General features: G+C 62.5%; 58 protein-coding genes (2 of these 58 only partly in view). 29 read left to right on the top strand and 29 right to left on the bottom strand.

The genetic code is table 11. The annotated features are described in order from the left end of the window. The 3 genes in view from AACY42_RS06045 to AACY42_RS06035 are tightly spaced (at most 55 nt apart) and all read left to right on the top strand, a layout consistent with a single transcriptional unit that may run on beyond the window. Positions 1–590 carry the 3' portion of an HDOD domain-containing protein gene (locus AACY42_RS06045; protein WP_339477681.1) on the top strand. It extends 226 nt beyond the left edge of the window, so the window shows 590 of its 816 coding nt (coding positions 227–816); the start codon falls outside the window, past its left edge; the stop codon is at positions 588–590. Between the two features lie 30 nt (positions 591–620). Continuing rightward, positions 621–1,433 carry a bifunctional DNA-formamidopyrimidine glycosylase/DNA-(apurinic or apyrimidinic site) lyase gene (gene mutM / locus AACY42_RS06040; protein WP_339477627.1) on the top strand — a complete coding sequence of 271 codons (813 nt, stop codon included), beginning with the start codon at positions 621–623 and terminating at the stop codon, positions 1,431–1,433. Positions 1,434–1,488: 55 nt separating this feature from the next. Beyond that, positions 1,489–1,809: a hypothetical protein gene (locus AACY42_RS06035; protein ID WP_018609455.1), complete on the top strand. Its 321-nt coding sequence runs from the start codon at positions 1,489–1,491 to the stop codon at positions 1,807–1,809. Between the two features lie 139 nt (positions 1,810–1,948). On the opposite strand, the gene AACY42_RS06030 is transcribed toward AACY42_RS06035, so the two are convergent. The 5 genes from AACY42_RS06030 to AACY42_RS06010 all read right to left on the bottom strand — a co-directional run bounded on the left by AACY42_RS06030 (position 1,949) and on the right by AACY42_RS06010 (position 6,616). Then, a complete protein-coding gene (locus tag AACY42_RS06030) occupies positions 1,949–2,200 on the bottom strand; it encodes a YfhL family 4Fe-4S dicluster ferredoxin (protein ID WP_003206534.1) in 252 nt (83 codons plus the stop codon). Positions 2,201–2,336: 136 nt separating this feature from the next. Next, complete coding sequence (gene coaD, locus AACY42_RS06025) at positions 2,337–2,816, bottom strand: pantetheine-phosphate adenylyltransferase (protein WP_339477621.1); 480 nt, start codon at positions 2,814–2,816, stop codon at positions 2,337–2,339. 115 nt (positions 2,817–2,931) lie between these two features. Further along, on the bottom strand, positions 2,932–4,527 hold the full coding sequence (locus AACY42_RS06020) for a GMC family oxidoreductase (RefSeq protein WP_339477618.1): 1,596 nt from the start codon (positions 4,525–4,527) through the stop codon (positions 2,932–2,934). A gap of 85 nt (positions 4,528–4,612) precedes the next feature. Next, positions 4,613–5,158 (bottom strand): twin-arginine translocation pathway signal protein, encoded by a 546-nt coding sequence (locus tag AACY42_RS06015; protein WP_339477616.1) that lies wholly within the window; start codon positions 5,156–5,158, stop codon positions 4,613–4,615. A gap of 27 nt (positions 5,159–5,185) precedes the next feature. After that, positions 5,186–6,616 (bottom strand): coniferyl aldehyde dehydrogenase, encoded by a 1,431-nt coding sequence (locus AACY42_RS06010; RefSeq protein ID WP_339477614.1) that lies wholly within the window; start codon positions 6,614–6,616, stop codon positions 5,186–5,188. A gap of 149 nt (positions 6,617–6,765) precedes the next feature. Between AACY42_RS06010 and AACY42_RS06005 the strand changes: the two genes are divergently transcribed. Both AACY42_RS06005 and AACY42_RS06000 read left to right on the top strand, forming a co-directional pair. Then, entirely contained in the window at positions 6,766–7,437 is a 672-nt protein-coding gene (locus tag AACY42_RS06005; RefSeq protein ID WP_003206524.1) for a TetR/AcrR family transcriptional regulator, read from the top strand. 33 nt (positions 7,438–7,470) lie between these two features. After that, positions 7,471–8,325, top strand: coding sequence for a sulfurtransferase (locus AACY42_RS06000; RefSeq protein WP_339477610.1), 855 nt, complete (start codon positions 7,471–7,473; stop codon positions 8,323–8,325). Positions 8,326–8,455: 130 nt separating this feature from the next. Here the strand turns inward: AACY42_RS06000 and AACY42_RS05995 are convergent, their stop codons facing one another. The 4 genes from AACY42_RS05995 to AACY42_RS05980 are packed head-to-tail and all read right to left on the bottom strand — an operon-like array spanning position 8,456 to position 12,935. Continuing rightward, positions 8,456–9,454 (bottom strand): hydrolase, encoded by a 999-nt coding sequence (locus AACY42_RS05995; protein WP_339477607.1) that lies wholly within the window; start codon positions 9,452–9,454, stop codon positions 8,456–8,458. A 31-nt stretch (positions 9,455–9,485) separates the two neighbouring features. Beyond that, the gene (rsmD, locus tag AACY42_RS05990; protein ID WP_339477605.1) at positions 9,486–10,097 is read right to left on the bottom strand and encodes a 16S rRNA (guanine(966)-N(2))-methyltransferase RsmD; all 612 of its coding nucleotides are present in this window, start codon (positions 10,095–10,097) and stop codon (positions 9,486–9,488) included. Next, entirely contained in the window at positions 10,097–11,587 is a 1,491-nt protein-coding gene (locus AACY42_RS05985; protein ID WP_339477603.1) for a M16 family metallopeptidase, read from the bottom strand. The genes rsmD and AACY42_RS05985 overlap by 1 nt, the downstream gene beginning before the upstream one ends. Next, entirely contained in the window at positions 11,580–12,935 is a 1,356-nt protein-coding gene (locus AACY42_RS05980) for a M16 family metallopeptidase (protein ID WP_339477602.1), read from the bottom strand. Before AACY42_RS05980 ends, AACY42_RS05985 begins: the two co-directional genes overlap by 8 nt. Before the next feature lie 344 nt (positions 12,936–13,279). Between AACY42_RS05980 and ftsY the strand changes: the two genes are divergently transcribed. From ftsY to rpoH, 4 genes are all read left to right on the top strand, one after another. Then, the gene (gene ftsY, locus AACY42_RS05975) at positions 13,280–14,698 is read left to right on the top strand and encodes a signal recognition particle-docking protein FtsY (RefSeq protein WP_339477601.1); all 1,419 of its coding nucleotides are present in this window, start codon (positions 13,280–13,282) and stop codon (positions 14,696–14,698) included. Next, positions 14,695–15,366, top strand: a complete 672-nt coding sequence (gene ftsE, locus AACY42_RS05970) for a cell division ATP-binding protein FtsE (RefSeq protein WP_025215982.1) — start codon at positions 14,695–14,697, stop codon at positions 15,364–15,366. The genes ftsY and ftsE overlap by 4 nt, the downstream gene beginning before the upstream one ends. After that, positions 15,363–16,385, top strand: coding sequence for a permease-like cell division protein FtsX (gene ftsX, locus AACY42_RS05965; RefSeq protein ID WP_339477598.1), 1,023 nt, complete (start codon positions 15,363–15,365; stop codon positions 16,383–16,385). Before ftsE ends, ftsX begins: the two co-directional genes overlap by 4 nt. A gap of 114 nt (positions 16,386–16,499) precedes the next feature. Next, entirely contained in the window at positions 16,500–17,354 is an 855-nt protein-coding gene (rpoH, locus tag AACY42_RS05960; RefSeq protein ID WP_003177476.1) for an RNA polymerase sigma factor RpoH, read from the top strand. A 195-nt stretch (positions 17,355–17,549) separates the two neighbouring features. On the opposite strand, the gene mtgA is transcribed toward rpoH, so the two are convergent. Further along, on the bottom strand, positions 17,550–18,272 hold the full coding sequence (gene mtgA / locus AACY42_RS05955; RefSeq protein ID WP_339477595.1) for a monofunctional biosynthetic peptidoglycan transglycosylase: 723 nt from the start codon (positions 18,270–18,272) through the stop codon (positions 17,550–17,552). Positions 18,273–18,345: 73 nt separating this feature from the next. Here mtgA and AACY42_RS05950 point away from each other — a divergent pair, with 73 nt between their 5' ends. Next, positions 18,346–18,717 (top strand): DUF423 domain-containing protein, encoded by a 372-nt coding sequence (locus tag AACY42_RS05950; protein ID WP_339477593.1) that lies wholly within the window; start codon positions 18,346–18,348, stop codon positions 18,715–18,717. Between the two features lie 9 nt (positions 18,718–18,726). On the opposite strand, the gene AACY42_RS05945 is transcribed toward AACY42_RS05950, so the two are convergent. After that, on the bottom strand, positions 18,727–20,718 hold the full coding sequence (locus tag AACY42_RS05945) for an acyltransferase family protein (protein ID WP_339477592.1): 1,992 nt from the start codon (positions 20,716–20,718) through the stop codon (positions 18,727–18,729). 228 nt (positions 20,719–20,946) lie between these two features. Here AACY42_RS05945 and thiS point away from each other — a divergent pair, with 228 nt between their 5' ends. The 3 genes from thiS to trmB all read left to right on the top strand — a co-directional run bounded on the left by thiS (position 20,947) and on the right by trmB (position 22,865). Beyond that, a complete protein-coding gene (gene thiS, locus AACY42_RS05940; protein WP_339477591.1) occupies positions 20,947–21,147 on the top strand; it encodes a sulfur carrier protein ThiS in 201 nt (66 codons plus the stop codon). 188 nt (positions 21,148–21,335) lie between these two features. Continuing rightward, complete coding sequence (locus AACY42_RS05935; RefSeq protein ID WP_339477589.1) at positions 21,336–22,130, top strand: thiazole synthase; 795 nt, start codon at positions 21,336–21,338, stop codon at positions 22,128–22,130. Positions 22,131–22,139: 9 nt separating this feature from the next. Further along, on the top strand, positions 22,140–22,865 hold the full coding sequence (gene trmB / locus AACY42_RS05930; RefSeq protein ID WP_339477586.1) for a tRNA (guanosine(46)-N7)-methyltransferase TrmB: 726 nt from the start codon (positions 22,140–22,142) through the stop codon (positions 22,863–22,865). Positions 22,866–23,014: 149 nt separating this feature from the next. On the opposite strand, the gene AACY42_RS05925 is transcribed toward trmB, so the two are convergent. From AACY42_RS05925 to AACY42_RS05880, 10 genes are all read right to left on the bottom strand, one after another. Beyond that, a complete protein-coding gene (locus tag AACY42_RS05925) occupies positions 23,015–23,338 on the bottom strand; it encodes a DUF3392 domain-containing protein (RefSeq protein WP_003177482.1) in 324 nt (107 codons plus the stop codon). Positions 23,339–23,359: 21 nt separating this feature from the next. After that, complete coding sequence (hemW, locus tag AACY42_RS05920; protein ID WP_339477584.1) at positions 23,360–24,559, bottom strand: radical SAM family heme chaperone HemW; 1,200 nt, start codon at positions 24,557–24,559, stop codon at positions 23,360–23,362. Further along, positions 24,556–25,152, bottom strand: coding sequence for an RdgB/HAM1 family non-canonical purine NTP pyrophosphatase (rdgB, locus tag AACY42_RS05915; RefSeq protein ID WP_339477583.1), 597 nt, complete (start codon positions 25,150–25,152; stop codon positions 24,556–24,558). The genes hemW and rdgB overlap by 4 nt, the downstream gene beginning before the upstream one ends. Beyond that, the gene (locus AACY42_RS05910) at positions 25,149–25,583 is read right to left on the bottom strand and encodes a DUF4426 domain-containing protein (RefSeq protein WP_339477581.1); all 435 of its coding nucleotides are present in this window, start codon (positions 25,581–25,583) and stop codon (positions 25,149–25,151) included. Before AACY42_RS05910 ends, rdgB begins: the two co-directional genes overlap by 4 nt. A 26-nt stretch (positions 25,584–25,609) precedes the next feature. Beyond that, positions 25,610–26,230 (bottom strand): methionine biosynthesis protein MetW, encoded by a 621-nt coding sequence (gene metW / locus AACY42_RS05905; RefSeq protein WP_339477580.1) that lies wholly within the window; start codon positions 26,228–26,230, stop codon positions 25,610–25,612. A gap of 7 nt (positions 26,231–26,237) precedes the next feature. Then, a complete protein-coding gene (gene metX, locus AACY42_RS05900) occupies positions 26,238–27,377 on the bottom strand; it encodes a homoserine O-succinyltransferase MetX (protein ID WP_003206490.1) in 1,140 nt (379 codons plus the stop codon). A 306-nt stretch (positions 27,378–27,683) separates the two neighbouring features. Next, the gene (locus tag AACY42_RS05895; protein ID WP_003206488.1) at positions 27,684–27,977 is read right to left on the bottom strand and encodes a DUF167 domain-containing protein; all 294 of its coding nucleotides are present in this window, start codon (positions 27,975–27,977) and stop codon (positions 27,684–27,686) included. Between the two features lie 4 nt (positions 27,978–27,981). Next, positions 27,982–28,572 (bottom strand): YggT family protein, encoded by a 591-nt coding sequence (locus AACY42_RS05890; RefSeq protein WP_339477579.1) that lies wholly within the window; start codon positions 28,570–28,572, stop codon positions 27,982–27,984. A 10-nt stretch (positions 28,573–28,582) separates the two neighbouring features. Beyond that, positions 28,583–29,401 (bottom strand): pyrroline-5-carboxylate reductase, encoded by an 819-nt coding sequence (gene proC / locus AACY42_RS05885; RefSeq protein WP_339477578.1) that lies wholly within the window; start codon positions 29,399–29,401, stop codon positions 28,583–28,585. 35 nt (positions 29,402–29,436) lie between these two features. After that, a complete protein-coding gene (locus AACY42_RS05880; protein ID WP_339477577.1) occupies positions 29,437–30,123 on the bottom strand; it encodes a YggS family pyridoxal phosphate-dependent enzyme in 687 nt (228 codons plus the stop codon). 53 nt (positions 30,124–30,176) lie between these two features. Between AACY42_RS05880 and AACY42_RS05875 the strand changes: the two genes are divergently transcribed. Further along, a complete protein-coding gene (locus AACY42_RS05875; RefSeq protein WP_339477576.1) occupies positions 30,177–31,211 on the top strand; it encodes a type IV pilus twitching motility protein PilT in 1,035 nt (344 codons plus the stop codon). A gap of 157 nt (positions 31,212–31,368) precedes the next feature. On the opposite strand, the gene AACY42_RS05870 is transcribed toward AACY42_RS05875, so the two are convergent. Continuing rightward, positions 31,369–31,980 carry a C40 family peptidase gene (locus AACY42_RS05870; protein ID WP_339477574.1) on the bottom strand — a complete coding sequence of 204 codons (612 nt, stop codon included), beginning with the start codon at positions 31,978–31,980 and terminating at the stop codon, positions 31,369–31,371. 249 nt (positions 31,981–32,229) lie between these two features. Between AACY42_RS05870 and AACY42_RS05865 the strand changes: the two genes are divergently transcribed. Beyond that, positions 32,230–32,658: a TM2 domain-containing protein gene (locus tag AACY42_RS05865; protein ID WP_339477573.1), complete on the top strand. Its 429-nt coding sequence runs from the start codon at positions 32,230–32,232 to the stop codon at positions 32,656–32,658. A gap of 133 nt (positions 32,659–32,791) precedes the next feature. On the opposite strand, the gene AACY42_RS05860 is transcribed toward AACY42_RS05865, so the two are convergent. From AACY42_RS05860 to gshB, 7 genes are all read right to left on the bottom strand, one after another. After that, entirely contained in the window at positions 32,792–34,063 is a 1,272-nt protein-coding gene (locus AACY42_RS05860) for a dihydroorotase (RefSeq protein ID WP_339477571.1), read from the bottom strand. Next, positions 34,060–35,064, bottom strand: a complete 1,005-nt coding sequence (locus tag AACY42_RS05855) for an aspartate carbamoyltransferase catalytic subunit (protein ID WP_339477570.1) — start codon at positions 35,062–35,064, stop codon at positions 34,060–34,062. Before AACY42_RS05855 ends, AACY42_RS05860 begins: the two co-directional genes overlap by 4 nt. Positions 35,065–35,088: 24 nt before the next feature. Then, entirely contained in the window at positions 35,089–35,595 is a 507-nt protein-coding gene (pyrR, locus tag AACY42_RS05850; protein WP_339477569.1) for a bifunctional pyr operon transcriptional regulator/uracil phosphoribosyltransferase PyrR, read from the bottom strand. Positions 35,596–35,679: 84 nt separating this feature from the next. After that, complete coding sequence (ruvX, locus tag AACY42_RS05845) at positions 35,680–36,117, bottom strand: Holliday junction resolvase RuvX (RefSeq protein ID WP_339477567.1); 438 nt, start codon at positions 36,115–36,117, stop codon at positions 35,680–35,682. Continuing rightward, the gene (locus AACY42_RS05840; protein WP_339477566.1) at positions 36,117–36,686 is read right to left on the bottom strand and encodes a YqgE/AlgH family protein; all 570 of its coding nucleotides are present in this window, start codon (positions 36,684–36,686) and stop codon (positions 36,117–36,119) included. Before AACY42_RS05840 ends, ruvX begins: the two co-directional genes overlap by 1 nt. Positions 36,687–36,906: 220 nt before the next feature. Beyond that, positions 36,907–37,803 (bottom strand): energy transducer TonB, encoded by an 897-nt coding sequence (locus AACY42_RS05835; RefSeq protein ID WP_339477564.1) that lies wholly within the window; start codon positions 37,801–37,803, stop codon positions 36,907–36,909. Positions 37,804–37,879: 76 nt separating this feature from the next. Beyond that, on the bottom strand, positions 37,880–38,833 hold the full coding sequence (gshB, locus tag AACY42_RS05830) for a glutathione synthase (protein ID WP_339477562.1): 954 nt from the start codon (positions 38,831–38,833) through the stop codon (positions 37,880–37,882). 224 nt (positions 38,834–39,057) lie between these two features. Here gshB and AACY42_RS05825 point away from each other — a divergent pair, with 224 nt between their 5' ends. From AACY42_RS05825 to mdcE, 14 genes are all read left to right on the top strand, one after another. After that, positions 39,058–39,486 (top strand): response regulator, encoded by a 429-nt coding sequence (locus tag AACY42_RS05825; RefSeq protein WP_339477560.1) that lies wholly within the window; start codon positions 39,058–39,060, stop codon positions 39,484–39,486. A 47-nt stretch (positions 39,487–39,533) separates the two neighbouring features. Beyond that, positions 39,534–39,899, top strand: a complete 366-nt coding sequence (gene pilH, locus AACY42_RS05820; RefSeq protein ID WP_339477558.1) for a twitching motility response regulator PilH — start codon at positions 39,534–39,536, stop codon at positions 39,897–39,899. Between the two features lie 10 nt (positions 39,900–39,909). After that, a complete protein-coding gene (locus AACY42_RS05815) occupies positions 39,910–40,449 on the top strand; it encodes a chemotaxis protein CheW (RefSeq protein WP_339477557.1) in 540 nt (179 codons plus the stop codon). Between the two features lie 78 nt (positions 40,450–40,527). Further along, on the top strand, positions 40,528–42,585 hold the full coding sequence (locus AACY42_RS05810; protein WP_339477555.1) for a methyl-accepting chemotaxis protein: 2,058 nt from the start codon (positions 40,528–40,530) through the stop codon (positions 42,583–42,585). Positions 42,586–42,771: 186 nt separating this feature from the next. Continuing rightward, entirely contained in the window at positions 42,772–48,699 is a 5,928-nt protein-coding gene (locus AACY42_RS05805) for an Hpt domain-containing protein (RefSeq protein ID WP_339477553.1), read from the top strand. Continuing rightward, positions 48,692–49,174, top strand: a complete 483-nt coding sequence (locus tag AACY42_RS05800) for a chemotaxis protein CheW (protein ID WP_046063247.1) — start codon at positions 48,692–48,694, stop codon at positions 49,172–49,174. The genes AACY42_RS05805 and AACY42_RS05800 overlap by 8 nt, the downstream gene beginning before the upstream one ends. 254 nt (positions 49,175–49,428) lie before the next feature. Continuing rightward, positions 49,429–49,557, top strand: coding sequence for a hypothetical protein (locus tag AACY42_RS05795; RefSeq protein ID WP_339477547.1), 129 nt, complete (start codon positions 49,429–49,431; stop codon positions 49,555–49,557). A 256-nt stretch (positions 49,558–49,813) separates the two neighbouring features. Then, positions 49,814–50,443, top strand: a complete 630-nt coding sequence (locus AACY42_RS05790) for a nucleotidyltransferase domain-containing protein (RefSeq protein WP_339477679.1) — start codon at positions 49,814–49,816, stop codon at positions 50,441–50,443. Continuing rightward, on the top strand, positions 50,406–50,831 hold the full coding sequence (locus AACY42_RS05785) for a hypothetical protein (RefSeq protein WP_339477545.1): 426 nt from the start codon (positions 50,406–50,408) through the stop codon (positions 50,829–50,831). Before AACY42_RS05790 ends, AACY42_RS05785 begins: the two co-directional genes overlap by 38 nt. A gap of 245 nt (positions 50,832–51,076) precedes the next feature. After that, on the top strand, positions 51,077–52,747 hold the full coding sequence (gene mdcA, locus AACY42_RS05780) for a malonate decarboxylase subunit alpha (RefSeq protein ID WP_339477543.1): 1,671 nt from the start codon (positions 51,077–51,079) through the stop codon (positions 52,745–52,747). Continuing rightward, positions 52,748–53,623 (top strand): triphosphoribosyl-dephospho-CoA synthase, encoded by an 876-nt coding sequence (locus tag AACY42_RS05775; RefSeq protein ID WP_339477542.1) that lies wholly within the window; start codon positions 52,748–52,750, stop codon positions 53,621–53,623. Continuing rightward, positions 53,623–53,922, top strand: coding sequence for a malonate decarboxylase subunit delta (locus tag AACY42_RS05770; RefSeq protein WP_339477541.1), 300 nt, complete (start codon positions 53,623–53,625; stop codon positions 53,920–53,922). Before AACY42_RS05775 ends, AACY42_RS05770 begins: the two co-directional genes overlap by 1 nt. Next, positions 53,915–54,766, top strand: coding sequence for a biotin-independent malonate decarboxylase subunit beta (locus tag AACY42_RS05765; RefSeq protein ID WP_339477539.1), 852 nt, complete (start codon positions 53,915–53,917; stop codon positions 54,764–54,766). The genes AACY42_RS05770 and AACY42_RS05765 overlap by 8 nt, the downstream gene beginning before the upstream one ends. Beyond that, on the top strand, positions 54,763–55,140 hold the 5' portion of the coding sequence (mdcE, locus tag AACY42_RS05760; RefSeq protein ID WP_339477537.1) for a biotin-independent malonate decarboxylase subunit gamma. It continues 426 nt past the right edge of the window; only the first 378 of its 804 coding nucleotides appear in the window; the start codon lies at positions 54,763–54,765; the stop codon falls past the right edge of the window. Before AACY42_RS05765 ends, mdcE begins: the two co-directional genes overlap by 4 nt.

Here is a 55,140-nt window from a genome sequence, read left to right as displayed (position 1 = left end):
AGTCGATCAAGGGCGAGCTGCACGACGACGCCATCGTCACTCTGAACCGCTTCTGGGATACCGCCCAGGATGTGGCGATGACCTGCCTGACCCTGGCCAAGCGCGTCGGCCTGGAGAACGGTGACGAAGCCTATGCGCTGGGGTTGTTCCACGACTGCGGCGTGCCGTTGATGCTCAAGCAGTTCCCCAACTACATGGGCGTGCTGGAAGAGGCCTATGCCAATGCCAGCGCCGAGTGTCGGGTGGTGGACACCGAGAACCGCGTGTTCAACACCAACCATGCCGTGGTCGGTTACTACACCTCCAAATCCTGGCGCCTGCCGGATCACGTCAGCCAGGCCATCGCCAACCACCACAATGCCCTGGCGATCTTCAGCGACGAGTCTTCACGCAACAACAGCCCGCTGAAGAACCTGCTGGCGATCCTGAAAATGTCCGAGAACATCTGTGCGTCCCACCGGGTGCTCGGCAATCAGACCGAAGACCACGAGTGGAATTGCGTCGGCAGGCTTGTGCTCGATTACATCGGTTTGTCGGAATACGACTTCCAGACCCAGAAACAGGAAATTCGCGACCTCGCCAATCGTTGAGTGCGGTGCTTCGCCTGACTCGAGAGCCTCATGCCAGAACTGCCTGAAGTCGAAACCACCCGTCGCGGAATCGCGCCTCACCTTGAAGGCCAGCGGGTCAGTCGCGTGGTGGTCCGCGACCGCCGCCTGCGCTGGCCGATCCCGGAAGATCTCGACGTTCGGCTTTCGGGCCAGCGCATCGTGCAAGTGGATCGGCGGGCCAAGTACCTGTTGATCAATGCCGAGGTCGGCACGTTGATCAGCCACCTGGGCATGTCCGGCAATCTGCGCTTGGTGGAGGTCGGCATGCCTGCCGCCAAGCACGAGCACGTGGACATCGAGCTGGAGTCCGGCCTGGCTTTGCGCTACACCGACCCTCGACGGTTTGGTGCGATGCTCTGGAGCCTGGACCCGTTCAATCACGAGCTGTTGATTCGCCTTGGTCCCGAGCCGTTGACCGACCTGTTCGATGGCGAACGGTTGTTCCAGCTTTCGCGAGGGCGGTCCATGGCGGTCAAGCCGTTCATCATGGACAACGCGGTGGTGGTGGGGGTGGGCAATATCTACGCGACCGAGGCCCTGTTCGCCGCCGGGATCGACCCGCGCCGGGCCGCCGGAGGCATTTCCCGGGCGCGTTACCTGAAGCTGGCGATCGAGATCAAGCGCATCCTCGTCCATGCCATCGAGCGCGGTGGCACCACGCTGCGGGACTTTATCGGCGGGGATGGCCTGCCCGGCTATTTCCAGCAGGAACTGTTCGTCTACGGCCGGGGCGGGGAGCTGTGCAAAGTGTGTGGCACGGGTCTGCGGGAAATCCGCCTGGGCCAGCGTGCGAGCGTCTGGTGTCCGCGCTGCCAGAGCTGATCGGTCCTACGGTCTATAGTCAGTAGTCATACCGATTTAGCTGAAGGATCGCCCGATGAAACTGCTTCGACCTGTCGTTCTAGCGCTCCTGCTGAGTGTCGGTTTGCCTGCCCTGGCAAGCGACGGCAGCGGCGATCCGCGCTACACCATCCAGAACCCACCGGCCTTCGCCATGATCGGCGATCTGCTGATTGCCCGTCCGCTGCTGCTCGCCGCCACAGTGATTGGCGCCGGAGCATTCGTGGTGTCGTTGCCCTTTACCGCGCTGGGCGGCGGGGTAGGCGATGCGGGCAAGGCGCTGGTGGTGGACCCGGCGAAGGCCACGTTTGTGCGGTGCCTGGGGTGTATTGGGGAGGGGTTTGAGCGGCAGGAGTGAAGGTCAATAGTTACATCTGGGTGGTGGCTGAGGGCCTCTTCGCGAGCAAGCCCGCTCCCACAAAGTGAACACGGTCGATTCTTGTGGGAGCGGGCTTGCTCGCGAAGAAGCCGGCAAAGACGCTACAAAAGCACCTGGCTCAAGCCTTGCCAGTAATCTTGCGATATTTCGCCATCAGCTGTTCTTCAGTTTCCGGATGAGCCTCGTCCAGAGGGATGCAATCCACCGGGCAGACCTGCTGGCACTGGGGTTCGTCGTAATGGCCGACGCACTGGGTGCACAAGTTCGGGTCGATGACGTAGATCTCTTCGCCTTGGGAAATGGCCTCGTTCGGGCATTCGGGTTCGCAGACGTCGCAATTGATGCAGTCGTCGGTGATGATCAGGGACATGCAGGCTCCTGCCGGGGCGTTGGGCCCGGGCATCTGAAAACGTATGGGCGCAATTGTGCCGCATTGGCGAGCGCAGTGCACGCGGGCGCGATGGACTGCGCTGCGCCGGGCTGCGAAGCGAGTCGCAGTCCGCAGGTTATTTCTTGAAGCGCAGGGTCAGCGCATCGGCCACGGCCGGGTGGACGAACTGGGTGATATCACCGCCCAAGGCGGCGATTTCCCGTACCAGGGTCGAGGAAATGAAGGAATAACGCTCCGACGGCGTCAGGAACAGGCTCTCGACGTCCGGTGCCAATTGGCGGTTCATGTTGGCCAATTGGAACTCGTACTCGAAGTCCGAGACCGCCCGCAGGCCGCGCAGGAACACATTGGCGTTCTTTTCCTTGGCAAAGTGCGCCAAAAGCGTCGAGAAACCGACCACTTCCACGTTGGGCAGGTGCTTGGTGACCTCGCGGGCCAGTTCCACACGTTGTTCCAGCGGGAACAGCGGGTTTTTCTTCGGGCTGGCGGCAACGGCAATGATCACATGGTCGAACAGGCGCGCGGCGCGTTCGACCAGATCGCCATGGCCCTTGGTAATAGGGTCGAAGGTACCTGGGTACAACACTCGGTTCATCGCGTCGTCCTGGCGGGAGTCCGTTGGGGAGTCGGATGGTATCGCAGCCTTCTCGGTCGGCCAAGTCGGCTGTTGCGTAAGAAAGCACTATAGACGGTGCGAATAATCCGGCTATTCATGGGTTTTTCAGGCGTTCGGCCAGGGCTGTCGCCAATTGCGCGGTCAGCCCGTACACCGATAATTGCGGGTTGGCGCCGATGCTGGTGGGGAACAGCGAGCCGTCATGGATCGACAGGTTGCCCAGTTGGTGATGGCGGCCAAGGCTGTCGGCGACGGCGGTTTTTGGGTCTTCACCCATGGCGCAACCGCCCATCACGTGGGCGCTGCCCAGGCGTGTGCGGTACAAAGCCAGGTCAAGTCCGTCGATCAGTGTGCGGGCTTCAGCCAGAGTCTTTACGTAGCGGGCATCGCTGTGCAAGGGCATGACCGCCTTGGCGCCGCCAGCAAACTGGATCTCGGCCATGCTGTGGAAGGCCCGGCGCAAGCCATCCCAGGCATACGGAGTCACGGGATAATCGAGCACGGGCGTGCCGTCGCTGCGCAATTGGACGCTGCCGCCGGGGCTGTCTGGATGAAAACCGTCGCGCAACAGCGCCAGCATGGCGTGGGTATGGGGCAGCCGGGACATGTGCAAAGCGTTCTCGGGGCCGAACCCGCCCAATAGCGTCGCGGCCAGGGCCGGGTGCAAGGGCGGGACCTCGAGCTTGTAGGACATTTTGCCGGTGGTTCCGTCCTGCCATTGGAAGTGATCGGAGTAAATCGATTGCGGTGCGCCGTAGAACGGGTTGATGACCTCGTCGAACTGCCCGGCGGACATGTTCACCAAGTGCAGGAAGGTGCGCTTGCCCACGCGTTCATGCGGGTCTGGCGCATCGGAGTGCAGCAGCAATCCGGGGCTATTGATGCCGCCGCCCGCCAGCACGTAATGCCGCGCCTTGACGGTGATGCGCCGCCCGGTCGGCGCCACGCAACGTTCGTCCATGGCGTGGCACTCGAGGCCGATGACGGCATCGTTTTTGATCGTCAGACGCTCGGCCCGCGCCAGGTAAAGCAGCGCTCCGCCCTTGTCCAGTGTGGCCGGGATGGTGGTGACCAGCATCGACTGCTTGGCGTTGGTCGGGCAGCCCATGCCGCAATAGCCCAGGTTCCAGCAGCCGCGTACGTTGCGCGGGATGACGTGCCAGGCATAGCCCAATTGTTCACAACCTTTGCGGATCACATCGTTGTTGGCATTGGGCGGAATCAACCACGGCGCCACGCCCAGGCGTTGTTCCATCTGCGCAAACCAGGGGGCCATTTCAGCGCGGCCGTGTCCCTTGACGTTGTGCTCGGCGGCCCAGTGGTCGAGGGTCTGGTCGGGCGTGCGGAAGCTGGAGGTCCAATTGATCAGCGTCGTGCCACCGACAGCCCGGCCCTGGAGAATGGTGATGGCGCCGTCCTTGCTCATGCGCCCGAGGCCTTCCTGATACAGGCTGCTATAGGCTTGGTCTTCGAGCAGCGTGAAGTCATGACTGGTCTTGAGCGGACCTTCCTCGATCAGCAACACGCGGTAGCCAGCAGCGCTGAGAATTTCTGCCGTGGTGCCGCCGCCAGCACCGCTGCCGACGATGGCCACGTCCGCTTCCAAGGTCAGGTCCTGGGTCAGTTGCGCGCCGTTGTAGGTGGTCCAGCCGCGGGCCAGGCCTTCGCGGAAGGGATCGGGTACGGGCATGTTCAGGACTCTCTTATTGTTATGTCGATGAAGAGGAACCCAGTGGGAGCGAGCCTGCTCGCTCCCACTGGGTTTAACTTGGTTTTCAGACCGTTGGCGGCCCTGGATACCCGCAATGCGCCCAGGCCTCGGGCCGGTTGTACCAGGCCATCATCACCAGTTGCAGCAACGAGCTATGGCCTTGTCGCAGCAGGTCCAGCGAACTGTTTTCCCACCGTCCGAGGAACTGGCAGATGTCATCGGCGTTGGCGTTTTCCCACGAGCCCCAGACGCCGGTCAGTGGCCCGCGGGTAATGCCCAGCGTGAGCACGTCGAACAGCTGACGCGTGAGCTTGAGCATGGCGGGGGACAGGTGGGCCAGGCTGCTGTCCAGGCTTTGCAGGGTCGCGTCGGTGGCGGCGGGGATCTGTCCGACGGCCACTGCGCCGTCGAGCATCACAGGGATGACGCTGCGTAAAAATGGCAGGTCGCTGTCGCGCAGGGCCGCCAGGCCGTTGGCCGCTTGGCTTGGCGAGCAACCGCTCAGGCTGGCGCCCACACCGACGGTGGCCAGGAAGGCGCTGGCGCCGAGGCCGAACTTCAGCAGGCCGCGCCGGGACAGCGCGGGTGTATCGGTGAGGCTTGGGTTCATTATTGTGATTACCCGGGAAGAGACGTGTCAGCGGACAAACAGCTTCTGGATCAGTTTCTGCAAAGGTTTGCCGTAAGGGGGGTAAATCAGCTTCGCTGCGTTGAACCGCTGTTTGGTCAGCACGCCCTTGGCCTTGCTGAAGGTCAGGAAGCCCTCATGCCCGTGGTAATGCCCCATTCCCGAGGGCCCGATGCCGCCAAACGGCAAGTCATCCTGGGCGACGTGCAGCAGCGTGTCGTTCAAGCAGACGCCGCCGGAATGGGTTTCGTGGAGCACGCGATTCTGTTCGGCCTTGTTGTAGCCAAAGTAGTAGAGCGCCAGGGGGCGGGGTCGCTGATTGATGTAGGCAAACGCCTGGTCCAGATGCTCATAGGGCACGATGGGCAATAACGGGCCGAAGATCTCGTCCTGCATGACGGTCATCTCATCGTTGACGTTGAGCAGCAGGCTATGGGCCATGCGACGGCCTTGGCCGTGCTCGAACAACGCGATCAGCAACGCGCCCTTGCTGGTGGCGTCGCTGATGTAGCCGTTGAGCCGCGACAGCTGTCGTTCGTTGATCACGGCGGTGTAGTCCGGGTTGTCCGTCAGGGTCGGATAAAACCCGCGAATCGCCTCGCGATAGGCCTCCACGAACTCTCCGACGCGGTTCTGCGGTACCAGCACGTAGTCCGGGGCGACACAGGTTTGCCCGGCATTCAGGCTCTTGCCGAAAGCGATGCGTTCGGCGGCGTCCTTGAGCGGCACATCGGTCGACACGATGGCCGGCGACTTTCCACCCAGCTCAAGAGTGACCGGGGTCAGGTTTTCGGCAGCGGCACGCATGACATGTCTGCCGATGCTGGTGGCGCCGGTGAACAGCAAGTGATCGAAGGGCAGCTTGGAAAACGCCATGCCGACCTCCGCCTCGCCAAGCACCACGCACACCAGGTCCTGGGGAAAGACCCGGGCCAGCAGTTGCTTGAGCAGCAGGCCGGTGGCCGGTGTCGCTTCGCTGAGCTTGAGCATCACCCGGTTGCCCGCCGCCAGCGCTCCCGTCAGCGGCCCGATGGCCAGGAACAACGGGTAGTTCCACGGCACGATGACCCCGACCACGCCCAACGGTTGGTACACCACTTTGGCCGATGCCGGCTGGAAGGCCATGCCCACCTTGCGCCGGGAGGGTTTCATCCAGCCCTGGAGATGTCGGCTGGCATAATGGATACCGTGCAGGCTCGGCATCAACTCGGCCAGCAGTGTTTCGTCGCCGCTGCGGTGGCTGAAATCCTGGCTGATGGCGTCGATCAAGGCTTGTCGTTCGTTGCTCAATACCTCGCGCAGTGCCTTGAGCCATTGTCGGCGTTGTTCGGCCGGTGGCATCGGATGGACGGCGTAGGCCTGGCGCTGAGCATCGAAGAGCGACCGCAGCTCGTTCAGTTGTTGTTGAGACTCGTGCAGATAGGCAACGTCGGCAGGCATCGTCGGGCACCGGACATTATTAGAGTGGGTGTTTTTTTAGAGCTTATACTCTATAAAGTCAATGGCATCCGTAACGGCGATGGGTTTTTCCTGTGACCGATAGGTCGTAAGATGCCGATCAATGCCTTCGTCGAATTAAAGCCCAAACCATGGCCCCACGAATGAAAACCAGCGAGCGCATCGTGCAAAACAGCCTCGAGCTGTTCAACCAGCAAGGCGAGCGCAGCGTCAGCACCAACCACATTGCCGCCCACATGGACATGTCCCCAGGCAACCTCTATTACCACTTCCCCAACAAGCAGGCGATCATCGCCGTGTTGTTCAGTGAGTATGAAAACCTGGTGGACAGCTTCTTGCGCCCGCCCCAGGGCCGTGCGGCTACGGTGGAGGATAAGCGCTTCTATTTGCAGGAGCTGTTGGCGGCCATGTGGCGCTACCGTTTTCTGCACCGGGACCTGGAGCATCTGCTCGACAGCGATCCGGACCTTGCGGCGCGCTATCGACGTTTTTCCCAGCGCAGCCTGATTCATGGCACTGCTATTTATGAGGGCTTTGTTGCCGCCGGCATCCTGAAGATGGACCGGGTGCAGATCGAGTCCCTGACGCTCAATGCCTGGATCATCCTCACGTCCTGGGTGCGGTTCCTGTGCACCACGCGGGAAAACTTCAGCCACCTGAGCGAGCAGGCCATCAAGCGTGGCGTGTATCAGGTACTGGTGTTGGAGGCCGGTTTTGTGACCGATCAGGCCCGCGAAGAGGTGGATGCATTGTTCAAAGAGTATTACGTCCCCCTGGCCCAGACCCTGGAGGAAGGGCAGTAGGACCGACCCCCGACTTAGCCACAGGAGTTCACCATGCCCATTGCGCAACTCATCAGCCCTCAAGCCCTCGAAGAGCGGCGGGCACAGCCCGGGGTGGTCATCCTCGATTGCCGTTTTGCCCTGGAAGACCCGGATTACGGTCAGCGCAGTTATGCCGAGGGCCACATCGCCGGCGCATCGTTCGCGGACCTTGAGCGCGACCTGAGCGGGGCGGTGACCAAAGGTGTGACCGGGCGTCATCCGCTGCCGGAGCCCGAGGCGTTGATCGAGCGCCTCAAGGCCTGGGGGATCGATAACGACAGCGATGTTGTGCTGTACGACGACGGTCCCGGCGCCTATGCCGCGCGGGCCTGGTGGTTGCTGGCCTGGCTGGGCAAGCGCGATGGCGTGTACATCCTCGACGGTGGACTCAAGGCCTGGCATGCCGCCGGCTTGCCCTTGAGCCTGGATCCGCCGCAGAACAGTCGCGGGACCTTCAGCGGGGCACCGGATGCGAGCTTGGTGCTCAGCGCCCAAGCGCTGCAACAACGCCTCGGCCAATCGGACATGACCCTGCTGGATGCCCGAGCGTTGCCGCGTTTCAAAGGTGAAGTCGAGCCGATCGACCCAGTGGCCGGGCATATTCCGGGCGCCCAGTGCGCGGCGTTCAGCGACAACCTGGGCGCCGATGGCCGCTTCTTGCCGGCCGACCAGCTCAAGCAGCGCTTCGCCGAAAAACTGGGCGAGCGCTCGCCCGCCGACCTGGTGGCCTATTGCGGCTCCGGTGTGACGGCGTGTCATAACCTGTTTGCCTTGTGCCTGGCAGGCTATCCGTTGGGGCGGCTGTACGCCGGCTCGTGGAGTGAGTGGATCAATGATCCCCAGCGGGGCGTGGCGAAGGGCGAATAACAAACACTCGGAACCAATGTGTGCCGGCTTGCTCGCGAAGACGGTGTGTCAGTCAACTTCAATGTCGCCGACCCACCGCTTTCGCGAGCAAGCCCACACAGGGGGGTGTGTTGGTCATGAACCATCACGCTCAGCCGGGCCCCAGGCTGGCCAGCCAACCGGGAATCCGCCGCTCCAGGTAATACCCCGGGCACCGCAGGGTTCCGTCGACAAACCCCACATGCCCGCCCTGGGCGTGCAGTTCAATCCGGGTCGAGGGGGATAATTCGCCCGGTTCTGGCAGGCTGTGAGGAAACACAAAAGGATCGTCGGCAGCCTGGATGACCAGGGTCGGCGTGCTGATGCCTGCCATGAAATAACGGCTGGAGGCACGGCGGTAATAATCCGCGGCATCGGAGAACCCGTGCAGCGGCGCCGTCACCCGGCCGTCAAAGTCCCAGAAGGTGCGCATGTTTTCCAACGGGCCAAGCGCCGCCAGGGTCGCCAGGCCTTCTTGGCGTCCGTCGTGCTGGAACTGGCGTTGCTTGTTGCGCACATAGGCCACGAGCTTGCGCATGAAATGCGCCTGGTAGAACCTGGAGAATCCCTGGCCGATGCGATCGGCACACTGGTCGAGGCGAAACGGCACCGACACCGCCACTGCCCCTTGCAACTGGCTGTCGCGGCCGGTTTCCCCCAGGTGCTTGAGCAGCACATTGCCGCCCAGTGAATAACCCACCGCAAACAGCGGCGCCAAAGGCCGTCGGGCGCGCAAGTGGGTGATGGCGGCGGCCAGGTCTTCGCTGACGCCCGAGTGGTAGCTGCGGGGCAACAGGTTCGGCTCACCCGAGCAGCCACGCCAGTTCAGGGCCGCACTGGCCCAACCCTGGTGACCAAGGGCCTGTTGCAGCCCAGCCACGTAAGGCGAGTTGGAAGAGCCGGTCAGGCCGTGCAGCACCAGCACCAATGGCGCCTTGGCGCTGTGGGGGCCATGCCAGTCAAGGTCTAGAAAATCACCGTCTTCGAGCCACAAGCGTTCGCGCTGGCGCTCAAGGTGTGTGGCCTGACGCCACAACGGGCCCCATAAGGTTTGCAAATGCGGGTTGCCAAGGCCCGGGGCGGGGACGAAACGTTCGGATGCGGCGGACATCATTATTATTCTCGATGCACTGGTCAGCCGTTCAGTCAATGTCCTTTGCCGAACGCTGCCACAACGCGTAATACACCCGTCCGGATTTCTGCTCGCGATGCAAGCGCCAATTGCCCGGCAAGCCCAGGGTGGACGGGGCAGTCTCGCTTTCAGTGTAGACCCAGGCATCCTCGGCCAGCCACTGACGATCCTCGAGCAAGGCGCAGACCGTCGGCAACAGGTTCTGGTTGAAAGGTGGGTCGAGGAACACCAGGTCGAAAGGCGTCGCCGGCTGGCTGTCCAGGTAGCGCAGTGCGTCGGCGGTTTGCACCTGGCCGACGGTGCAGCGCAGGGTGCCCAAGTGTTCTTTCAGATTGGAGACCGCCAGGTTGCTGGCGTCCAGCGCCTGCCCCATGGCGGCGCCACGGGACAGGGCCTCGAGAAACAGCGCGCCGCTGCCGGCGAACGGATCGAGCACCCGGGCACCCGCCACGTAGGGTGCGAGCCAGTTGAACAGGGTTTCGCGCACGCGATCGGGAGTGGGGCGCAGGCCCGGGGCATCCGGGAAGCTCAGGCGTCGGCTGCGCCATTCGCCGCCGATGATGCGCAACTGGTTCACACCATTGTGCACGGGTTTCTTGCTGGAATTCGATGGGCGGGCCATTAGTGCTCCGGAACCCCGAGCGGCTGCTCGGCAGGTTTGTCAGTGGGGGGCGGCAGCGGTTTTTGCGGCACGCTTGGGCCGGCGGTGACGATGACCATTTTGTCGGTGCTCAGGTGCTTGTTCAGCGCAGCCTTGACCTGCTCGACCGTCAGTTCCTGGGACTGACGCATGAAGTCCTCCAGGTAGCTCAGCGGCAAGTCATAGAAACCCATGGCGCCGAGTTGGCCGACGATGTCGGCATTGCTGGCGGTGGACAGCGGGAAACTGCCGGCCAACTCACGCTTGGCGTCATCGAGTTCTTTCTGGGTGGGACCGTTCTTGAGGTAGTCGGCGAACACGTCCTGCACCAGTTTCAAGGTGCCTTCGCTCATCTGTGCACGGGTCTGCAGGTTGATCATGAACGGGCCGCGGGCTTGCATCGCCGTGAAACCGGAGTACACGCCGTAGGTCAGGCCGCGCTTTTCCCGCACCTCGGTCATCAGCCGTGTGCCGAAGCCGCCACCGCCGAGGATCTGGTTGCCCAGGGACACGGCGGCATAGTCCGGATCGTCGCGGTCGATGCCCAGTTGCGCGAGCATCAGGTTGGTCTGTTTGGATGGGAATTCGATGTGGCCGATACTCGCTTTGGGCTCCACCGGTGGCGGCGTTTTCGCCAGGGCTGGGCCTTTGGGCAGCGCGGCGGATACCTGGTTGGCCACCGCTTCGGCTTCGGCGCGGGACAAATCCCCCACCAGCGCAATCACTGCGTTGCCGGCGGCGTAGGCCTTGGCGTGGAAAGCTCGGGCCTGGGCCAGGGTGATCGGTGGAATGCTGTCGGCAGTGCCGTCGCTGGAGTGGGCATAAGGATGATCGCCATACAGGCGCTTCATCAGTTCCAGGCCGGCCAGTTTGCCTGGGTTCTGTTTCTGGTATTCGAAACCGGCGAGCATCTGGTTCTTGATGCGGGCAAAGGAGTCGGCAGGGAAGGTCGGTTTGCCGACAACTTCGGCGAACAGCTTCAACGCCGGCTCACGTTTGGCGGCTGCGCTGAGGCTGCGCAGCGACGCCACGGCCATGTCCCGGTAGGCGCCGTTGCCGAAGTCTGCACCGAGGCTTTCGAAGCCTTGGGCAATGGCGCTGACGTCCTTGCCGGCCACGCCTTCGTTGAGCATGGCGTTGGTCAGCAGCGCGAGGCCGGGAGCGTCGCCGTCCTGGCTGCTGCCGGCGGCGAAGGTCAGGCGCAGGTCGAACATTGGCAACTCCCGGGCTTCGACGAACAACACCTTGGCGCCGTCAGCGGTTTTCCAGGTCTGCACGTCGAGCTGGCGCCGGCTGGGGGCCTTACCGTCCAGTTCCGCCAACGATTGCAGCTTGTTGCCGGACTTGGCGTTATCCAGCGCCTGACTGGCGGTGACGTCGGTGGTCGGCGACAGATAGAACGCCAGGGAGCCGGCCAGGGTGATGAGCGCCAGGCCGATCAGCAGCGGGCGCCGTGATTTGCGCTCACTCATGAGCTTTCTCCTCGGGCAGGACATGCGCAATGCTCAGGCGCGAGCGGGTGAAATACAGCTGGGCTGCCTTCTGGATATCTTGCGGGGTCACGCTTTGCAATTCAGCAAGTTCGGTGTCCATCAGCTTCCAGGACAAACCGACGGTCTCCAACTGGCCAATGGCGGTGGCCTGGCTGGTAATCGAGTCGCGCTCATAGACCAGGCCGGCGATGACCTGGGCGCGTACGCGTTCCAGCTCTTCGGCAGTCGGCGCGGTGGTTTTCAACTGTTCAAGCAAGCGCCACAGACCGGCTTCGGCTTGGGCGATGGTTTTGTGTTTCTGCGTGTTGGGCGTTGCCGACAGCGTGAACAGCGTGTCGCCGCGGGTGAAGGCGTCGTAGTTCGACGAACCGCCGGACACCAACTCTTCGCCGCGTTCCAGCTGGGTCGGGATCCGGCCGCTGTAGCCGCCGTCCAACAGGGCCGAGATCAGCCGCAGTGCGTTGACCGAAGCCTTGTCGGTCGCGGTGGCGATGCTGGGCACATTGAAGGCCAGCATCACGCTGGGCAGTTGGGTCTGCACATGCAGGGTGATCTGGCGCTCGCCGGGCTCGGCCAGCTCCAAGGGGATTTTCGCGACCGGCACCGCGCGTCGGGCAATCGGGCCGAAATAGCGCTGGGCCAGGGATTTGACCTCGTCCGGCGTCACGTCGCCGACCACCACCAGGGTCGCGTTGTTCGGGGTGTACCAGGATTCGTACCAGTGACGCAGATCCTCGACGCTCATCCGGTCCAGGTCGGCCATCCAGCCGATGGTCGGCGTATGGTAGCCGCTGGCCGGGTAAGCCATGGCCTTGAAGCGCTCGTAGGCCTTGGACATGGGCTTGTCGTCGGTGCGCATGCGGCGCTCTTCCTTGATCACCTCGATCTCGCGGCTGAACTCCTCTGGCGGCAGGCGCAGGCTGGCCATGCGGTCGGCTTCCAGTTCGAAGGCCACGCCCAGGCGGTCGCGGGCCAGTACTTGGTAATAGGCGGTGAAGTCATCGCTGGTGAAGGCGTTCTCTTCGGCACCGAGGTCGCGCAGGATCAGCGACGCTTCGCCGGGACCGACTTTTTCACTGCCCTTGAACATCATGTGCTCAAGGGCGTGGGATAAACCGGTCTGGCCTGGCGTTTCGTAGCTGGAGCCAACCTTGTACCAGACCTGGGAGACCACCACCGGCGCACGATGGTCTTCGCGCACGACGACCTTGAGGCCATTGTCGAGGGTAAATTCGTGGGTGGGTTGTGGGTCGGCAGCCAAGGCTGAAAAGGGCAGACAAACTGTGCTGAGCAGCAGGCCTGCGGCGCGGCGGGCAAGAGCATTCATTCGTGTTTAAACCTGTTGGGTTGCCCGCTAGGTCTTAGCGTCGGCGGGCGAGAGGGTGCTAGGATAACGGTCCGTTTTACTGGCGGCCACGCCTATCGGGCCTTTTATCGGCCCGGGGTTGTCTGGGTTCCCCGGAGAAGCGTCGGGTTTTTTCGTTGATCCCGGCGTTTTCGCCGATGATGCCGTACCAGTCCTTCGAAAAAATCGACTTTGGGGTGTCCTTGGGACGCCTCGACAAAATGTTGCGCGTGAACAAGCTGGATGAAACGCAGTCTGTTCAGCATTGAATATTTATCACCGAGGCGCCCTTGTGGCGCTTCGCTACCGTGAGATAGCCGTCCTCCATGTTTGGTTCCAACGACGACAAGAAGACCCCAGCTGCGGCTGGCGAGAAGAAAGGCCTGTTCGGATGGCTGCGCAAGAAGCAGCAGGAAACCGTCGTCGAACAGCCACAGCCACAGCCGGAGCCCGCCGCCGAGGCCGTGGTCGAAGAAACCGCGCCCATCGTCCTGCCGATTGCCGAGCCGGTGCTGCAACCGGTCGAGCCTGAGCCCGTTGCTGAGCCGGTGGCCGAGCCGCCGCTGACCCCGCCCGTCGAACAAACCCCCTGGTTGAGCTTGCCGGTGGCGGAAGAGCCGGTCGCGCTGGTCGAGGACACGACGCCCCATATCACCCCGCCGATTCCAGCGCCGACGCAGGTTGTCGAGGCCCCCGTCGTCGACGCGGTCATTGAGCCGCCGGTCGCCGTTGCGCCTGCCGCACCCGAGCCGGCACCGGCCCTGTTGGAAGCCAGCGCCCCCGTCGAGCCCGTTCGCAGCGCCGAGGAAAACAAGGTCGGCTTCTTCGCCCGCCTCAAGCAAGGTCTGTCCAAGACCAGCGCCAGCATTGGCGAAGGCATGGCCAGCCTGTTCCTGGGCAAGAAAGTCATCGACGACGAATTGCTGGAAGACATCGAGACCCGCCTGTTGACCGCCGACGTCGGTGTCGAGGCCACCTCGGTGATCATCCAGAGCCTGACCCAGAAGGTCGCGCGCAAGCAGCTGACCGACGCCGATGCACTGTACAAATCCCTGCAAGGCGAGCTGACCAGCCTGCTCAAGCCGGTGGAAAAACCGCTGGTGATTGCCTCGCAGAACAAACCGTTCGTGATCCTGGTCGTCGGCGTCAACGGCGCTGGCAAGACCACCACCATTGGCAAGCTGGCCAAGAAGCTGCAACTCGAAGGCAAGAAAGTCATGCTGGCGGCGGGTGACACCTTCCGCGCCGCCGCGGTCGAACAACTGCAAGTGTGGGGTGAACGTAACAAGATCCCAGTGATTGCCCAGCACACCGGTGCCGATTCCGCTTCGGTGATCTTCGATGCTGTGCAGGCTGCCAAGGCGCGTGGCATCGATGTGTTGATCGCCGACACGGCCGGTCGCCTGCACACCAAAGACAACCTGATGGAAGAATTGAAGAAGGTGCGCCGGGTGATCGGCAAGCTCGACGCCGACGCTCCCCACGAAGTGCTGCTGGTGCTGGACGCCGGTACCGGCCAGAACGCCATCAACCAGGCCAAGCAATTCAACCAGACCGTCGAACTGACCGGGCTGGCCCTGACCAAGCTCGACGGCACCGCCAAGGGCGGGGTGATTTTCGCCCTGGCCAAGCAGTTCGGCCTGCCCATTCGCTATATCGGCGTGGGTGAAGGCATCGACGACCTGCGCACTTTTGAAGCCGAGCCCTTTGTCCAGGCACTGTTTGCCGAACGGGAGCATTCATGATTCGTTTCGAACAGGTCGGTAAACGCTATCCGAACGGTCACGTCGGCTTGCATGAGCTGAGCTTTCGGGTCCGTCGGGGCGAGTTTCTGTTTGTCACCGGCCATTCCGGCGCCGGTAAAAGTACCTTGCTGCGCCTGCTGTTGGCGATGGAGCGGCCCTCCACCGGCAAACTGCTGCTGGCCGGCCAGGACCTGAGCACCATCAGCAATGCCCAGATCCCCTACCTGCGGCGGCAGATCGGCGTGGTGTTCCAGAATCACCAGTTGCTGTTCGATCGCACGGTGTTCAACAACGTGGCGTTGCCTTTGCAGATACTCGGGTTGTCCAAGGCCGAGATCGTCAAGCGCGTGGACTCGGCCCTGGAGCGTGTGGCCCTGTCGGACAAGACCGACCTGTATCCGGGCGACCTGTCCACCGGTCAGCAACAGCGCGTCGGCATTGCCCGCGCCATCGTCCATCGCCCGGCCTTGCTGCTGGCGGACGAACCCACCGGTAACCTCGACCCGCGTCTGGCGGCGGAAATCATGGGCGTATTCGAAGACATCAACCGCTTGGGCACCAGTGTGCTGATTGCCAGTCACGACCTGGCCTTGATCGCGCGCATGCGTCACCGCATGCTCACGTTGCAGCGTGGACGCCTGATCGGTGACGGGGAGGCTGGCGTATGAGTGCTACTCGCAGCCCGAAAGTGGCCGAACGCGTGGCCCCGAAGGCCTCCGATCCGCAGCCGAAAAAGAAAAAACGCGACGATGACGACGGCCCGGACTTCGCTACGCTGCTGAGCGCCTGGATCGAAAGCCATCGCGCCAGCCTGCTGGACAGCCTGCGGCGCCTGGGCAAGCAACCCATCGGCAGCTTCTTTACCTGCATGGTGATGGCGGTTGCCCTGAGTCTGCCCATGGGGCTGTCATTATTGTTAAATAATGTGGAGCGCCTGGGCGGTTCCTGGCAGCGCGCGGCGCAGATATCCCTGTACCTGCAGATGGACGCGAGCCCCGGCGAAGGCCAGGCGTTGCGCGAGCAGATCAAGGCCATGCCGGGCGTGGCCGATGCCGAATACATTGGGCGCGAGCAGGCGCTGGAAGAATTCCAGCAGCAGTCCGGCCTGGGCGAAGCCCTCAAGGAACTGCCGGAAAACCCGCTGCCTGGCGTGGTGCTGGTGACGCCGAATGAGGTCGATAAGCCGACCCTTGAAGCATTAAGACAAAGACTTTCCGAGTTGCCGAAGGTACAGCAGGCGCAACTTGATCTAGTCTGGGTCGAGCGTCTTGCGGCGATCCTCAAGCTCGGCGACCGGTTTGTCTTCGGTCTGACAGTGCTGCTGGTTTCTGCATTACTTTTGGTGATAGGCAATACCATTCGTCTTCATATTGAAAACCGCCGCACCGAGATAGAAGTGATTAAACTCGTCGGCGGTACGGACAGTTATGTACGCAGGCCCTTTCTTTATATGGGCGCGCTGTATGGCTTCGGTGCCGGGATTCTGTCCTGGGGTGTATTGGCGTTCGGCCTGGACTGGCTGGACGATGCGGTAACAGGGTTGGCCGGTTTGTACGGCAGTGATTTCTCGCTGGCCGGCGTGCCAGTCGCCGACGGTCTGTCGCTCTTGCTTGGCGCGGTGCTGTTGGGTTATATCGGTGCATGGATTGCGGTCGCACGCCACTTGCGTGAGCTTGCGCCAAAATAAGTGTTTTTTTGCGTGTATTGACCTTTCAGTTTTTGTGGGAACTTGTCTTAGGGTTCTCGGTCAATTTTCGCAGTGCTGAACTGCACGAGTTATGTGAGTTGGAGGTTTTTTCGTATGACCACTTCTTTGCAACCTGCTTATGCTCTGGTCCCGGGTGCGAACCTGGAGGCCTATGTGCACACGGTCAACAGCATTCCATTGCTGACCCCCGAGCAGGAGCGTGAACTGGCCGAGAGTCTCTATTATGAGCAGGATCTTGAGGCGGCTCGGCAGATGGTGCTCGCCCACCTGCGTTTTGTCGTACATATCGCCCGTAGCTATTCCGGCTACGGGCTGGCCCAGGCTGACCTGATCCAGGAAGGCAACGTCGGCCTGATGAAGGCGGTCAAGCGTTTCAACCCGGAAATGGGCGTGCGCCTGGTGTCGTTTGCGGTGCACTGGATCAAGGCGGAAATCCACGAGTTCATCCTGCGCAACTGGCGCATCGTGAAAGTCGCGACCACCAAGGCCCAGCGCAAGCTGTTCTTCAATCTGCGCAGCCAGAAGAAACGCCTGGCCTGGCTGAACAACGAAGAAGTCCATCGTGTTGCCGAAAGCCTGGGCGTAGAGCCTCGGGAAGTGCGCGAGATGGAAAGCCGCCTGACCGGCCATGACATGGCCTTCGACCCGGCCGCCGAAGCGGACGACGACAGCGCTTTCCAATCGCCGGCCAACTACCTGGAAGACCACCGGTACGACCCGGCGCGTCAACTGGAAGACGCCGACTGGAGCGACAACTCCAACACCAACCTGCACGAAGCACTGGAAGTGCTGGACGAGCGCAGTCGCGACATTCTCTACCAGCGCTGGCTGGCCGAGGAAAAAGCCACGCTGCACGACCTAGCGCAGAAGTACAACGTGTCGGCCGAGCGGATTCGCCAGCTTGAGAAGAGCGCGATGAACAAGCTCAAGGTGTCGATCGCCGCCTGACTGCGGTAACGGTCATAAAAACGCCTCAATCAGTGATGATTGAGGCGTTTTTGTTTGTGCTCACTCTCGGACCCGACACTCCACCTGTGGGAGCGGGCTTGCTCGCGAATGCGGTGTGTCAGTCCACATCAATGTATCTGGTGTGCCGCATTCGCAAGCCAAACCGGCTCCCACAAGGGGTCTTCAGTGTCTTGGTTATTGCGCCCAAGGCGCTCGCCGCGAATTGTTGAGTTCCAGCAAATAACTGGCGCCCCCCAACTGGCTCATCTGCTGGCGAATCCAACTCGCCCGCCGCAGTACGTAAGGGCTCGGCCGGCCGGCGCTCCGCACCCGCGGGTTGGGCAACACCGCCGCCAACAGGCTGGCCTGTTGCCGGGACAAGGCGTCGGCGCTTACGCGAAAATGATGTCGCGCTGCCGCTTCTGCCCCGAATACACCGTCATCCCACTCGACGCTGTTGAGGTACACCTCGAGGATCCGCTGCTTGGGCCAGAACACTTCGATCAGTGCGGTGAACCAGGCCTCCAGCCCCTTGCGCAGCCAGCTGCGCCCCGACCACAGGAACAGGTTCTTGGACACTTGCTGGCTGAGGGTGCTGGCGCCGCGAATCGAACCGCCACGTCCATTGTGGGCGAACGCGGCCTGGATCGCGCCGATGTCGAAGCCCCAGTGCTCGGGGAATTTCTGGTCTTCGCCAGCGATCACTGCGACTTTCAGGTTATCGGATATCTGGTCCCAAGGCTGCCAGGTGCGTTGCAGGTCGATGGGCTTGCCGTCGAACCAGGATTCAACCTTGCGCTCGATCATCAGCGCCGTGAACGGCGGCGGTACCACCCGAAATAACAGCACGAGCACAACGCTGCCAACGGCGAACCAGAGCAGGGCTTTAAGGAGTCGTCGATATAATAAACGCAGCATAGAGATGGCTTGGCCGAACCCGTTGAGCGGGCCATTATACAGACCCTGTCCACCGAGTCTGACTGGAGTTCTCATGCTGCGTAGCTTTTTGATGCTGGCTGCTTTTTTCGGCTTCACGGGCGTGGCGCTGGGGGCGTTTGCCGCCCATGGCCTGAAAGGCCGCCTGAGCACCGAATACCTGGCGATTTTCCACACCGGCGTTACCTACCAACTGGTGCACACCTTGGCGTTGCTGGGTGTTGCGCTGCTGGCCACGCACATTCCCGGTCGCATCGTGACCTGGGCCGGGGTTTCATTTGTGGTCGGCATCCTGTTGTTCTCCGGCAGCCTGTACCTGCTGACCCTCACGGGCATCAGCAAGCTGGGCATCATTACGCCGTTGGGCGGTGTGGCGTTCCTGATCGGCTGGGTGTGCCTGGGGCTTACCGCCTGGCGCCTGAATTGATGGTGGCGGTCAGCTGGCGTTCTTCCAGCCATTGAGCAGCGTTTGTGTGAAGGACGGCGCAAGGATGCGGTTACCGTGCCCACTCAGGTGGTCGGCATCGCGGAAGAGTGGTTTATCGTCGTCGTAGGCTGAACAGGTCGCGCCTGGGCACAGCAGAGGGAGAGGGTCCCAGACAAGCAGCATTGGATACTGCCCGGTCAAATGATCGAGCAGGGTCATCTGCGTCGTGCGCAGTTGTTCGATGTGTTCCCGCGCGATGGTGAATCCGGGGGTGCAGATCGGATTCATCCGGTTGAACCAGTCCGAGCAGCGATAGGGCGGCGCCTTGAACAGGGGCATGGGCGCATTGATCAGTACTCGCACCTTGGTGGCCATCAAGCGTGTCAGCACCGCTTCGGCGGCGATCCGGGCGCCTTCAGTCTGTTCGGACGTCAGCTCGGAAAGGGCCTCCCCCAATGCATCCTCTTCGCTGCGAACCCAGTCGCGTCCGGCCAGCTCCGGCATTCGTCGCGACGCGAGGAATACAATGTCACCGGGTTTTGCCCGTGCCTCGATGTCGCTCAGGGCCTTTTCCCGGGCCTGGGCGCAGGCACCTTGCGGATCGGGCGCCATGAGGCTGACCACCGTGCAGCCGCCGCGTTCATATTCCCAAACCCTGAAGCCGAGTTGCCGTGAGGCGAGGCTGAGCATGGTGCGATAGGCGGCCGCATGCGAATCGCCGATCACGAACAGCTGGCGACCCTGCAATGGCGGATTCTGGGCGGGTTCGTCGACGGAGCGTTGCGGCAGTCGCCTGGAGAACCAGGTGTAGGTATCACGGGTCTGACTCAGTGAAAGGACCTGGGGGTTTTCGCTGACCCAGCGTGCGCCGGACCAGCCCAGGCCGATGGCTGCCAGGCAAGAGGCAATCGTGATCCAGGCGCGGCGTTGGAACAGCGAGTGGCCGTCGCGCAAGGGTGTCTCCACCCAATGGTAGGACGCGGCGGCAAGCGCCATGACGATCAGCGGGTAGGCCAGCTGTACTGTCAGTTGCTCCAGGCCCGTGGTCCAGCGCAGGAACACCAGCACCGGCCAGTGCCAGAGATACAGCGAGTAGGACAATCTGCCGATATAGACGACGGGCGCCGATTGCAGCAGGCGCAGGGGCAGGAAGTGATCGTCGGTTTTCTGGGCCAGGGCGGTGATGATCAGCAAGGTGCCGCAAACTGTCAGCAGCGCCCAAGGGAAGGGGAACTGGTTTTTATCGGCGAGGAACAGTCCGCTGGTGACCAGCGCGAAGCCGGCGAGCAGCACGGCCCGGCTTGTGGCCGTTGAATGCAGCGTGAAGCGTCCGGTCGCCGTCAACTGGAAAAGGATCGCGCCAGCGGCCAGTTCCCAGAATCGACTGGGCAGCAGGTAGAACGCCTCGAGTGGATTGTCCCGTGTCTGCAGGGCGCTGAACGCCAGCGATGCCAGTGTGAGCAGGGGTAGCAGGGCCCAGGCGAGCCGGCTGTATTGTCGGTAGCGCAACCAGATGAAACAGATGAATGGAAAGACCAGGTAGAACTGCTCTTCCACGGCCAAGGTCCAGGTGTGGGTATAGGGGTTGAGCAGGGTGGACGGGGAGAAGTAGGTGTCGGTGTTCCAGGCCAGCACAAAATTGCTCAGGCCGAAGAAGGCGGCCAACCCAGTACGGTCATTCTGCATGCTGAGCCAGGCCTGGGGCACGAACATCGTCGAAAGCAGGCTGCAAACCAGAAGAACCAAGAGCAGTGCGGGGACGATACGCAGGCACCGGCGGCGATAAAACTCCATCAGGAAGGCTGGAAAGCTGAGGTGGGCGTGCGCGGACAGCGACCGGCTGATCACGTAGCCGGAGATGACGAAGAAGATATCGACGCCGGTAAACCCACCGGGCAGGGCGCTCAGGAAGTCGGCGTGGAAGACGATCACGCTCAGGACTGCAACGGCGCGCAGGCCGTCGATGGCGGGGATACTCGGCTTTGGATGAAGGCTGGGCACAGGCTCCTCTCACGCGTGTTCGATCAGGTTTTGCTGCGGTTCGACACGAGGCAACGAATATAGGAGGCTTGGACGAGCGTTTGAACCCTGGAGTTGTTTCAGGATTGGTCTGGACGTGCCGCCTGGCGGCTGGGCTGACCGGGCGGTCCATTTCATGACGAATGGCTTGGGTCGCCCAGACTGATCGGGCTAGAATGCCAGCCCCTAAAAATGATGGCGGCATCCGGCATGCGCATTCAGTTGAACGGCGACCCCCTTGATCTGCCCGACGGTGAAACCGTTGCGGCCCTGCTGAACCGTCTGGAGCTCACTGGACGCCGCGTCGCGGTGGAACTCAATCTGGATATCGTCCCGCGCAGCCAGCACGCCGAAACCACGCTGAACGATGGCGACAGCGTCGAAGTGGTCCACGCCATCGGCGGCGGTTGACCCCAATCCTGTGAAAACCGCTGCGCTCGCAAATACTGCATTAAAAACAGGCTCGGAATGCTCATTTACAACCCGTAAACTCCGCTTCTTTGCCAGTTTTTGCCTTGTCTTTCCTTCGCACGCGACGTTTTCACAGCAGTTGGCTAATAAGCATTTCGCAAGAACCTCACCCCAACAGAGGATTTCCCATGAGCATCGTTCGTAGCGACAAGCCCTTCGTTCTGGCCGGTCGTACCTACCAGTCGCGTTTGCTGGTAGGCACCGGCAAATATCGCGACATGGAAGAAACCCGCCTGGCCATCGAGGCCTCGGGCGCCGAAATCGTGACCGTCGCCGTGCGCCGGACCAACATCGGCCAGAATCCGGGCGAACCGAACCTGCTGGATATCCTGCCGCCGGACCGCTACACCATCCTGCCGAACACCGCCGGTTGCTTCGACGCCATCGAGGCCGTGCGCACCTGCCGCCTGGCCCGTGAGCTGCTCGACGGCCACAACCTGGTGAAGCTGGAAGTGCTGGCGGACCAGAAAACCCTGTTCCCCAACGTGATCGAAACCCTCAAGGCCGCTGAAACCCTGGTCAAGGAAGGCTTCGACGTGATGGTCTACACCAGCGATGACCCGATCATCGCCCGTCAATTGGCGCAAATCGGCTGCATCGCGGTCATGCCGCTGGCCGGTCTGATCGGCACAGGCCTGGGGATCTGCAACCCGTACAACCTGCAGATCATCCTGGAAGAAGCCAAGATCCCGGTGTTGGTGGATGCCGGTGTCGGTACCGCTTCCGACGCCACCATCGCCATGGAGCTGGGTTGCGAAGCGGTGCTGATGAACTCGGCCATCGCCCACGCCCAGCAGCCGATCCTGATGGCCGAAGCCATGAAGCACGCCATCGTCGCCGGTCGCCTGGCGTACCTGGCCGGCCGCATGCCGAAAAAACTTTACGCCAGCGCCTCCTCGCCGCTGGATGGTCTGATCAAGTAAGAGCCATTGATGACTGAATCGAACGACACGCCGGTCCTGCCGGAAGAAGGCGAAGAGCGCCAACACCGCCGCATCAAGAGTTTTGTGATGCGCGCCGGGCGCATGACTGAAGGCCAGCAGCGCGGCCTGGAGCTGGGTGCGCCGCTGTTTGTCCTGCCGCTGGCCGATGCGCCGGTGGATTTTGACCAGGTCTTCGGCCGCTCGGCCCCGCGCTCTCTGGAAATCGGCTTCGGCATGGGCCATTCGTTGCTGGAAATGGCCACGGCTTCGCCGGAGCAGGATTTCATCGGTGTGGAAGTCCACCGTCCCGGCGTCGGTGCGCTGCTCAACGGCGTGCTGACTCAAGGGCTGAGCAACCTGCGGGTCTACGATTGCGACGCCATCGAAGTGCTCAACCGCTGCGTGGCCGACAACAGCCTCGATCGGCTGATGCTGTTCTTCCCGGACCCTTGGCACAAAAGCCGCCACCACAAGCGCCGTATCGTCCAGGCGTCGTTCGCTGAGTTGGTGCGCAGCAAGTTGAAGGTCGGCGGTGTGTTGCACATGGCCACCGACTGGGAACCCTACGCCGAATACATGCTGGAAGTGATGAACGTCGCCCCGGGCTATCGCAACCTTGCAGAAGATGGCAAGTGCGTACCGCGCCCGGCCGAACGGCCGATCACCAAGTTCGAACGCCGTGGCGAACGCCTTGGGCATGGGGTTTGGGATTTGAAGTTCGAGAAGTTGGCTTAAGCGTCACGCAGTACTCAATGTGGGCACTGAGCTTCTGTGGGAGCAAGGCTTGCCCGCGATAGCAGCGCCTCGGTAGCCACTTGAACCCCGAGTTGTTTGCATCGCGAGCAAGCTTTGCTCCCACATTTCGTTTTGTGGCGTATTGAAGCTCAGCGCCGATCCGCCACCACTCCAATCAACACCAGCACCACCAACAACACCGGCGCCAGGCTGTAGTTGTTGAACTGGCTCAAGCCCCGAACGACCCACGGCGTGGCGTAGATCAGTGCCGCACCGCTGCCGATCATGCACAGCAGGGCGATCAGCGGGACGCGCAAGGCACCGGCGATGCTGCCCAGGCGTTGTTCGACCCAGCCCTTGATATCGGCGCCAAACAGCACCAGCAGGCAGCCTACCAATGCCAGGGAGATTTCTGACAGGTTGCTGCGGCTCCAGCGGGACACGGTGGCGAGCAGGTCGAGTACCAGATCCATTCGATTTCCTTGTTTGGGTAATTAGCTCAAAAATGTCTGCAGCAAGTCGTTGAGAAACAGCTGTCCGCGCTCGGTGGCCGCCAGACGTGTCGGTTCGACCTGCAACAACCCGCTTTGTTCGGCCTCGCGCCGGCCTTCGGCCAGGCTTTGCAGGGGTAGCCCGGTGCGCTCCGGGTACAGCCGCGCCTCCACGCCTGCGGTCAGGCGCAGGGCATTCATCAGGAACTCGAACGGCAGCTCTTCGTTGGCCAGGGTCTTCTCGCCGGCCTGGAAGCTTTTGGCCGGGTTGAGATAGTCCTTGGGCAGGCGGGTTTTCCAGGTGCGCACGATGCGCCCGTCGGGATGGCTGAGCTTGCCGTGGGCGCCGGCACCGATGCCGATGAAGTCGCCAAAGCTCCAGTAATTGAGATTATGTCGCGCCGCCCGTCCGGGTTGGGCGTAGGCCGAAACTTCGTATTGGGCGTAGCCGTGTTCGGCCAGCAAGGCTTGCCCGGCTTCCTGGATGTCCCACAGGGTGTCGTCTTCCGGCAATGTCGGCGGCTGGTTCCAGAACACCGTGTTTGGCTCCAGCGTCAGCTGGTACCAGGACAAATGGGTCGGTTTCAAGGCGATGGCCTGGCGCAGGTCGCTCAAGGCGTCTTTCAGGGACTGGTCGGGCAGCCCGTGCATCAGGTCCAGGTTGAAATTGTCGAAACCGGCCTGCCGGGCCATGCCTGCGGCGCGCACCGCCTCGTCGCCGTTGTGGATCCGGCCCAGGGCCTCGAGCTTGGCCTGCTGGAAGCTCTGGATACCGATGGACAGGCGATTGATGCCCAAGGCCCGGTAAGCGACGAATTTCTCTTGCTCGAAGGTGCCGGGGTTGGCTTCCAGGGTGATTTCAATGTCCTGGGCGAACGGTATCCGCGCTTCCACCCCTTTGAGCAACCGCCCCAGGGCCCGGGCGCTGAACAGGCTTGGGGTGCCGCCACCGAAAAATATCGAGCTCAACGGGCGACCATAGACCGCGTGCAAATCCTGGTCGAGGTCGGCCAGTAAAGCGTCGACATATTCCTCTTCCGGCAACTGCGGGCTGGCGGTGTGGGAGTTGAAGTCGCAATACGGGCATTTGCGCACGCACCATGGGATGTGGACGTACAACGCCAGGGGCGGCAGCACTGGCAGCGGCGCCCGGGGCGTTTGTACACCGCCATGAATCAGCGGTGCGGGAGCGTCATCGATCATTGCAGGCCCAGGCGTTGACGCAGCAGGGCCATGGCGCGGGCGCGGTGGCTCAGTTGGTTCTTTTCCACGGGGCCCAGCTCGGCGCTGGAGCAATTGCGTTCCGGCACCCAGAACAACGGGTCATAGCCAAAACCGTGCTCGCCGCTGGCTTCGGTGAGAATGCGCCCGTGCCACAGGCCTTCGCAGAGGATCGGCAACGGATCATCAGCATGGCGTACCAGGGCCAGCACGCACACGAACTGCGCGCTGCGCTCGGCTTCGGGCACGTCCGTGAGGACGTCGAGCAGCTTGGCGTTGTTCGCGGCGTCACCTTTGCCGTCGGCGTAGCGGGCCGAGTAAATCCCCGGCGCGCCGCCCAGGAAGTCCACGGCCAGCCCGGAATCGTCGGCCAGCGCTGGCAGGCCCGAGATGCGCGCGGCATTGCGGGCCTTGAGGATGGCGTTCTCGACAAACGACAGGCCGGTCTCTTCCGGCTCCACCTGGCTGAACTCGCCAATCGAGCGCAACTGCACCGACCCGCCGAGCATGGCTTGCAGTTCCTTGAGTTTGCCGGCGTTGTGGCTGGCCAGTACGAGTTGGGTGAAATTGATCATTGGCCCGGGAACAGTTCCTGGTTGAAGTTGATGGTGTTGATCTTGCCGTCAGTCTGCACCTTGATCTCGAAGGTGCGGGTTTCCTGCTGGGGCACCGGGTACTGGGCGATGTAGTAGATCGCGCCTTGCTCGGTCACCTGCTTGAATTGCAGTGGGATGCTCTGGCTGGTGAGGTCTTTCACCGTGCCGCTGACCTGGGCCATCAGAGGTTTGCCATCCTTGATCACCGAAACATTGATCACGCCCTGTTGCTTGCTGCGAATCAGCTCGGCGCCCTTGGCGATTTCCGGGGTCAGGAAGGTGGAATTGAACGTGTTGTAGTGCACGGTGATATCACCGAATTTTTCCATGCGCTCGCTCTTGATAGCGTCGGCGGCCATGGCGCCAACGCTCAGGCAAGCGGTGAAGAGAAATAACGCTAGACGTTTCATGTCGTGCTCCTGGGTAAGGCCGGGGCTTACACCGCGACCTGATGATCGGTAAGGCCTGGGCTGCTGACCCGATAGATGCCTATCTCACCTAACAGATTAGGCCATAGCTTACTGGCCCACCCGTGGCGGTGCTGTTGGTCTACGGCCAGGCGATCGATGACCTTGGCTTCACGCTCGCGGCACAGCGCTTCGAAATCCTCAAAGGTGCAGAAGTGGATGTTCGGCGTGTTGTACCAGGTGTAGGGCAAGAACTCCGAAACCGGCATGCGCCCCTTGCTCGCCAGGTACCAGCGGCAACGCCAGTGGCCGAAGTTGGGGAAGGTGATGATGCACTGGCGTCCGACCCGCAGCATTTCGTCGAGGATCTTGTCCGGGTAGTGCACCGCTTGCAGCGCCTGGGTCATGACCACAATGTCGAAGCTGTTGCTGGCGAAGTTGCCCAGGCCCTTGTCCAGGTCCTGCTCGATGACGTTGATGCCCTTGGCGACGCACTCGGCAATGTTGTCCGGGTCGTTTTCCAGGCCGTAGCCGCTGACCTGCTTGTTGTCTCGCAGCCAGCTCAGCAGTTCACCGTTGCCGCAGCCCAGGTCGAGCACGCGGCTGCCGGCGGGGATCCATTCCTGGATGATGTCCAGATCGGCTCTCATGGCGTCCTCACAGCGTTATACGGTTCATGTAGTTGCCGAACGCCTGCAGGTAGCGCGGGATCGGGATCAAAAAGGCGTCGTGACCCTGGGGCGCGTCGATTTCCAGGTAGCAGACGTCCTTGCGCGCGGCCATCAGCGCGTCGACCAGCTCCCGTGAACGCGCCGGGGAGAAACGCCAGTCGGTGGTGAACGACATCACGCAGAACTTGGCGGTGGCATTGGCGAAGGTTTTCGCCAGGTTATCGTCGAAGTTCGCCGCCGGATCGAAGTAGTCCAGTGCTTTGGTCATCAACAGGTACGTGTTGGCGTCGAAACGCCCGGAGAACTCTTCACCCTGATAACGCAGGTAGCTCTCGACCTGGAACTCGACACTGTGGAAGTCGTAGTTGAGCTTTTCGCTCTTGAGGCCTCGGCCGAATTTCTCGCCCATGGAGTCGTCGGACAGGTAGGTGATGTGACCAACCATCCGCGCCAGCATCAGCCCGCGCTTGGGGATCACGCCGTGTTCCTGGAATGAACCTCCATGGAATTCCGGGTCGGTGAGGATCGCTTGGCGCGCCACTTCGTTGAAGGCGATGTTCTGCGCCGACAGCTTGGGCGCCGAGGCGATTGCCAGGCAGTGACGCACGCGGTCCGGGTAGGTGATGGTCCACTGCAGGGCTTGCATGCCCCCCAGGCTGCCGCCGATCACGGCTGCCCACTGGCCGATACCGAGTCGGTCAGCCAGGCGTGCCTGGCTATGGACCCAGTCTTCCACGGTCAGCACCGGGAAATCGGCGCCGAAAGGTTTGCCAGTGTCCGGGTTGAGGCTGCTGGGGCCGGTAGAGCCATTGCAGCCGCCCAGGTTGTTCAGGCTGACCACAAAGAATTTGCTGGTGTCGATGGGCTTGCCCGGGCCGATGCAGCTGTCCCACCAGCCGGGCTTGCGGTCGTCGATGCTGTGGTAGCCGGCGGCGTGGTGATGCCCCGACAAGGCGTGGCAAATCAGCACGGCATTGCTCGCCGTGGCATTGAGGGTGCCGTAGGTTTCGTAGATCAGGTCATAGGCTGGCAACGAACGGCCGCAGGCCAGGGCCAGGGGCTCGCTGAAATGCGCCATTTGCGGCGTCACCAGACCAACGGAATCGGGGGGAAAGGCAGCTGGCATCGACCCTGCTCGCGTTGAAATGAGGCGTAAGTCTAAAGACCGCTGTGGCAGGCGGCAAGCAAAGGCGCCGCTGATTGTCCGCCGTTGTTTTTGTGGTGAGGGAGCTTGCTCCCGCTGGGGCGCGAAGCGGCCCTGTAGGAGCTGTCGAGTGCAACGAGGCTGCGATCTTTCCCCAGGCAATTGTGTCGTGAGCGAACGCACAACAGATCAAGATCAAAAGATCGCAGCCTCCGGCAGCTCAGGTGCCACCTAGCGGGAGCAAGCTCCCTCGCCACAGGGTTAACCAGGCCCCCGATCCAAGCCGGATCAGGTTGGCCTGACGAGGCCCGGCAACTCCGGCAGCTTCTTCGGCGAATGGATGCGCACCCGTTTCTGCCGGTTCAATTCGCCGCTGACCAGGCTGACCTGGCTCTTGGACACGCCAAATGCCTTGGCCAGGAACGCCATCAGGTACGCGTTGGCCTTGCCCTCGACCGGCGGGGCGGTGAGGCGGATTTTCAGGCGGTCACCGTGCAGCCCGGCGAAATCATCGCTGCGGGCTGCCGGTTGCAGGTGACACTCCAGGATCAGGTCGTCGCCGTCCCAGCGAAAGTAGCTCATCTGGTCAGATCAGCAGGCGCAGGATTTTCGGCATCATGGTCATCGCCGCCAGGTTGTTGATCACCAGCATGTCGATCAGCTTGAGCACCATGAACGCCAGGATCGGCGAAATATCCAGGCCGCCAAGGTTCGGCAGGATGCGGCGGAACGGCGCCAGGGCCGGCTCGCAGATCTGGTTCACCAGTTCGGCGCCCGGATTATGGCTACCCGGCGCGACCCACGACAGGATCACGCTGATGATCAGGGCGAAGAAGAAAATCTTCAGAAACAGCGCGGTCACGCCAATGATCGACCAGATCAGCAGTTGCAGCGGGTTGCCGATGGTGCCGTAGGTCAGCAGCAGGGTCAGGGCCATCAGCGCCAGTTGCACGAGGATCGCCAGGATCAGCGACGACATGTCCAGGCCGAACAGGCTGGGGATGATCCGACGCAGCGGCTTGAGCAGCGGCTGGGTGGCCTTGACGATGAACTGGCACAGCGGGTTGTAGAAGTTGGCGCGCACCAGTTGCAGCACGAAGCGCAGCAGCACGATCAGCAGGTACAGGCTGCCAAGGGTTTGCAGCACGTAGACCGCTGCAGTGTTCAATCCAATCATGAATGACTCCTTATTGGCCCAGTTGTTCGGCCATTTCGGCCGAGCGGTGCGCGGCGGCGCCGAGTGCTTTTTCCACCAGGGCTTCAAAGCCCCCGGCCTGGAACGATTTGATGGCCGCGTCGGTGGTGCCGGCCGGCGAGGTCACGCGGCGGCGCAGCTCGGCCGCATCGACGTCGCTGGACACCGCCATGTGCGCGGCACCGAGGGCTGTCTGCAAGGTCAGCTGAGCGGCGGTTTCCCGGGGCAGGCCGAGTTTCTCGCCGGCGGCGGTCATGGCTTCGATCAGCAGGAAGAAGTACGCCGGGCCCGAGCCGGAGACGGCGGTGACGGCGTCCAGTTGCTGTTCGGTGTCCAGCCACAGTGCCAGGCCGACAGCCGACAGCAGCTCCTCGGCCTGCTGGCGTTGTGCGGTGGACACTTGGGACGTGGCGAACAGGCCGCTGACGCCCTGGCGCAGCAGTGCCGGGGTATTGGGCATGCAACGTACGATCGGCTGCTCGCCGAGCCAGTTGTTCATGCTGGCGCACGTGATGCCGGCGGCAATCGACACCACCAATTGATGAGGTTTGAGACTTGGGCGCAGGGCTTCGCAGACGGTTTTCATCGCCTGCGGCTTGACCGCCAGCACGATGACGTCCGCGCCGTCGATGGCCTGGGCGTTGTCGGCGAAGGTTTCGATGCCGTGTTCGCTGCTCACCCGGGTGCGGGTCTCTTCGCCCGGATCGCTGGCGCGGATCAGGGAAGCGTCCAGGCCCTTGGCCCGCAGGCCGCCGATCAGGCTGGCGGCCATGTTGCCGGCGCCGATGAAGGCAATACGCGTGTTGCTCATGACAGGTCCTTATAAAGAGATGAGTCGGCCATGTTTCAGGATTGACCGTAGTCGCGGGCACCAAACAGGGCTGTACCGATGCGCACCCAGGTGGCGCCCTGGGCAATGGCCGACTCAAGGTCGTGGCTCATGCCCATGGAAAGGGTGTCCAGCGGCAGCGCCAGGCTGGCTTGCAGACGTTGGACCGCGGCGAAGGCAGCATCCTGGGCGGCGCGGTCTTCGGTGGGTTCGGGAATCGCCATCAACCCGCGCAGTTTCAAGCGGGGCAGTGCACTGATGGCGCTGGCCAGGGCGGGCAGGTCCGCTGGGGTACAGCCGGATTTGCTGGCTTCACCGCTGACGTTGACCTGAATGCAGATGTTCAGCGCTGGCAAGTCGGCCGGGCGTTGCTCGGACAGGCGCTGTGCGATTTTCAAGCGATCCACGGAATGCACCCAGTCGAAATGTTCGGCGATAGCACGCGTCTTGTTCGATTGAATGGGGCCGATGAAGTGCCAGATCAAGGGCAGGTCGGTCAGTTCGAGCTGTTTGCCCAAGGCTTCTTGCAGGTAGTTCTCGCCGAAGTCCCGCAGGCCGGCGGCATAGGCTTCGCGCAGGGCCTGGACGGGTTTGGTCTTGCTCACGGCCAGCAGTTTGACACTGTGTTCGGCACGCTGGGCGGCCTGCTCCGCAGCGCGGATGCGCGAACTAACCTGAGCGATGTTGTCTGCTATCGTGGACATAAAGAAGCGCCAGCGGTGAGGTTCGCGGCATTCTACTGGAATTGAGGAGCGCTATGGATATCACTGAGTTACTGGCGTTCAGCGCCAAGCAGGGCGCGTCGGACCTGCACCTGTCCGCCGGGCTGCCACCGATGATCCGTGTCGATGGCGATGTCAGGCGCATCAACCTGCCGGCACTGGACCACAAACAGGTTCATGAGCTGATCTACGACATCATGAACGACCGGCAACGAGTAGATTACGAAAAGTTTCTGGAGACCGATTTTTCCTTCGACGTGCCGGGCGTCGCGCGGTTCCGGGTCAACGCCTTCAACCAGAATCGCGGTGCGGGGGCGGTGTTTCGGACCATTGCGTCGAAAGTCCTGACCATGGAAGACCTGGGGATGAGCGAGGTGTTTCGCAAAGTGACCGAGGCGCCTCGCGGGCTGGTGTTGGTGACCGGGCCGACCGGTTCAGGCAAATCCACCACCCTGGCGGCGATGATCGACCACCTCAACAGCCACAAGCACCATCACATCCTCACCATCGAAGACCCTATCGAATTCGTTCACGAACCGCGCAAATGCCTGATCAACCAGCGTGAGGTGCATCGCGACACCCAGGGTTTCTCCACCGCCCTGCGCTCGGCCCTGCGGGAGGACCCGGACGTGATCCTGGTGGGGGAGATGCGCGACCTGGAAACCATTCGCCTGGCGCTAACCGCCGCGGAAACCGGGCACCTGGTGTTCGGCACCCTGCACACCACGTCGGCGGCCAAGACCATTGACCGGGTAGTGGATGTGTTCCCCGGTGATGAGAAGTCCATGGTTCGCTCGATGTTGTCGGAATCGTTGCAGGCGGTGATTTCCCAGACGCTGGTCAAGAAAATCGGCGGCGGCCGGATCGCGGCGCATGAAATCATGCTGGGCACCTCGGCCATTCGGAACCTGATCCGCGAAGACAAGGTGGCGCAGATGTACTCGGCCATCCAGACCGGTGGTTCGCTGGGGATGCAGACGCTGGACATGTGCCTGAAGGACTTGGTGGGCAAGGGACTGATCAGCCGCGAACATGCGCGGGAGCGGGCGCGTACGCCGGATAACTTCTAAAGAGACAGGGAGGGGGTAGTCCCTGTAGGAGCTGTCGAGTGCAACGAGGCTGCGATCTTTCCCCTGCCGATTGAGTCGAGAGCGAAAGATCAGGATCAAAAAATCGCAGCCTTCGGCAGCTCCTACAGGTGCAACCTAGCTAAAGGCCATGCGCTCTTCAGCGCTGAACCACGCGCATCGCACTCGGCTGTTTCGGCAGCACGCGCTTGGCTACCACGTAGTGGGTGTTCCAGTACGGCTTGTTCAAGGTGTCGATGCTCACCGACTTGCCCCGGCGCGGGGCGTGGATGAAGCGGTCGTTGCCCAGGTAGATGGCCACGTGATTGATCCGGCGACTCTTGAGTTTGAAGAAGATCAGGTCGCCGGGCTTGAGGTCCTTGCGCTCGACTTTCTCGCCATGACCGGCGGCCATGGCGTTGGAGGTGCGCGGCAGGTCGAAGGAGGCGTCGTTGAAGGCGTATTTCACCAGCCCGCTGCAATCGAAACCTTTACTTGGGCTACTGCCGCCCCAACGATAAGGTGTGCCAAGTACATTCACGGCGCGGCTCAACACATTGCTGCTCGTTTTGGCCGCCATCGGCGGGACCAGCTTGCTGTTGGCCGTGCTCACGCGCTGGGCACTTGGCTTGTTTTTGCTCAAGGAAGCAGAAACATGGGATTTCGGGGTATAGCCGTTGACGTTGGGAAGACGTTGCTCACGATTGGTGGCGTGGGCGGCCAGTGGCAATAATAGGCAGAGGGTTAGCCATGTCTTGAAAAATGAACGCATTAGGCAGGGCTCTTGAAGGTTAGCGCGCAACTTTATAACAGCTTTTTTTGCCATTCCGAGGCCGTTTGTCGATTCGAAACGCCGCGCTAAAGCCAGCAAAATGCGACAAATTGACCTGATTGTCCGACAGACCCCCTATGCCACGGGGCTTTCACCGGCTCGGGTCGCCAAGGACCGCTTGTCGGCTGCGCATGAAAAAGTCACAAAAAGTCCGAAAAAATTTATCTATCGAGGCGAGAGAGGCCATTCATGAACAGCTATCAGCAGGACGCCAGCCACGATACCCACAGCAAAGTCATTGGGTATCTGTTGTGGATTTTCGGGTTCACCGGTGCTCATCGTTTCTATTACGGCAAGCCGGTCACGGGCACGATCTGGTTCTTCACCTTCGGCCTGCTGGGCATTGGCTGGCTGATCGACCTGTTCCTGATCCCGGCCATGGACCGCGAAGCAGACCTGCGTTTCACTCAGGGGCCTATCGAATACAGCGTGGCGTGGATTCTGCTGACGTTTCTCGGGGTGCTGGGCGTACACCGCATGTACCAGGGCAAATGGCTCAGCGGGATCCTTTACCTGCTGACTGGCGGGGTGTTTTTCCTGGGGGTGCTGTATGACTTCTGGACGCTGAACGATCAGGTCTCGATTCGTAATGCGCAGCAGCGTGGGGCTTTTCATTAATCAGTCAGGCCAAGTTGTCTGCATTCGCGAGCAGGCTCGCGCCCACAGGGATCTTCAGTGAACACATTATTTTGTGAGCACCTCAAATCCAATGTGGGAGCGAGCCTGCTCGCGAAGCAGGCGACGCATTTTTTCAGGCCTGGTGAGTAATCCGCCCATCCATCAGGGTGTAACGCACCACACCTGGCAGGCTATGGCCGAGGAACGGGCAGTTGTCACCCTTGGAGCGCCAGGCTTCACCGGCCACGGTGGACGCGGCAGGGTCGAACAGTACCAGGTCCGCCGCGGCGCCAACCGCGAGTTTCCCCGCCGGCAGTTGCAGCGCTTGGGCCGGGCCGGCGCTCAGGCGTGCCAGCAGGGTCGGCAGGTCCAGCAAGCCATCTTCCACCAGTGTCAGGGCCAGCGGCAGCAGCAGTTCGACGCTGCTGATGCCCGGCTCGGTGGCGCCGAACGGTGCCAGCTTGGCATCGCGCTCGTGGGGTTGGTGATGGCTGGAGAGGGCCGAGATCACCCCGGATTTTACCGCCTCACGCAGGCCGTCGCGGTCGGCGCGGGTGCGCAGCGGCGGCTGGACGTGATAGACACTGTTGAAATCGATCAACGCTTCGTCGGTCAGGATCAACTGGTAGAGCGCCACATCGGCGGTCACCGGCAAGCCGCGGGCCTGGGCCTGGGCAATCAGTGCCGCGCCGCGGGCGCTGGTCAACTGGCTGAAGTGGGCGCGCACGCCGCTTTGCTCAACCAGCAGCAGGTCCCGGGCCAGGGCCACGGTCTCAGCGGTTTCCGGGATGCCCGGCAGGCCGAGGAAGCTGGCGGTCGGGCCTTCGTGGGCCAAACCGCCTTCGGCCAGGTCGTGGTCCTGGGAGTTGAAGATCACCGTCAGGCCGAAGGTCGCCGCGTATTCCAGGGCTCGGCACAGGGTACGGGTGTTGCGGAAACTGTTCAGGCCGTTGCCGAACGCCACGCAACCGGCGTCACGCAGGGCGATGAGTTCGGCCAGTTGCTCGCCGTCCAGGCCCTTGCTCAATGCCCCGATGGGGAAGACTTTGGTGTTACCGGCCTCGCGGGCGCGGTCGAGGATCAGTTCGGCCACGGCCGAGGTGTCGAGCACCGGTTTGGTCTGCGGCGGGCAGCACAGGCTGGTCACGCCACCGGCAGCGGCGGCCCGGGTTTCGCTGACGATGCTGCCTTTGCGGCTGTAGCCCGGTTCGCGCAGGGCGACGTTCAGGTCCACCAGGCCGGGAGCGGCTACCAGGCCTTGGGCGTCGAGGGTCTGGACTGCGATGAAACCGGCCGGCGCCGCACCAAGGGCGACGATCTTGCAGGCATCGATATGGATATCAGTCACTTGATCCAGGCCACTGGCTGGATCGATCACGCGTGCGCCGAGAATGCTGAGCTTCACTGGGCGTTCTCCTGGTCGAATTGGCGCTGGGCCGTTTGCCCGCTCATGGCCATGGACAGCACGGCCATGCGGATGGCGATGCCGTAGGTCACCTGGTTGAGAATCACCGAGTGCGGCCCGTCGGCCACCGCCGACTCGATCTCCACGCCGCGGTTGATCGGCCCCGGGTGCATGACGATAGCGTCTGGCTTGGCCCCGGCCAGGCGGGCGGTGGTCAGGCCGAACAGGCGGTAGAACTCGCCTTCGCTGGGCAGCAGGCCACCGGTCATGCGCTCGCGTTGCAGGCGCAGCATGATCACCACGTCCACATCCTTGAGGCCTTCGGTCATGTCGGTGTAGACCTTCGCGCCGTATTGCTCGACGCCGATGGGCAGCAGGGTTTTCGGCGCGATCACGCGGATGTCCGGGCAGCCGAGGGTCTTGAGGGCCAGCATGTTCGAGCGGGCCACCCGCGAGTGCAGGATGTCGCCGACGATGGCCACCGACAGGTTCTCGAAGCTGCCCTTGTGCCGACGGATGGTCAGCATGTCCAGCATGCCTTGGGTCGGGTGGGCGTGGCGGCCGTCGCCGCCGTTGATGATCGCCACTTGCGGGCACACGTGTTCGGCAATGAAATGCGCTGCGCCGGAGTCGCCGTGGCGCACGACGAACATGTCGGCGGCCATGGCTTCGAGATTGCGCAGGGTGTCGAGCAGGGTTTCACCCTTGCTTGCCGAGGACGTGGACACGTTGAGGGTGATCACGTCCGCCGACAGCCGCTGGGCCGCCAGTTCGAAGGTGGTGCGGGTGCGGGTGGAGTTTTCGAAGAACACGTTGCACACGGTCTTGCCGCGCAGCAACGGGACTTTCTTCACCGCCCGGGCACCGACTTCGAGGAACGAGTCGGCAGTGTCGAGGATTTCCGTCAGCAGCTCGCGGCGCAGGCCGTCGAGGGACAGGAAGTGCTGCAGCTGGCCCTGATCGTTGAGCTGCAGCGGGCGCTTGGTTTCGAGAGGCGTCATCGCGATGGACTCTTACAAGGGCAGTTAAAGGGCAAGGTCTTGCAGTTCGAGTTGCAGCGGCGACGGGCCGGAGAGCTTGACGCGCTCATGGGCGGCCAGTGTCAGCGTCGCCCCGACCACGTTCGGGCGGATCGGTAGCTCGGCGGCGTCTAGGTCCAGCAGGCACACCAGCGTTACGCTGGCCGGGCGGCCGTAGTCGAACAGTTCGTTCATGGCGGCGCGGATGGTCCGGCCGCTCATCAGCACGTCGTCGATCAGCACCAGGTGCTGGCCTTCGATCTCGAACGGCAGGGCCGAGGGGCGCACTTGCGGGTGCAGACCGTTCTGGCTGAAGTCGTCGCGGTAGAAGGACACGTCCAGGGTGCCCAGTGGCGATTGGCTGCCCAGTGCTTCGAGCAAGGCCTGGGCGACCCAGACGCCACCGGTGCGGATGCCGATGTAGCGCGGGTCGCTGATGCCGCGTTGTTCCAGGTGGGCCGTGAGACGAATCGCCATCTGGCTGATCAGTTCGGCAGGATTGGGCAGGCTCATGCTGGCTCCTTCAGGTTCCCGGGCCGGTGGTGAGTGGCGCGGTCTATCGCTAAGAGAAAGCGCCTTGGCGGCGCTTTCAAGAAATCAGGTTTCGAACAGGTCGGTGTTGGCGTCGAGCCAGCCTTGCAGCAGCAGGGCGGCAGCGATGGCGTCCACCGGGTTGTCGCGGTAACTGCCTTTCTGCCCGCCGCGCACCAGGCGCTCGCCCTTGGCCTCGAAGGTGGTCAGGCGCTCGTCATGGGTATAGAAGGGCAGGTTGTAGCGGCCATTGAGCCGGCGGGCGAACTTTTCGGCGCGCAGGCACATGTCGCTGGGCGTGCCGTCCATGTTCAGCGGCAGGCCGACCACCACCGCATCGGGTTTCCACTCCTTGATCAGCGCTTCGACCTGGTTCCAGTCCGGAACGCCATTCTGCGCCTTCAGGGTGCACAACTCGCGGGCCTGGCCGGTAATGACCTGGCCGACCGCTACGCCGATCTGTTTGGTGCCGTAATCGAAGCCCAGCAGCAAGCGCAGGGCCATCAGGCGTGTCCTGCCTGGCTGGTGAGCAGGCTGAGGTTGACCCCCAACCGGCTGGCCGCCGCTTCCAGGCGCAGTTCGCTGCTGGTGTTGAACAGGATGTCGGCGTCGAACGGGCAGGTCAGCCAGGCGTTGTCAGCCAGTTCGGTTTCCAGTTGCCCGGGTTCCCAACCAGCATAGCCGAGGGCGATCAGGCTTTTCTCTGGGCCGACGCCATCAGCGATGGCGAACAGCACGTCCTGGGAGGTGGACAGCGACAAGCCGTCCAGGTCCACCGTGGCCTGGAATTTGGGGCCCAACGGGTGGAGCACGAAACCGCGATCAGTCTGCACCGGGCCGCCGATGAAAATCGGCACGTGCTGGCACAAGAGTGGCGGTTCCATCTCTGGCCGCAACTGCTCAAGAATGTCCGCCAGGTTCAGCTCCTGCGGGCGATTGACTACCAGCCCCATGGCCCCATTGGCCGTGTGCTCGACGATGTAGGTCAAGGTATGGGCAAAGTTCGGATCGGCCATGTGCGGCATGGCAATCAGGAAGTGATGCTTGAGGTAGGTGGGGCTGACGTTTTTCATAGGCGCTAGTGTGGCGGCGCAGGGCCGAACTGACAAGCCAGGAAATACCTGAGACTGTCACCAATCCCCTGTGGGAGCGAGCTTTGTGGGAGCAAAGCTTGCTCGCGATCCAGGCGCTGCGGTCCTCAAGAGACCGCGGCGTTTTCATCGCGGGCAAGCCTTGCTCCCACACAGCTCGTTCCCACAAGGGATCTGCGGCGGGTTCAGGCGTCGATGTGGCTCAGTTACTGGAAAGCTTGTCGCCCCGGGCGAACTTCCAGGTGCGGATGATTTCCAGCCGGTCGATGTCCGACAAATCCCCGGTAAACGGTGCGAACGGTGCGGCCAGGCGCACGATTCGTTGGGCGGCCTGGTCCAAAAGCGGCTGGCCGGAGGATTCGAGCACCAACACTTCATACAACGAGCCGTCGCGGTTGATCGAGACCATGAGTCGCAGGTTGCCGTAGATCTGTTTGCGCCGCGCTTCGTCGGGATAGTTGAGGTTGCCGATGCGCTCGACCTTCTTGCGCCAATCGTCCTTGTACCAGGCACCCTTGTCGCGCATGGTCGAGGCGGCGCTCAGGCGGTGGATGCGCGGGCGCTTGGCGTAGAGCTGTTGCTCCTGGGCCAGTTCGGCTTCCAGGCTGGCGATGTCGCTGGACAGCTGTGAGCTGTCGAAGGTGGGGACGGGGGCCTTGGGCTTGGGATTCGGCTTGACCTCCTGCTTGGCCGGGGCCTTTTTCGGCTTTGGCGCCACGGTGGTCACGGCTGCCTTGGGCGCCGTCTCCTGCACTTCGGGCTTGGCGGCTGGTGGCGGAGTGACTTTTTGTACCTGGGTGTCCTGGAACGGCGCGATCTCGGTGGTCTTGGGGGTCGCCTTTTTTTCCAGGGTGCCGCTGCCTTGCTGGTTTTCCTGGGCGAGGAAGTCGGCCTTCTTGGGCTTGGTCTCGCTCTTGAAGGTGGCCAGGGTGATTTCCAGGGTCTGGCTGATCTGCTTGGGCTCGACCGTGGCGAAACCGACGCCCAGCAACAGGGCCAGGTGGATCAATGCCGCCAGGAACAGGGTAAAACCGAGGCGATCGGCCGGGCGCACGCGACGATGGGCGAGCTCTTGGGGCAGATCGGACGGGAGTGTCATGACAAGGAAACCAACATCGCGCTTTTTTCAGGCCGGGCATGATAACGCAATGTGGGTTTCCTTCAGCAGATCTGGATCAACGAGCCTTGAGCTTCTGATCGATGGCATCCATCAGCATGCCGCCAATGTCGGTGCCAAAGGCATTGTCGATCTCGCGGATGCAGGTCGGGCTGGTGACGTTGATTTCCGTCAGGTGCTCGCCGATCACGTCCAGACCTACGAACAGCAGGCCTTTCTCGCGCAGGGTCGGGCCGACCTGGGCGGCGATCCAGCGATCCTTGTCAGTCAATGGACGCGCCTCGCCACGCCCGCCCGCTGCCAGGTTGCCGCGGGTTTCGCCGGCTGCCGGGATGCGCGACAGGCAATAGTCCACCGGTTCGCCGTCGATCATCAGGATGCGTTTGTCGCCATCGACGATGGCCGGTAGGTAACCCTGGATCATGATCTGCTGCTGACCGTGCAAGGTCAGGGTTTCGAGGATCACCGAGAGGTTCGGATGGCCAGCGGTGTGGCGGAAGATCGAGGAGCCGCCCATGCCGTCCAGGGGCTTGAGGATCACGTCGCCATGATGGTCGGCAAATTCGCGCAACACGTCCGGACGACGGCTGACGATGGTTGGCGGCGTGCATTGCGGGAACAACGTGGCGAACAGCTTTTCGTTGCAATCGCGCAGGCTCTGGGGCTTGTTGACCACTAGCACACCGGCGTTTTCAGCCTGTTCCAGCAGGTAGGTGGAGTACACGAACTCCATGTCGAACGGCGGATCCTTGCGCATCAGGATCACGTCCAGGTCGCTGAGCAGTGCATCGCTTTCGGTGCCCAGTTCAAACCACTTCTCGGGGTTGGCGAAGACTTTCAGCGGCTTCATCCGCGCCCGAGCCTGGCCTTCGGCCTGGTAGAGGTCGCGCTGTTCCATGTAGAACAACTCCCAGCCGCGCTTCTGAGCGGCCAGCAGCATGGCCAGCGAGCTATCCTTTTTATAGGAAATGCTGGCGATAGGGTCCATGACAATGCCGACGCGTACGCTCATGGCTTGTTTCCTCGAAATTTGATGGGCACATATTGGCGTGAAAAAGTGGCGTCAGAGTGGCGCCCGGAAGATTGGCGGTCAAGGAAAAACCACCGCGCCGAGCGGCCGATAGATCGGCGATGGAGACTGTGCTAAAAAGGCTGCCATGTGACGTGTGGGCCTTGAACATCAAGGGTTTGCGCTGTCGATCACACTTACGCGTTAAAACCCGGTTCGCAGTGGCAATGGCAGAGCATCTCACGCAGCAGCAACCCAGCGCCTTGAAGGTCATGGTCATCGACGACTCGAAGACCATCCGCCGCACCGCCGAAACCTTGCTGCGCAACGTGGGCTGCGAGGTAATTACGGCCGTCGATGGTTTCGATGCCCTGGCCAAGATCGCCGACCACCATCCGGGCATCATTTTTGTCGACATCATGATGCCGCGCCTCGATGGCTACCAGACCTGTGCCTTGATCAAGAACAACAGCGCGTTCAAGGGCACGCCGGTGATCATGCTGTCGTCCCGTGACGGGTTGTTCGACAAGGCCAAGGGGCGCATCGTCGGTTCCGATCAGTTTTTGACCAAACCGTTCAGCAAGGAAGAACTGCTGGGCGCGATACAGGCCCATGTTCCGGGCTTTGCCGCTGTCCAGCCGCACCAGGCACATTAATGACACTCGGCCACCGGGTCTGGGGTCAACAAAAAATGGGGAACACCATGGCACGAATTCTGATCGTCGATGATTCGCCGACTGAAATGTACAAACTGACCGGCATGCTGGAAAAGCACGGCCATCAGGTCCTGAAGGCCGAGAATGGCGCCGATGGCGTGGCCCTGGCCCGTCAGGAGAAACCCGATGCGGTGCTGATGGACATCGTCATGCCCGGCCTCAACGGTTTCCAGGCCACGCGCCAGTTGACCAAGGATTCCGACACCGGGCACATCCCGGTGATCATCATCACCACCAAGGACCAGGAAACCGACAAGGTCTGGGGCAAGCGCCAAGGGGCGAAGGACTACCTGACCAAACCGGTGGACGAAGAAACCCTGATCAAGATCCTGAACAACGTGCTGGCGGGTTGATGACGCGGCCATGAGCCTATCCCTGACCGCTTTCGAACTGCTGCTGCAGATCGACCGGCGCTGCCGGTTGCTGGGGGCGGGCCTGCCCTCCCAACCGACCCACCGCGCCGGGTGGAGCGGCATCGGCTTTCGCTTGGGCGAGCATTGGTACGTGGCGCCGATGGGCGAAGTCAGCGAAGTGCTGCACGAACCACGTCACACGCATTTGCCCGGGGTCAAGCCATGGGTGCGTGGAGTGGCTAACCTGCGCGGGCGCTTGTTGCCGTTGATGGACTTGTGCGGGTTCTTCGGTCACGAGCTGTCGACCGTGCGCAAGCAGCGGCGCGTGTTGGTGGTGGATCACGACGAGGTGTTTGCCGGGTTGTTGGTGGACGAGGTCCTTGGGCTGCAGCATTTTGCCCAGGACAGCCTGGAACCAACGCTGCTGGACGACCTCGACGGCCCGGAAGCGGCTTTCGTCAAGGGCCGGTTTGGCGGCGAGCGCGAGTGGCAAGTGTTCAGCCCGTTTGCCCTGGCGCGGTCGCCGGGGTTCATGGATGTGGCGATTTAGGTGACTGCACAACTCAGGGTAGGGGAGTCCGGTCGGGCTTGGGATTGTGGATAGATTGGGCAGTACAGGCGAGAACCGATGATCAAAGCAAAAACAGGCAAGCCACTTGAAGCGTCGCGCAGTCGTTCGCAGATCATCGTGCTGTTCGTCGCGCTGATCGTCTTCATCATGCTGCTGTTCGCCAACTTCGCTTACCTCAACACCCAATCCACCTATGACAAACAGTACATCGGCCATGCGGGTGAGCTGCGGGTGCTGTCCCAGCGCATTGCCAAGAACGCCGCCGAGGCCGCCGCCGGTAAACACGCGGCGTTCAAGCTGCTGAGCGATGCGCGCAATGACTTTGCCCAGCGCTGGGGCTCCCTGAAACAGGGCGACCCGGTGACTGGCCTGCCCCCAGCGCCTGCCACCCTGCGTCCGCAGATGCGCGCCGTGCAGTTGGATTGGGAGCGCCTGCTCAAGAACACCGATGCCATTCTCTCCAGTGAACAGACCGTGCTGTCGTTGCACCAGGTGGCGGCGACCCTGGCCGAAACCGTGCCGCAGTTGCAGGTCGAGTACGAAAAAGTCGTCGAGATCCTGCTGCAGCGCGGCGCGCCGGCCGCCCAGGTGGCCATGGCCCAGCGCCAGTCGTTGCTGGCCGAGCGGATTCTCGGCGCGGTGAATACCGTGCTGGCGGGGGACGAAAATGCCAGCCAGGCCGCCGACACCTTCGGTCGCGACGCCGCGCGTTTTGGCCAGGTGCTCAATGGCATGTTGCAAGGTGACCCGGCCCTGAAGATATACCTGGTCCAGGACCGCGATGCCCGGGCACGCCTGAGCGAAATCAGTGAGCTCTTCGAGTTCGTCTCCGGTTCGGTGGACGAAATCCTCGAGACCTCCCCGGAGCTGTTCAAGGTTCGTGAATCGGCCGGCAACATCTTCAACCTGTCGCAGACCCTGCTCGACGAGGCTTCGCACCTGGCCACGGCTTTCGAAAACCTCGCCGGTGGGCGTTCCATCAACACCATCGGCGGCTATGTGCTGGGTTTGCTGGCGCTGATGTCGATTATCCTGATTGGCCTGGTGATGGTCCGCGAAACCAACCGCCAGTTGCACGAAACCGCACAAAAGAACGAGCGCAACCAGAATGCGATCATGCGGTTGCTGGATGAAATCGAAGACCTGGCCGATGGCGACCTGACCGTTACCGCTTCGGTCACCGAGGACTTCACTGGCACCATCGCCGACTCCATCAATTACTCGGTGGATCAACTGCGCGATCTGGTGGCGACCATCAACCTCACCGCCGGCCAGGTCGCCGCCGCCGTGCAGGAAACCCAGGCCACGGCGATGCACTTGGCCCAGGCTTCCGAGCACCAGGCCCAGCAAATCTCCGAAGCTTCGACTTCAATTAATGAAATGGCCCAGTCCATCGACCAGGTGTCGGCCAATGCCGCCGAGTCGTCGGCGGTGGCCGAGCGGTCGGTGGAGATCGCCAACAAGGGTAATGAGGTGGTGCACAACACCATTCATGGCATGGACAACATTCGCGAGCAGATCCAGGACACCGCCAAGCGCATCAAGCGCCTGGGTGAGTCATCCCAGGAAATCGGCGACATTGTCAGCTTGATCGATGACATTGCCGATCAGACCAACATCCTGGCCCTCAACGCCGCCATCCAGGCGTCCATGGCCGGTGATGCCGGACGCGGGTTCGCGGTGGTGGCCGATGAAGTGCAGCGTTTGGCCGAGCGCTCTTCGGCGGCAACCCGGCAAATCGAGACCTTGGTGCGGGCGATCCAGGCCGACACCAACGAGGCGGTGATTTCCATGGAGCAGACCACCACCGAAGTGGTGCGCGGTGCGCGACTGGCCCAGGATGCTGGCGTCGCCCTGGAAGAAATCGAAGGCGTGTCCAAGACCCTGGCGGCGCTGATCCAGAGCATTTCCAACGCGGCGCAGCAACAGACCACCTCGGCGGGGCAGATTTCCTTGACCATGAACGTGATCCAGCAGATCACTTCGCAGACCTCGTCCGGCTCCACCGCCACTGCCGAGAGCATTGGCAACCTGGCGAAAATGGCCAGCCAACTGCGTCGTTCGGTGTCGGGGTTCACGTTGCCGGCGGCGTCTGGCGATGAGGAAACAGCGTGACCAACCGGATCCATCGGTTGGAAAGGGCTTTTTGTGGCAAGGAGGTTTCTGTGGGAGTAAGGCTTGCCCGCGATGAAGATAACGCGGTACTTCGGGCACCGAGGTGTTTGCATCGCGAGCAAGCTTTGCTCCCACAGGTAAATCCCTTCCCTACAGGCGTGTTGTGCTCTCCTGATTGGAGTGGTTATGGGTGATCGGCACGACTATGTGGCCCTGGAATGGGTCAAGGGCGAGATTGCCGAAACGCTGAAGCAGGCTCATCTGGCCCTCAACCGTCTGGTGGACGATCCGCAGGCGTCGGATGCCCTCGGGCAATGCCTGGCCTGTATTCACCAGGTCCACGGCGGCCTGCAGATGGTCGAGTTCTACGGTGCGGCGTTGCTGGCCGAGGAGATGGAGCAGCTGTGCGCCGCCCTGCAGGACAACCGTGTCAGCCATCGCGACGAAGCCATCAGCCAGTTGAGCCAGGCCCTGGGGCAGTTGCCGATCTACCTGGACCGCGTACAAAGTGCCCGTCGGGACCTGCCGCTGGTGGTGCTGCCCTTGATCAACGACCTGCGCAGTGCCCGGGGCGAGGGCCTGTTGTCGGAAACCAGCCTGTTCAGCCCCGAATTGCCCGATATTGCGCCGCTCAGCGACGAAACCGTGCAGCGCCTCGAACCCGCTGACCTGCCAAACACCTTGCGCAAATTGCGCCAGACCCTGCAATTGGCCCTGGTGGGCCTGTTGCGCGAACAGGATGACACGACCCACTTCGGTTACCTGGCCAAGGTCTTCCATCGCCTGGAAACCTTGTGTGCTGGGGCGCCGCTCAATGCGTTATGGCAGGTGGCCTCGGCGCTGGTCGAAGGCATGCGTGACGGGCGCATCGCCAACAGCCCGGCGTTGCGCAGCCTGTTCAAGGAAGCCGACAAGGAACTCAAGCGCCTGCTGGACCAAGGCATGCCAGGCATCAATCAGCCGGCACCGCCCCACCTGCTCAAGAGCTTGTTGTTCTATATTGCCAAGGCCGAACATCCCAGCGGGCAGATGCAGATCATGAAAGAACGCTACTCACTGGACGACGCGCTGCCCGACAGCGCCATGGTCGACGAAGAACGCGTGCGCCTGGCCGGGCCCGACCGCGATGCCATGCGCTCGGTGCTTGCCGCACTGTGCGAGGAGTTGGTACGGGTCAAGGAGCGCCTGGACCTGTTCGTGCGCAGCGATCGCCAGCACGCCTCGGAGCTGGACAGCCTGTTGGCGCCGCTGCGGCAGATCGCCGACACCCTGGCGGTGCTCGGTTTCGGCCAGCCGCGCAAGGTCATCATCGATCAACTGGCGGTGGTCCTGAGCCTTGCCCAGGGCCAGCGCGAGCCGGATGACGCGATCCTCATGGACGTCGCCGGGGCCTTGCTCTACGTCGAGGCGACCCTGGCCGGCATGGTCGGCACCGTCGAGCCCGAGAGCCACGAAGACATCCACCTGCCCACCACCGACCTGACCCAGATCCACCAGATCGTCATCAAGGAAGCCCATACCTGTCTGCAACAGGCCAAGGACATGATCGTCGACTACATCGACGCGGACTGGAACAGCGAGCAACTGCAGCCCTTGCCGGCGCTGCTGACCCAGGTGCGCGGCGCGCTGGCGATGATTCCCCTGAGCCGTGCCGCCAGCCTGGTAGAGGCCTGCAACGGTTTCATCCGCGACCACCTGCTGTTGGACCAGGCCCAGCCGGGCTGGGAAGAACTCGACCACCTGGCCGACGTGATCACTGGCCTGGAATACTACCTGGAGCGCTTGAGCGAGGACCCGGAAACCCCCGGCGAGCCCTTGCTTGAAGGGGTCGAGCGGAGCCTGGCCGCGCTCGGTTATTTCCCTGACGAAGCGCGGGTGCCGGTGCTCGACGATGTGTTGAGCCCCAACGAAGCCCAAGTCATGCAGGACCTGCAGGAATTGGATGACCCGCAGACGGCGCAGTCCTTGGCCCAGGTGCTGGCCAGCCCGGTCTCGGCGGTCAATCCGCCGGCCAGGAGCACCCCGGGCAGCCTGTTGCCGCCTCCGTTGGATGAAAGTCCGGTGGACGACGAGTTGCGCGAGGTCTTCCTCGAGGAAACCGACGAGGTGCTGGACGTCCTGCGTGAGTACCTGCCGCGCTGGAGTGCTCATCCCGACGACCACGGCGCCCTGAGCGAACTGCGCCGGGCCTTCCATACCCTCAAGGGCAGTGGCCGGATGGTCCGGGCGCTGGTACTGGGTGAACTGGCCTGGGCCGTGGAAAACTTGCTCAACCGGGTCCTGGAGCGCAGCGTTGGGCCACAGGCCTCGGTCCGTCAGTTGATCGAAGACACGGTGCAGTTGTTGCCGGCCCTGGTGGCCGAATTCGCGGCCAATCACCAGCGCCAGCGTGACGACGTCGACCGCTTGGCCGCCCGCGCTCATGCCCTGGCCAAGGGCGGCGACGAGGAAGATGAAGACGAGCAGGACGTGGTCGCCCTCGATCCGCTGCTGTTGAAGATCTTCGACAACGAAGCCCAGGGCCACCTCGCCAGCCTCAATCGCTTTCTCGATCAGTCGGCCGAGCACCTGCCTTTGCAGGCCAGCGATGAATTGCAGCGGGCCTTGCATACGCTCAAGGGCAGCGCTTCGATGGCCGGCGTGCTGCCGATCGCCGAGCTGGCCGGAGCAATGGATGAACTGGCCCGGGAATACCGGGCGCATCTGATTGCCCTCGACCTGGATGAGGTCCAATTGCTGCTGGAAGCCGAAGGCCTGCTGCGCCGTGGCGTGCGCCAGTTGCACAGCGAGCCGCTGGCAGCGATCCCCGGGGCCGAGGATCTGATCCTGCGCGCCCAGGTCCTGCTGGCCGAGCGTCTACACGCGGCCAACAGTGCGCCGGACAAAGCGCTGCGGACCAAGCGCGACCCACAACTGATCAACAACTTCCTCGCCCAGGGCATGGACATCCTGCTGGACGCCGAAAGCCTCTTGCAGCGTTGGCAGCAGCACCCCGGCGAAGGCCAGGAACTGAGTGCGCTGCTCGATGAGCTGACCACCCTTGGCGAAGGCGCGCACCTGGCCGACTTGCACCCGGTGGACGAACTCTGCGAAGCCTTGCTGGATCTCTACGGTGCGGTAGAAGAAAGCAGCCTGGCGGTCAGCGATGAATTTTTCCAGGAGGCCCAGCGCGCCCATGAAGCGCTGATCGACATGCTCGATGAGCTGGCGGCCGGGCAGCATGTGCATCCGCAGCCTGAACGGGTACAGGCCTTGCGCCGCCTGCTCCAGGAGAGCCTCGACCCGTCGGCCACCGGCCTGATCCGCAGCGACGGCAGCCGCACCCTGAGCATCCGCGAACTGGGCCACGCGACGGCGCAAATGGCGCGTGACGCGCCCGTCGATGCCACGATGGAAGATGACCTCGCGTCGATTTTCCTCGAAGAAGCCCAAGACATCCTCGAAAGCGCCGCCCAGGCCTTGCAACGCTGGTTGGCCGATCCGGATAACGGCGCGCCGCTGTCCTCGCTTCAACGTGACTTGCACACCCTCAAGGGCGGTGCGCGAATGGCCGACATCCGGCCGGTGAGCGACCTGGCCCAGGAGTTGGAAAACCTTTACGAAGGACTGGTGGACCGGCGCTACAGCTACAGTGAGGAACTGGCGCAACTGCTCGCCAGCAGTCATGAACGCCTCGACCTGTTGCTCAGGCAGTTGCAACAGGGTCAGCCGTTGGGTGATCCCGTTGCGCTGATCGACGCCATCCGACGGTTCCGCCAGGACAAGCCGAACGCTATCGAGACGAGCGCAGCGGCCCAGGCCGACGGTGCCGGCCATGATCCCGAGTTGCTGGAAATCTTCCTTGAGGAAGGCTTCGACATCCTCGACAGCTCGGGCGCGGCGTTACTGCGCTGGCAGGAAGAACCGTCGAATCGCCAAGCCGTGGAAACCCTGTTGCGGGATTTGCACACCCTCAAGGGTGGCGCGCGCATGGTGGAAATTGTCCCCATCGGCGACCTGGCCCACGAGCTGGAAAACCTCTACGAAGGTCTGTCGGCGGGGCTGCTTCAGCCGACCCCAGCGCTGTTCACCTTGTTGCAAAGCAGCCATGACCGACTGGCGCAGATGCTCGACGCGGTGCGCGCCGGTCACCCGTGCCCGCTGGCCGACCGGCTGATCGTGCAGATCCAGGCGCTGAATCATCCCCAGCACAGTGCTGCATCGCAGGCTGTCTCGGTGCCGGAACCGGCCCCCGTCGTTGCTCCACCAGCGGCACCCGCCAGACCTGACCCCAGTGCACCGGGCGACGGTGCGGACATGGTCAAGGTCTCCGCCGAGCTGCTTGACGACCTGGTGAACCTGGCGGGCGAAACATCGATCTTCCGTGGGCGCATCGAACAGCAGGTCAACGATGCGCGCGTGGCCCTGGGCGAAATGGAAACCACCATCGAGCGCATGCGTGATCAGTTGCGGCGCCTGGATACCGAAACCCAGGGGCGGATTCTCAGCCGGCAACAGATGGAGGCCGAGCGTCTGGGCTATGAAGAGTTCGACCCGCTGGAGATGGACCGCCATTCCCAGTTGCAGCAGTTGTCCCGGGCGCTGTTCGAGTCCGCCTCGGACTTGCTCGAGCTCAAGGAAACCCTCGATCGCAGCAATCACGATGCCGAGGTCCTGCTGCAACAGCAGGGGCGTATCAACACCGAGCTTCAGGAAGGCCTGATGCGCACGCGCATGGTGCCGTTCGAGCGCATGCTGCCACGGCTCAAGCGCATCGTCCGGCAAGTGGCGCAGGAGCTGGGCAAGGACGTGGAGTTCATGGTCGGCAATGCCGACGGTGAGATGGACCGGAACGTGCTGGAGCGCATGGCTGCGCCTCTTGAGCATATGCTGCGCAACGCCGTCGACCACGGTCTGGAGCCGGTCGACGTGCGCATTGCCGCCGGCAAGCCGGCACGAGGACGTATCAGCCTCGACCTGTCCCGGGAAGGCGGCGACATCATTTTCGACATCCGCGACGACGGCGCCGGCGTGCCGCTGGAGGCCGTGCGGAACAAGGCGATCAAGCGTGGCTTGCTGGCGCCGGACAGTGACATCAGCGAGCGCGACGTGCTGCAGTTTATCTTGCAGCCAGGGTTTTCCACTGCCGAGAAAATCACCCAGATTTCCGGGCGCGGCGTCGGCATGGACGTGGTCCATGAAGAAGTGCGGCAATTGGGCGGCAGCATGATCATCGACTCCACGCCGGGGCAGGGCGTGCATTTCCGCATTCGCCTGCCGTTTACCGTGGCGGTGAATCGGGCGTTGATGGTGCACTGTTGCGAAGACCAGTACGCGATCCCGCTGAACACCATCGAGAGCATTGTTCGGGTGTTGCCCGCCGAGCTGGACGGCTATTACCAGCTTGATCCGCCGACCTACACCTACGCCGGGCAGCGTTACGAGTTGTGCTACCTCGGTGAGCTACTGAAAACCGGTACCCGGCCGAAACTGCTGGGCCAGAGCCAACCCTTGCCGGTGTTGCTGGTGCAGTGCAACGAGCGGCATGTTGCCGTGCAGGTGGACGCTACCGCCGGGACCCGAGAGATCGTGGTCAAGAGCCTCGGCCCACAGTTCTCGGCGGTGCAGGGTTTGTCCGGGGCGACGATCCTGGGGGATGGTCGGGTGGTGTTGATTCTCGACCTGCTGGCGCCGATCCGCGCCTTGCCCCACCAGGTCCCGCGCCGCCAGGTGCCGGCTGAAGGCGAGGGCGAACCGCAACGACCGTTGCTGGTGCTGGTGGTGGACGACTCGGTGACGGTGCGCAAGGTCACCAGCCGTTTGCTGGAGCGCCATGGCATGCACGTCCTGACCGCCAAGGATGGCGTGGACGCCATGGCGCTGTTGGCCGAACATGCGCCAGACCTGATGCTGCTGGACATCGAGATGCCGCGCATGGACGGCTTCGAAGTGGCCACGCAAGTACGCAACGACCCGCGCCTGGCGCGCCTGCCCATCATCATGATCACCTCGCGCACCGGCCAGAAACACCGCGCCCGCGCCATGGCCATCGGCGTCAACGACTACCTGGGCAAGCCGTACCAGGAATCGGTGCTGCTCGACAGCATCGCGTACTGGAGCAAAACCCATGCATGACCTGCATCTTCACTCGCGCACCAGCCCACTCACCGGTCTGTTGTTGCCGTTGGCCGACCGGCACCTGGTGTTGCCCAACGTGGCCGTGGCCGAACTGATCGATTACCAGAGCAGCGTATTCGATATGGACACCCCGCCGTGGTTCCTGGGCTGGGTGAGCTGGCGCGAACGGCAAATCCCGTTGCTGAGCTTCGAGTCGGCCTGCGGCCAGAAGACCGTGATTGGCGAGCGAGTGCGCATTGTCGTGCTCAACGCCTTGGGCGGGCGGCCGGAGCTGCGTTTCATTGCCCTGCTGGTGCAAGGCATCCCGCGCTCCTACAAGCTCGACAGCCAATTGAGCTACGTCGACGTGCCGCTGTGCGGGTTGGAACAGGCGGCGGTGCAAGTTGGGGAGCACGTGGCGAAGGTGCCGGACCTGTTGGCGCTGGAGGAGTTGGTGATGGCTGCGGGCCTGATTCAACCCTACAAAACCTGAGGCATACGAATTTCCAATGTTGGAGCGCGCTTGCTCGCGATGGCGGACTGACAGCTGGCCAGGATTTTGTTGATCGGGTACATATCCATTGCTGCGGTAACGGCGGCTTAAGGTTCCGCCCTTACGGCGGGTCACTTTTTTCAGACGCCAAAAAAGTAACCAAAAAGGCTTTGCCCCACCACTCGGTGCCTCGCCTAGGCTCGGCATGCCCTCACTCCGGCATTGCTCCGTGGGCCCGCCGCGAAGGGCCATCCATGGCCCAGCGCGGCTATCCCGGCATCCATGCCGGGATGCCCACTGCGCAACACCTTCGTTCGGCCATCGTGGTTAACGGGGCGCCCCAGATCAAGATCAAGATCAAGATCAAAGGCGAGGCGACCTGACAGCCGGCCTGGCTCTTGCGGGTGTACACCAACCAGACGTGAGTGAGCAGAACCTGCTCGCGATAGCGGTTGGTCAGGCGAGATCAATATTGAGTATGCCGCTGCTATCACAAGTAATACCTTCTCTGTCGCGCTCGATAGATAGGTCCCATAAAGGGTCTGTTAAGTCCCTTTATGGGACCGGAATAAACGGCAAGGCTTGTAAAGTCCCAATAAGGGACCTATCGTTCCCTTTTTGGGACTTTATGTTGCCTATATGAGCCACCTCTCTCTCAGCGATGCGCTGTTCACGGCCACTCAGCAGCGGGTCTTGGGCCTGTTGTTCGGTAAGCCGGATCAGAGCTTCTATGCCAACGAAATTGCTCGCTGGGCCCAAATAGGTAAAGGCAGCCTCATGCGAGAGTTGGAGCGCCTGCAACGCTCAGGGGTGCTCACCATGACTCGTCTGGGTAATCAAACCCATTATCAAGCCAACCCACACTGCCCGATTTACGCTGAGCTGCTAGGCATCGTGCGCAAAACCATCGGTATCGCCGAACCGTTGCGCCAGGCATTGGAGCCTTTTTCTGAGCAGCTGCGCTGGGCGTTCGTCTATGGCTCCATCGCCAAGGGCCAGGCAAACGCATCCAGTGACATAGATCTCATGCTGATCGGCGAAGGCCTGCACTACAGTGAAGTGATGGAGCGGCTTCTACCTCTGGAAGAGCAACTGGGCCGCCCCCTGAACCCTACGCTCTACACGCCCCAGGACTGGGCAGCAAAATTTGCGGCCGGTAACAGTTTCGTTGTGCGGGTAGCGGAGCAGGACAAGATCGATTTGCTGGGTGCAAACCCTTTGGAAACCAAGGATGGACAAACACCAAAGCCTGGAGAATCTGCTACATAGCGGCAGCCTGAAAGCCGAACCACCGGATCGTCAGGAATGCGAGGGCCTGATGCGTTCGGCGACGGATCGCTTGGAGGATGCACAAACAACTTCCCTTTCTTTCGCCAGCCGGTTCGACCTCGCATACAACGCCGCCCATGCCTTGGCGCTCACGGCGCTACGCTTGAGCGGTTATCGGTCGGACAAGCGCTATCTGGTCTTCCAGTGTCTGATTCACACGGCGGACATCAGTAAAGTACAGGTCCGGCTATTCGTGTTGTGTCATGAGCGGCGCAACCTTGCCGAGTACGAGGGGTACATGGATGAAGATGATGCGCTGCTTACCCAACTGATTGAGAGCGCAGCAGAACTGCTCGAACGGGTCCGGCAATTGATGGATGTGAGTTGATCCTTGGCGGTCGCCACAAACTCCAATCCAACCCCATACCCCTGTGGGAGCGAGCTTGCTCGCGATGGCGGCAGCACATTCGATACTCCATTGGCTGACCTACCGCTATCGCGAGCAAGCTCGCTCCCAGCAGGATGGCGTTCAACCATTACTCCTACCGTAACGATCCATCGTCGAGCTTGATTGATGCCCGCGCCATAACACTCCTAAGGTGAGCCCCACGACAGCGAACCCGTGGAGTGGTCATGACAATAACAATATCCCCTGACTCGCGCTGGACGCGGCGGCGCAGCGAAAAGCAGCGGCGTCTCGGGCTGGTGAAGGGGCTTGCTGACGGTGTGGTGCTGCCCACCGACAAGATCGTTGCCGCGCTGCAAGCGTTGATCCTGCCCGGCGATCGTGTGGTGCTGGAGGGCAATAACCAGAAGCAAGCGGATTTCCTCTCGCGCTCCCTGGCCAAGGCCGATCCGAGCAAGCTGCATGATTTGCACATGATCATGCCCAGCGTCGGGCGGTCCGAACACCTGGACCTGTTCGAACGCGGCATCGCCCGCAAGCTCGATTTCTCCTTCGCCGGCACCCAGAGCCTGCGCATCAGCCAGTTGCTCGAAGACGGCCTGCTGGAAATCGGCGCGATCCACACCTACATCGAACTCTATGCCCGGCTGGTGGTGGACCTGATTCCCAATGTGGTGCTCTCGGCCGGTTTCATGGCCGACCGCGCAGGCAATATCTACACCGGCCCCAGCACCGAAGACACGCCGGCGCTGATCGAGCCGGCGGCCTTCAGTGACGGCATCGTCATTGTCCAGGTCAACCAGTTGGTGGATGACGTCAGCGACCTGCCGCGAGTCGACATCCCTGCGTCCTGGGTCGATTTCGTGGTGGTGGCCGACAAGCCGTTCTACATCGAGCCGCTGTTCACCCGCGACCCGCGCCACATCAAGCCTGTGCATGTGTTGATGGCGATGATGGCGATCCGCGGGATCTACGAAAAGCACAACGTCCAGTCCCTCAATCACGGCATCGGTTTCAACACGGCCGCCATTGAATTGATCCTGCCGACCTACGGCGAATCCCTTGGCCTGAAGGGCAAAATCTGCCGCAACTGGACCCTTAATCCGCACCCGACCCTGATCCCGGCCATCGAAAGCGGTTGGGTTGAAAGTGTGCATTGCTTTGGCACCGAGCTGGGCATGGAAAGCTACATCGCCGCCCGGCCGGACGTGTTCTTTACCGGCCACGACGGCTCGCTGCGCTCCAACCGCATGGTCTGCCAACTGGCCGGGCAGTACGCGGTGGACCTGTTCATCGGCGCTACCCTGCAAGTGGACGGCGACGGCCATTCCTCCACCGTGACCCGCGGCCGATTGGCCGGCTTCGGCGGTGCGCCGAACATGGGCCACGACCCGCGCGGCCGTCGTCACGGCACGCCGGCCTGGCTCGATATGCGCCACGGCGATGGCGAGGCACCGCTGCTCGAACGCGGCAAGAAGCTGGTGGTGCAGATGGTCGAGACGTTCCAGGAGGGCGGCAAACCGACCTTCGTCGAGACCCTCGATGCGGTGGAGGTGGCGAAGAAAGCCGGCATGTCCCTGGCACCGATCATGATCTACGGCGATGACGTCACCCATCTGCTGACCGAAGAGGGCATTGCCTACTTGTACAAGGCCCGCTCCCTGGGAGAGCGCCAGGCAATGATCGCCGCCGTGGCCGGCGTCACGGCCATTGGCTTGCGCCATAACCCGAAAGACACCGCGCGCATGCGCCGCGAAGGGCTGATTGCCTTGCCCGAAGACCTCGGCATCCGCCGCACCGACGCCACCCGCGAACTGCTCGCGGCCAAGAGCGTGGCCGACCTGGTGGAGTGGTCCGGTGGCCTCTACAACCCGCCCGCCAAGTTCAGGAGCTGGTAAATGCACGCCTTCAACCTGCAACCGAACAAACTGTCGTTGGCCGAGCGCCTGGCGGATATGGCGGTGGATGCGCTGATCGACGAAGCCGACCTCTCGCCTAAACCGGCCTTGGTGGACCGTCGTGGCAATGGTGCCCACACCGACCTGCACTTGGGCCTGATGCACGCTTCGGCACTGTCGCTGTGGCCGGCGTTCAAGGAAATGGCCGAAGCCGCCCTCGACTGTGGCGAGATCGGCCTACCGTTACGCGAAGCCCTCGGGCGCATCGGTCGTGAAGGTGAAGCTTCGATGCTCACCACCACTGGCGGCGTCAACACACACCGGGGCGCGATCTGGGCCTTGGGCCTGTTGGTCGCTGCGGCAGCGCTGGAACCTGAATCCTGCGTCGCTGGCGCCGTCACTTTACGTGCTGCCCGCCTGGCCTTGCTCAACGACCGCGATGCGCCTCAACCCTTGAGCCATGGCGCCCAGGTGGCTCAGCGCTACGGCGTGCGCGGTGCCCGGGAAGAAGCACAGCTGGCGTTCCCGGCGGTGACCGGCCTGGGCCTGCCGCAACTCAAGCGCAGTCGCGCGGCGGGCGTGGGTGAGCAGAATGCCCGGCTCGATGCCTTGCTGGCGATCATGACCACCTTGGCCGATACCTGCGTGCTTTATCGCGCCGGTGAATCGGGCTTGCAGGCCATGCAACAGGGCGCCAAGGCGGTGCTCGATGCCGGTGGCAGTGCGAGCCTGGGTGGTCGTCGCCAATTGCACGCGCTGGACCAACAACTGATCGCCTTGAATGCCTCGCCCGGTGGCGCTGCCGACCTGCTCGCCGCCTGCCTGTTCCTTGACCGTATCGAACGCGGCGATGGCCTCTTCCCTGGAGTGTGCTGATGGAAACCTTATCCTTTGAATTCCCTGCCGGGCAGCCGCCACGGGGGCGGGCGCTGGTGGGCTGTGTCGGCTCGGGCGACCTGGAAGTGCTGATCGAGCCCGGGGTGGCGGGCAAGCTGACCATCCAGGTGCAGACCTCGGTCAACGGCAGTGAACAACGTTGGCAGCACCTGTTCGCCCGGATGTTCGACGGCCAGACACCGCCGGCCTTGTCCATCGACATCCACGATTTCGGCGCCACCCCTGGCGTGGTGCGTTTGCGCCTGGAGCAAGGCTTCGAGGAGATCGGCCATGACTGACAGTGCCGCGTTGCTCAACAAGCACAGCTTCGTCGAACTCGGTGCTCGGCAACGGGCCAAGTCCTTGCTCGATGCCGGTACGTTTCGCGAGTTGCTCGACCCGTTCCAGCGAGTCATGTCGCCGTGGCTGTTGCGCCAGGGCGTGGTGCCGCAAAGCGATGACGGCGTGGTGATCACCAAGGGTACGCTCGCCGGCCTGCCCGTGGTGATTGCCGCCATCGAAGGCGCGTTCCAGGGCGGCAGCCTCGGCGAAGTCGGCGGGGCGAAGATTGCCGGTGCGCTGGAACTGGCCGCGCAGGACAACCGCAAGGGTATCCCGACCCGCGCCGTATTGCTGCTGGAAACCGGCGGCGTGCGTTTGCAGGAGGCCAACCTCGGGCTCGCGGCGATTGCCGAGATTCATTCGGCGATTGTCGACCTGCGCCAATACCAGCCGGTGGTCGGCGTGGTGGCCGGTAGCGTCGGCTGTTTTGGTGGCATGTCCATCGCCGCCGGGCTGTGCAGTTATCTGCTGGTGACCCAGGAAGCGCGGCTGGGCCTGAACGGCCCACAAGTGATTGAACAGGAGGCCGGGATCGACGAATACGACTCCCGTGACCGGCCGTTCATCTGGAGCCTGACCGGCGGTGAACAGCGGTTCGCCACGGGATTGGTGGACCGTTATGTGGCCGACGATGTGAAGCAGATCCGCCAACAGGTCGGCCAGTTGCTGCACCTGGGCGTTCCGGCACAACACCGCAGCGGCCAGGCCGAGCTGTTCCTGCAACGCCTGGCCCGCTTGGACACTGACGTGCAAATCGAACCGGCCGCGGTTCGCCAGCTGTATCAGGGAGAACGCTCATGAGTGCCTATTCATTGAGAGGCTTGCGCTGGTTCGAGGCCTTGGGTAGCGACGCCAAACCGCTGGAAGGCCTGCCGGCTTCGTTGAAAGGCGCTGACGTCAGGCTGGGCGAGCAAACCGTGCGCCTGCTGGCGGTGGTGGCGGATCCCGACAGTCGCTTTCCCCGTGCTCGCAATGGCGAAGTCGGTTTGCTGGAGGGCTGGGGTTTGGCTAAAGCGGTGGACGACGCCATTGACGCCGACCGCGATGCAGTCAACAAGCGCCCGCTGATCGCCATTATCGATGTACCGAGCCAGGCCTATGGCCGGCGCGAAGAAGCCCTGGGCATTCATCAGGCCTTGGCCGGTGCGGCGGACAGTTATGCCCGTGCGCGACTG

The sequence above is a fragment of the Pseudomonas sp. RL_5y_Pfl2_73 genome (genome assembly GCF_963970515.1).
GTDB lineage: Bacteria > Pseudomonadota > Gammaproteobacteria > Pseudomonadales > Pseudomonadaceae > Aquipseudomonas.
The sequence above is the reverse complement of the archived record's forward strand: the minus strand, read 5'-3'. Positions and strand labels throughout refer to the sequence as shown.

Excerpts from the sequence above, each read along its gene's own strand:
- mutM (WP_339477627.1), top strand. The coding sequence starts at position 621 with ATGCCAGAACTGCCTGAAGTCGAAACCACCCGTCGCGGAATCGCGCCT.
- AACY42_RS06035 (WP_018609455.1), top strand. The coding sequence starts at position 1,489 with ATGAAACTGCTTCGACCTGTCGTTCTAGCGCTCCTGCTGAGTGTCGGT.
- AACY42_RS06030 (WP_003206534.1), bottom strand. The coding sequence starts at position 2,200 with ATGTCCCTGATCATCACCGACGACTGCATCAATTGCGACGTCTGCGAA.
- coaD (WP_339477621.1), bottom strand. The coding sequence starts at position 2,816 with ATGAACCGAGTGTTGTACCCAGGTACCTTCGACCCTATTACCAAGGGC.
- AACY42_RS06020 (WP_339477618.1), bottom strand. The coding sequence starts at position 4,527 with ATGCCCGTACCCGATCCCTTCCGCGAAGGCCTGGCCCGCGGCTGGACC.
- AACY42_RS06015 (WP_339477616.1), bottom strand. The coding sequence starts at position 5,158 with ATGAACCCAAGCCTCACCGATACACCCGCGCTGTCCCGGCGCGGCCTG.
- AACY42_RS06010 (WP_339477614.1), bottom strand. The coding sequence starts at position 6,616 with ATGCCTGCCGACGTTGCCTATCTGCACGAGTCTCAACAACAACTGAAC.
- AACY42_RS06005 (WP_003206524.1), top strand. The coding sequence starts at position 6,766 with ATGGCCCCACGAATGAAAACCAGCGAGCGCATCGTGCAAAACAGCCTC.
- AACY42_RS06000 (WP_339477610.1), top strand. The coding sequence starts at position 7,471 with ATGCCCATTGCGCAACTCATCAGCCCTCAAGCCCTCGAAGAGCGGCGG.
- AACY42_RS05995 (WP_339477607.1), bottom strand. The coding sequence starts at position 9,454 with ATGTCCGCCGCATCCGAACGTTTCGTCCCCGCCCCGGGCCTTGGCAAC.
- rsmD (WP_339477605.1), bottom strand. The coding sequence starts at position 10,097 with ATGGCCCGCCCATCGAATTCCAGCAAGAAACCCGTGCACAATGGTGTG.
- AACY42_RS05985 (WP_339477603.1), bottom strand. The coding sequence starts at position 11,587 with ATGAGTGAGCGCAAATCACGGCGCCCGCTGCTGATCGGCCTGGCGCTC.
- AACY42_RS05980 (WP_339477602.1), bottom strand. The coding sequence starts at position 12,935 with ATGAATGCTCTTGCCCGCCGCGCCGCAGGCCTGCTGCTCAGCACAGTT.
- ftsY (WP_339477601.1), top strand. The coding sequence starts at position 13,280 with ATGTTTGGTTCCAACGACGACAAGAAGACCCCAGCTGCGGCTGGCGAG.
- ftsE (WP_025215982.1), top strand. The coding sequence starts at position 14,695 with ATGATTCGTTTCGAACAGGTCGGTAAACGCTATCCGAACGGTCACGTC.
- ftsX (WP_339477598.1), top strand. The coding sequence starts at position 15,363 with ATGAGTGCTACTCGCAGCCCGAAAGTGGCCGAACGCGTGGCCCCGAAG.
- rpoH (WP_003177476.1), top strand. The coding sequence starts at position 16,500 with ATGACCACTTCTTTGCAACCTGCTTATGCTCTGGTCCCGGGTGCGAAC.
- mtgA (WP_339477595.1), bottom strand. The coding sequence starts at position 18,272 with ATGCTGCGTTTATTATATCGACGACTCCTTAAAGCCCTGCTCTGGTTC.
- AACY42_RS05950 (WP_339477593.1), top strand. The coding sequence starts at position 18,346 with ATGCTGCGTAGCTTTTTGATGCTGGCTGCTTTTTTCGGCTTCACGGGC.
- thiS (WP_339477591.1), top strand. The coding sequence starts at position 20,947 with ATGCGCATTCAGTTGAACGGCGACCCCCTTGATCTGCCCGACGGTGAA.
- AACY42_RS05935 (WP_339477589.1), top strand. The coding sequence starts at position 21,336 with ATGAGCATCGTTCGTAGCGACAAGCCCTTCGTTCTGGCCGGTCGTACC.
- trmB (WP_339477586.1), top strand. The coding sequence starts at position 22,140 with ATGACTGAATCGAACGACACGCCGGTCCTGCCGGAAGAAGGCGAAGAG.
- AACY42_RS05925 (WP_003177482.1), bottom strand. The coding sequence starts at position 23,338 with ATGGATCTGGTACTCGACCTGCTCGCCACCGTGTCCCGCTGGAGCCGC.
- hemW (WP_339477584.1), bottom strand. The coding sequence starts at position 24,559 with ATGATCGATGACGCTCCCGCACCGCTGATTCATGGCGGTGTACAAACG.
- rdgB (WP_339477583.1), bottom strand. The coding sequence starts at position 25,152 with ATGATCAATTTCACCCAACTCGTACTGGCCAGCCACAACGCCGGCAAA.
- AACY42_RS05910 (WP_339477581.1), bottom strand. The coding sequence starts at position 25,583 with ATGAAACGTCTAGCGTTATTTCTCTTCACCGCTTGCCTGAGCGTTGGC.
- metW (WP_339477580.1), bottom strand. The coding sequence starts at position 26,230 with ATGAGAGCCGATCTGGACATCATCCAGGAATGGATCCCCGCCGGCAGC.
- metX (WP_003206490.1), bottom strand. The coding sequence starts at position 27,377 with ATGCCAGCTGCCTTTCCCCCCGATTCCGTTGGTCTGGTGACGCCGCAA.
- AACY42_RS05895 (WP_003206488.1), bottom strand. The coding sequence starts at position 27,977 with ATGAGCTACTTTCGCTGGGACGGCGACGACCTGATCCTGGAGTGTCAC.
- AACY42_RS05890 (WP_339477579.1), bottom strand. The coding sequence starts at position 28,572 with ATGATTGGATTGAACACTGCAGCGGTCTACGTGCTGCAAACCCTTGGC.
- proC (WP_339477578.1), bottom strand. The coding sequence starts at position 29,401 with ATGAGCAACACGCGTATTGCCTTCATCGGCGCCGGCAACATGGCCGCC.
- AACY42_RS05880 (WP_339477577.1), bottom strand. The coding sequence starts at position 30,123 with ATGTCCACGATAGCAGACAACATCGCTCAGGTTAGTTCGCGCATCCGC.
- AACY42_RS05875 (WP_339477576.1), top strand. The coding sequence starts at position 30,177 with ATGGATATCACTGAGTTACTGGCGTTCAGCGCCAAGCAGGGCGCGTCG.
- AACY42_RS05870 (WP_339477574.1), bottom strand. The coding sequence starts at position 31,980 with ATGCGTTCATTTTTCAAGACATGGCTAACCCTCTGCCTATTATTGCCA.
- AACY42_RS05865 (WP_339477573.1), top strand. The coding sequence starts at position 32,230 with ATGAACAGCTATCAGCAGGACGCCAGCCACGATACCCACAGCAAAGTC.
- AACY42_RS05855 (WP_339477570.1), bottom strand. The coding sequence starts at position 35,064 with ATGACGCCTCTCGAAACCAAGCGCCCGCTGCAGCTCAACGATCAGGGC.
- pyrR (WP_339477569.1), bottom strand. The coding sequence starts at position 35,595 with ATGAGCCTGCCCAATCCTGCCGAACTGATCAGCCAGATGGCGATTCGT.
- ruvX (WP_339477567.1), bottom strand. The coding sequence starts at position 36,117 with ATGGCCCTGCGCTTGCTGCTGGGCTTCGATTACGGCACCAAACAGATC.
- AACY42_RS05840 (WP_339477566.1), bottom strand. The coding sequence starts at position 36,686 with ATGAAAAACGTCAGCCCCACCTACCTCAAGCATCACTTCCTGATTGCC.
- AACY42_RS05835 (WP_339477564.1), bottom strand. The coding sequence starts at position 37,803 with ATGACACTCCCGTCCGATCTGCCCCAAGAGCTCGCCCATCGTCGCGTG.
- gshB (WP_339477562.1), bottom strand. The coding sequence starts at position 38,833 with ATGAGCGTACGCGTCGGCATTGTCATGGACCCTATCGCCAGCATTTCC.
- AACY42_RS05825 (WP_339477560.1), top strand. The coding sequence starts at position 39,058 with ATGGCAGAGCATCTCACGCAGCAGCAACCCAGCGCCTTGAAGGTCATG.
- pilH (WP_339477558.1), top strand. The coding sequence starts at position 39,534 with ATGGCACGAATTCTGATCGTCGATGATTCGCCGACTGAAATGTACAAA.
- AACY42_RS05815 (WP_339477557.1), top strand. The coding sequence starts at position 39,910 with ATGAGCCTATCCCTGACCGCTTTCGAACTGCTGCTGCAGATCGACCGG.
- AACY42_RS05810 (WP_339477555.1), top strand. The coding sequence starts at position 40,528 with ATGATCAAAGCAAAAACAGGCAAGCCACTTGAAGCGTCGCGCAGTCGT.
- AACY42_RS05805 (WP_339477553.1), top strand. The coding sequence starts at position 42,772 with ATGGGTGATCGGCACGACTATGTGGCCCTGGAATGGGTCAAGGGCGAG.
- AACY42_RS05800 (WP_046063247.1), top strand. The coding sequence starts at position 48,692 with ATGCATGACCTGCATCTTCACTCGCGCACCAGCCCACTCACCGGTCTG.
- AACY42_RS05795 (WP_339477547.1), top strand. The coding sequence starts at position 49,429 with ATGGCCCAGCGCGGCTATCCCGGCATCCATGCCGGGATGCCCACTGCG.
- AACY42_RS05790 (WP_339477679.1), top strand. The coding sequence starts at position 49,814 with ATGAGCCACCTCTCTCTCAGCGATGCGCTGTTCACGGCCACTCAGCAG.
- AACY42_RS05785 (WP_339477545.1), top strand. The coding sequence starts at position 50,406 with ATGGACAAACACCAAAGCCTGGAGAATCTGCTACATAGCGGCAGCCTG.
- mdcA (WP_339477543.1), top strand. The coding sequence starts at position 51,077 with ATGACAATAACAATATCCCCTGACTCGCGCTGGACGCGGCGGCGCAGC.
- AACY42_RS05775 (WP_339477542.1), top strand. The coding sequence starts at position 52,748 with ATGCACGCCTTCAACCTGCAACCGAACAAACTGTCGTTGGCCGAGCGC.
- AACY42_RS05770 (WP_339477541.1), top strand. The coding sequence starts at position 53,623 with ATGGAAACCTTATCCTTTGAATTCCCTGCCGGGCAGCCGCCACGGGGG.
- AACY42_RS05765 (WP_339477539.1), top strand. The coding sequence starts at position 53,915 with ATGACTGACAGTGCCGCGTTGCTCAACAAGCACAGCTTCGTCGAACTC.